Annotated in this window: 34 protein-coding genes and 2 pseudogenes; 11 read left to right on the forward strand and 25 right to left on the reverse strand. The window is 56.5% G+C overall.

The genetic code is table 11. The annotated features are described in order from the left end of the window. Positions 1-141 precede the first annotated feature (141 nt). Positions 142-624 carry a MarR family winged helix-turn-helix transcriptional regulator gene (locus GKO01_RS13370; RefSeq protein WP_099287460.1) on the forward strand — a complete coding sequence of 161 codons (483 nt, stop codon included), beginning with the start codon at positions 142-144 and terminating at the stop codon, positions 622-624. Positions 625-638: 14 nt separating this feature from the next. Further along, a complete protein-coding gene (locus tag GKO01_RS13375; RefSeq protein WP_099287461.1) occupies positions 639-2,810 on the forward strand; it encodes an FUSC family protein in 2,172 nt (723 codons plus the stop codon). Between the two features lie 3 nt (positions 2,811-2,813). Here GKO01_RS13375 and GKO01_RS13380 read toward each other — a convergent pair whose 3' ends face one another. The 12 genes from GKO01_RS13380 to GKO01_RS13435 all read right to left on the reverse strand — a co-directional run bounded on the left by GKO01_RS13380 (position 2,814) and on the right by GKO01_RS13435 (position 16,715). Beyond that, positions 2,814-3,506, reverse strand: a complete 693-nt coding sequence (locus GKO01_RS13380; RefSeq protein ID WP_099287462.1) for a GntR family transcriptional regulator — start codon at positions 3,504-3,506, stop codon at positions 2,814-2,816. 70 nt (positions 3,507-3,576) lie between these two features. After that, a complete protein-coding gene (gene putA / locus GKO01_RS13385; RefSeq protein WP_244901470.1) occupies positions 3,577-7,230 on the reverse strand; it encodes a bifunctional proline dehydrogenase/L-glutamate gamma-semialdehyde dehydrogenase PutA in 3,654 nt (1,217 codons plus the stop codon). A gap of 39 nt (positions 7,231-7,269) precedes the next feature. Next, on the reverse strand, positions 7,270-8,304 hold the full coding sequence (locus tag GKO01_RS13390) for a P1 family peptidase (protein WP_099287463.1): 1,035 nt from the start codon (positions 8,302-8,304) through the stop codon (positions 7,270-7,272). A 13-nt stretch (positions 8,305-8,317) separates the two neighbouring features. After that, positions 8,318-9,049, reverse strand: coding sequence for an ATP-binding cassette domain-containing protein (locus tag GKO01_RS13395; protein WP_099287464.1), 732 nt, complete (start codon positions 9,047-9,049; stop codon positions 8,318-8,320). After that, complete coding sequence (locus GKO01_RS13400; RefSeq protein ID WP_099287465.1) at positions 9,046-9,864, reverse strand: ATP-binding cassette domain-containing protein; 819 nt, start codon at positions 9,862-9,864, stop codon at positions 9,046-9,048. The genes GKO01_RS13395 and GKO01_RS13400 overlap by 4 nt, the downstream gene beginning before the upstream one ends. Further along, the gene (locus GKO01_RS13405; protein ID WP_099287466.1) at positions 9,861-10,676 is read right to left on the reverse strand and encodes an ABC transporter permease; all 816 of its coding nucleotides are present in this window, start codon (positions 10,674-10,676) and stop codon (positions 9,861-9,863) included. Before GKO01_RS13405 ends, GKO01_RS13400 begins: the two co-directional genes overlap by 4 nt. Next, positions 10,673-11,617 carry an ABC transporter permease gene (locus GKO01_RS13410; RefSeq protein ID WP_099287467.1) on the reverse strand — a complete coding sequence of 315 codons (945 nt, stop codon included), beginning with the start codon at positions 11,615-11,617 and terminating at the stop codon, positions 10,673-10,675. Before GKO01_RS13410 ends, GKO01_RS13405 begins: the two co-directional genes overlap by 4 nt. Before the next feature lie 4 nt (positions 11,618-11,621). Next, a complete protein-coding gene (locus GKO01_RS13415) occupies positions 11,622-13,103 on the reverse strand; it encodes an ABC transporter substrate-binding protein (protein WP_244901471.1) in 1,482 nt (493 codons plus the stop codon). 81 nt (positions 13,104-13,184) lie between these two features. Beyond that, on the reverse strand, positions 13,185-13,823 hold the full coding sequence (locus GKO01_RS13420) for a PqiC family protein (protein WP_306417133.1): 639 nt from the start codon (positions 13,821-13,823) through the stop codon (positions 13,185-13,187). Then, a complete protein-coding gene (locus GKO01_RS13425) occupies positions 13,820-14,779 on the reverse strand; it encodes an MlaD family protein (protein WP_099287468.1) in 960 nt (319 codons plus the stop codon). The genes GKO01_RS13420 and GKO01_RS13425 overlap by 4 nt, the downstream gene beginning before the upstream one ends. Beyond that, complete coding sequence (locus tag GKO01_RS13430) at positions 14,779-15,549, reverse strand: ABC transporter ATP-binding protein (protein WP_099287469.1); 771 nt, start codon at positions 15,547-15,549, stop codon at positions 14,779-14,781. The genes GKO01_RS13425 and GKO01_RS13430 overlap by 1 nt, the downstream gene beginning before the upstream one ends. A gap of 5 nt (positions 15,550-15,554) precedes the next feature. Beyond that, entirely contained in the window at positions 15,555-16,715 is a 1,161-nt protein-coding gene (locus tag GKO01_RS13435) for an MlaE family ABC transporter permease (RefSeq protein ID WP_099287470.1), read from the reverse strand. 301 nt (positions 16,716-17,016) lie between these two features. Between GKO01_RS13435 and GKO01_RS13440 the strand changes: the two genes are divergently transcribed. Continuing rightward, positions 17,017-17,943 carry a glycosyltransferase family 2 protein gene (locus GKO01_RS13440; RefSeq protein WP_099287471.1) on the forward strand — a complete coding sequence of 309 codons (927 nt, stop codon included), beginning with the start codon at positions 17,017-17,019 and terminating at the stop codon, positions 17,941-17,943. Positions 17,944-17,985: 42 nt separating this feature from the next. Here GKO01_RS13440 and GKO01_RS13445 read toward each other — a convergent pair whose 3' ends face one another. Then, a complete protein-coding gene (locus GKO01_RS13445; RefSeq protein ID WP_167383493.1) occupies positions 17,986-20,124 on the reverse strand; it encodes a DUF6311 domain-containing protein in 2,139 nt (712 codons plus the stop codon). A gap of 116 nt (positions 20,125-20,240) precedes the next feature. On the opposite strand from GKO01_RS13445, the gene GKO01_RS13450 reads away from it, so the two are divergent. Further along, complete coding sequence (locus GKO01_RS13450) at positions 20,241-21,425, forward strand: serine hydrolase domain-containing protein (protein ID WP_174694300.1); 1,185 nt, start codon at positions 20,241-20,243, stop codon at positions 21,423-21,425. On the opposite strand, the gene GKO01_RS13455 is transcribed toward GKO01_RS13450, so the two are convergent. The 4 genes from GKO01_RS13455 to GKO01_RS13470 all read right to left on the reverse strand — a co-directional run bounded on the left by GKO01_RS13455 (position 21,409) and on the right by GKO01_RS13470 (position 23,777). Next, positions 21,409-22,041, reverse strand: coding sequence for a hypothetical protein (locus tag GKO01_RS13455; RefSeq protein ID WP_099287473.1), 633 nt, complete (start codon positions 22,039-22,041; stop codon positions 21,409-21,411). The two genes, GKO01_RS13450 and GKO01_RS13455, sit on opposite strands and share 17 nt — an antisense overlap. Then, positions 22,038-22,787 (reverse strand): C1 family peptidase, encoded by a 750-nt coding sequence (locus GKO01_RS13460; RefSeq protein ID WP_099287474.1) that lies wholly within the window; start codon positions 22,785-22,787, stop codon positions 22,038-22,040. The genes GKO01_RS13455 and GKO01_RS13460 overlap by 4 nt, the downstream gene beginning before the upstream one ends. A gap of 84 nt (positions 22,788-22,871) precedes the next feature. Continuing rightward, complete coding sequence (locus GKO01_RS13465) at positions 22,872-23,375, reverse strand: hypothetical protein (protein ID WP_099287475.1); 504 nt, start codon at positions 23,373-23,375, stop codon at positions 22,872-22,874. A gap of 66 nt (positions 23,376-23,441) precedes the next feature. Continuing rightward, complete coding sequence (locus GKO01_RS13470; RefSeq protein ID WP_099287476.1) at positions 23,442-23,777, reverse strand: hypothetical protein; 336 nt, start codon at positions 23,775-23,777, stop codon at positions 23,442-23,444. Positions 23,778-23,991: 214 nt separating this feature from the next. Here GKO01_RS13470 and GKO01_RS13475 point away from each other — a divergent pair, with 214 nt between their 5' ends. The 3 genes from GKO01_RS13475 (at position 23,992) to GKO01_RS13485 (ending at position 29,452) form a co-directional block, all read left to right on the forward strand. After that, entirely contained in the window at positions 23,992-26,118 is a 2,127-nt protein-coding gene (locus GKO01_RS13475; RefSeq protein WP_099287490.1) for a M3 family metallopeptidase, read from the forward strand. Positions 26,119-26,189: 71 nt separating this feature from the next. Further along, the gene (locus GKO01_RS16350) at positions 26,190-27,749 is read left to right on the forward strand and encodes a hypothetical protein (RefSeq protein WP_244901472.1); all 1,560 of its coding nucleotides are present in this window, start codon (positions 26,190-26,192) and stop codon (positions 27,747-27,749) included. A 14-nt stretch (positions 27,750-27,763) separates the two neighbouring features. Next, on the forward strand, positions 27,764-29,452 hold the full coding sequence (locus tag GKO01_RS13485; protein WP_099287477.1) for a M28 family metallopeptidase: 1,689 nt from the start codon (positions 27,764-27,766) through the stop codon (positions 29,450-29,452). A gap of 19 nt (positions 29,453-29,471) precedes the next feature. Here GKO01_RS13485 and GKO01_RS13490 read toward each other — a convergent pair whose 3' ends face one another. After that, positions 29,472-30,383, reverse strand: coding sequence for a LysR family transcriptional regulator (locus GKO01_RS13490; protein ID WP_099287478.1), 912 nt, complete (start codon positions 30,381-30,383; stop codon positions 29,472-29,474). Positions 30,384-30,489: 106 nt separating this feature from the next. Here GKO01_RS13490 and GKO01_RS13495 point away from each other — a divergent pair, with 106 nt between their 5' ends. Both GKO01_RS13495 and GKO01_RS13500 read left to right on the forward strand, forming a co-directional pair. Further along, the gene (locus GKO01_RS13495; RefSeq protein WP_244901473.1) at positions 30,490-31,302 is read left to right on the forward strand and encodes a DODA-type extradiol aromatic ring-opening family dioxygenase; all 813 of its coding nucleotides are present in this window, start codon (positions 30,490-30,492) and stop codon (positions 31,300-31,302) included. Between the two features lie 37 nt (positions 31,303-31,339). After that, positions 31,340-31,951 carry a YceI family protein gene (locus tag GKO01_RS13500; RefSeq protein ID WP_099287493.1) on the forward strand — a complete coding sequence of 204 codons (612 nt, stop codon included), beginning with the start codon at positions 31,340-31,342 and terminating at the stop codon, positions 31,949-31,951. 53 nt (positions 31,952-32,004) lie between these two features. Here GKO01_RS13500 and GKO01_RS13505 read toward each other — a convergent pair whose 3' ends face one another. The 4 genes from GKO01_RS13505 to GKO01_RS13520 all read right to left on the reverse strand — a co-directional run bounded on the left by GKO01_RS13505 (position 32,005) and on the right by GKO01_RS13520 (position 37,788). After that, positions 32,005-33,297 (reverse strand): MFS transporter, encoded by a 1,293-nt coding sequence (locus tag GKO01_RS13505; RefSeq protein WP_099287479.1) that lies wholly within the window; start codon positions 33,295-33,297, stop codon positions 32,005-32,007. 73 nt (positions 33,298-33,370) lie between these two features. Then, positions 33,371-35,194 (reverse strand): hypothetical protein, encoded by a 1,824-nt coding sequence (locus GKO01_RS13510; RefSeq protein ID WP_244901474.1) that lies wholly within the window; start codon positions 35,192-35,194, stop codon positions 33,371-33,373. 405 nt (positions 35,195-35,599) lie between these two features. Next, entirely contained in the window at positions 35,600-37,075 is a 1,476-nt protein-coding gene (gene xylB / locus GKO01_RS13515; RefSeq protein WP_099287481.1) for a xylulokinase, read from the reverse strand. A gap of 242 nt (positions 37,076-37,317) precedes the next feature. Continuing rightward, positions 37,318-37,788: an RrF2 family transcriptional regulator gene (locus GKO01_RS13520; protein ID WP_099287482.1), complete on the reverse strand. Its 471-nt coding sequence runs from the start codon at positions 37,786-37,788 to the stop codon at positions 37,318-37,320. Between the two features lie 79 nt (positions 37,789-37,867). Between GKO01_RS13520 and GKO01_RS13525 the strand changes: the two genes are divergently transcribed. Together GKO01_RS13525 and GKO01_RS13530 are read left to right on the forward strand one after the other, a co-directional pair. Next, complete coding sequence (locus tag GKO01_RS13525; protein WP_099287483.1) at positions 37,868-39,046, forward strand: globin domain-containing protein; 1,179 nt, start codon at positions 37,868-37,870, stop codon at positions 39,044-39,046. Between the two features lie 124 nt (positions 39,047-39,170). Then, the gene (locus GKO01_RS13530) at positions 39,171-39,560 is read left to right on the forward strand and encodes a tautomerase family protein (protein WP_099287484.1); all 390 of its coding nucleotides are present in this window, start codon (positions 39,171-39,173) and stop codon (positions 39,558-39,560) included. A gap of 24 nt (positions 39,561-39,584) precedes the next feature. Here the strand turns inward: GKO01_RS13530 and GKO01_RS13535 are convergent, their stop codons facing one another. The 3 genes and pseudogenes from GKO01_RS13535 to GKO01_RS16355 all read right to left on the reverse strand — a co-directional run. Then, a complete protein-coding gene (locus tag GKO01_RS13535) occupies positions 39,585-40,631 on the reverse strand; it encodes an Ldh family oxidoreductase (RefSeq protein WP_099287485.1) in 1,047 nt (348 codons plus the stop codon). A 268-nt stretch (positions 40,632-40,899) separates the two neighbouring features. After that, positions 40,900-41,898 (reverse strand): annotated as a pseudogene (locus tag GKO01_RS13540) (TonB-dependent receptor domain-containing protein); the annotation flags it as partial. Positions 41,899-41,916: 18 nt separating this feature from the next. Next, positions 41,917-42,294, reverse strand: a pseudogene (locus tag GKO01_RS16355) (TonB-dependent receptor); the annotation flags it as partial.

Raw genomic sequence — 42,294 nt, forward strand, 5'->3', positions numbered from 1 at the left:
CCTTCATTATGCGAGGGAGAGTCGGTTAGTGATATGGATCAAAAACTGAACTTCCTGACGAAAATGTCAACAGGATCTGTTTTCAAATCGTATGTTGTCATATAATCTATTGATATGTCAACAGTTGAGGTGTCATTGAAAATGGCTGTCCAGTATGGTGCGTCCCTTCTTCGGGAGAGCAGTTTTCATGACATGGAACTGACCTTTCATGTCATGCGGCTGTCGAGCCTGTGGCGGGCCCAGCTTGACCGTCTTCTACGCCCTGAGGGCATGACGCTCGCGACCATGCGGCCCATGGCCTATCTGATGGTGATGGGAAACGGGTTGAAGCAGAGCGATCTGGCGTCAGTCATGGGGGTGGACAGCTCTGCACTTGTTCGGGTTCTGGACCAGTTGGGACGGGAAGGATTGATTTCGCGCGGGCCCGATCCTCATGACCGGCGCTCTAATCTTGTGGCACTGACGAAAACCGGGATGGCACGCTGTCGGAGGTTCCAGCAGATTGCAGCGGAGCTTGAGGCCCGGCTGACCAAAGGGCTTCCCGAGGAGGAGGCAGAGATGCTGCGAGATCAGCTTGGCATGATGGAGAGCAGATTTTCCCTGTCCGATGTCTCGTCCTGCTGAAGCTGCGATCCCTTATGAAAAACCTTTTCCGTCAGATGTTTTCTTTTGACCGCAGCAGCATCCGCTGGCGGAATTTCCTTGCGACGGCGGCTTTCACGGCGCGTGTTTTCCTGTCCATCGGGATTGCGCTCTTTCTGGCGTTCATGATCCAGCTTGAATCGCCGATGAGTACGGTCACGACCGTTCTGATCGTTGCCAATCCGACCGTGGGCGCGCTGGTGTCCAAAAGTGTGTGGCGCATGACCGGAACGGTGATTGGAGCGGCGTTGAGCACGGCTGTCATGGCGATGTTTGTACAGTCCGCGGTTCTGTATTTCATGGCGCTTTCGGTCTTTGTCGGACTGGCCTGCATGACGGCGACGTGCCTGCGGTATTTCAGGGCTTATGCGGCGGTTCTGGCCGGATATACGATCGTTATCGTGGCCGTTCCTGCTTTTACCCATCCCGAGAACATTTTCCTGTCGGCGATGATGCGGGTGTCGGACGTGGCGCTCGGAATTGTGGTGACGGCGGCTGTCTTCATGGTGACGTCGCCCCGGCGGCGTCAGGGGACGATGGAGGCATTGTCGGGGGCGTTCCGCGAGACCCTTCGCCATGCTCTGGTTTTTCATGAAGGACTGGTTCGTCCTGCCGTCATACAGGACGTTCAGAATGCGGAACCAGCCGTTGCCGATGGGGCATTCCGGACGCTGCCGCAGACCCTCTATGATGGCAGACAGCGCCTTCTGGGGCAGCTTGCGCGTCTGGGGCCGGCTATCGAATACGCGGCAACCGACAATCCGGATATTCATGCAGGGGTGAGGGGCTATCGACTGGCGGTCAGTCGCATGACGGGGCTTGTCGCGTCCTATCATCCGTACTGGCGTAATCTGGGGATCGCGAACCCGCTCTCGGCAGATGTGCATCGTGAAATCCGCGATACGCTGACCCGGATCCTTGTCCTGACGGAGAGTGCGGGATGGATCGAGCAACCGCAGAGCGTGCTCGCATGTCTGGAAGACGCGCTGGAACGGCTGGAAAGTCTGGAGCGTTCTGCGATATCGCCAGAAGCTCAGGCGTCGGTCGATAATACCCGCGATATTCTGTTTCAGTTGCGGGAAATCGTGCTGGATCTGTCCAGCCCGCGTGGCGCGCATGTCCGGGTGCGAAGCGGGCTGCATGTAGAATGGATGTCCGCGATCTATAATGGATTGCGCGGAATGCTCATCGCCTTTCTGGCCTGCATGATCTGGTACATCACGTATTTCCCGACCGGTCCGATGATGATCATGTATGTGGTGGCGGCATCGAGCCTGCTGTCGACCGTACCATCGGCTGCCCGGGCCAGTGTGCCGATGGCGATCGGTACGGCGCTTTCGGTCCCGGCCTGCTGGCTGTGCCATATCGTGGCGCTGCCTCGCGTGGATGGGTATCCGATGCTCTGGCTGTCGATCTGTGCGTGCATGTTGCCGGGCGTGTGGCTCCAGTTTCATCCGCGCTACGGGATCGGCGCTTTTGGCTATACGGTCTTTCTGGCCATGCAGTTGATGGTGACGAACAGCATGGTTGTGGATGACATCACGCTCATCAATACGTGGCTGGCCATCCTGATGGGGTGTGTGCTGCTTGTTCTGGTGTTCCGGGTGATTATGCCAGCCGATCAAAGGCTGTATGCGTCGCGGCTTGTGCTGTCTCTGGGGCGTAGTTTGCAGAGTCTTTCAAGTCAGCCGGGTGCGAAAGTCCCGTCCTGGATGGTATGGGAAGGGGCGCAGATCCAGAAAGTCTCGAGTCTGCTGATGCGCCTGTCTCTGGTCACGTCACCAATTGACCGGCAGGGTTATGTGGATGGTGCGTTTGCTGCGTTGTCCCTTGGCCGTCTGCTGATCCGTCTCAGGCGCGCGGCGGAGAAGGCTGGATTGACTGCTGCCCAGACGGAAGCCCTCAACACGGCCCTTGCGTCTTTCAGAATGCTGCGTCGGGACCCGGCTGGTACGGCGGCCTCTCTAAGAGAAGCAGCGCGGCTAATCGGCTCAGACAATGATCCGGGCATGGAGGATGTGTTTCGCGTCCGTCTTGTGGCCTGTCTGGAGCAGAGCGCGCATATCATCGACAGCATTCCGGGGTTTTTCCACGCGGATGGTCCGTTGAATTGCTGGTTCGATGAACGCGGGACTGTGAAGTTGGTAACGGCTACCCCGGCAGGATGACGATCAGGAGGCCGCTCGGTCGCGGATGACATCCAGAGACAGGCGGGCCGATTCCAGAATATGCTGCTTTGTCAGTCGTCCAAGTTCGTCGCTGTCACGTTTGCGGCAGGCTTGAAGGATCTGGAAATGTTCGGCGTCCGTTGCGGTTTTTCGTCCCGGCAGTTCCAGATGGGCGCGGATATAGCGGTCGAGGCGCGAATGAAGGTCGTGGATCATGCTGTATAGTCGCGGGCGACGGGCAGCGGCATAAATGGCGCCATGAAACTCCCAGTTCAGCCGACCGGACTGGGCCATGCCGTGGCTGCCACCTGTTCCATTCACGAATGCCTCATAGGCGTCCTCGATATGGGCCAGGTCAACACGGGTGAGGGTCGTCATGGCCAGTCCTGCCGCCATGCTTTCCAGCGAAGCGCGGATGTCCGAATATTCCAGAATGTCGGCTTCGCTCATCCCCGTCACCACGGCGCCGCGATGGGGCAGAAAGGCGATCAGCCCCTCTGCTTCAAGCTGTTTGAGCGCCTCGCGGACCGGAATGGTGGAGACGCCGAAATTACGGGCCAGTTCGGACTGACGCAGAGGCTGCGCGTCGGTCAGTATGCCATCCGTGATGGCACGGCGCAGGGCGTCCGCGATTTCGAGCGAGGCCGAGCCGCTTTTCGTATCAACAGGCGTGAAAGTCGGTGCGGCATCGCTCATGAGGTCGGTTATCCGTCAGTGGGGCGGTCCTCATAGCATGATCGCAACAAACGATCATGCTCGTGGGATATTACCCGATGGTCATCAGGCTCGCATTGCCACCTGCGGCCGTCGTGTTGGTGCTGACGACCTTTTCCTGAAGCACCCATTCGGGCCGGATCGGGCTTTTTGCGTCCACCATATAAAGCTGTACGACCATGCCCGAGCGCGACAGGGCCGTGCGGGCCTGTTCGGCCATCTGCCGTTCTTCGAAAGATGCGAGGATCGTCCGGCATCCTGCGGCGCGCCCGCCCTGAGTGCGGCGGATATGCAAAGCGAGGGCATGCGGCAGGTCGGAGACCCAGTCCGAGGCCACGTTCGGCCCCTGAACGAAGGCCGTATTTCCGCCGCTCAGGGCGAGCCCTACGGCGCGAAGCATGGTTTCCCGGTCACTGGCAACGCACAGGACGGCGCCGCGCGGCAGAAGCTGGTAGAGATTGGTCTCGCCAACCGGGCCGGGAAGCTCGCGCGTGGTGCCGCATAGGCCATGCTGCATGCCTTCCACGATTTTCTGATAAAGCGGAAAACTGCTCTGCATCAGCCAGGACAGGAACAGCCGGGCAGGTTCAGGAAGTTCCTGTTTTTCCCAGCCGATATGGGGCGGGGTGGTGCTCATCAGGCGGCGCAGGATTAGTGGACCACCGGCTTTCGGTCCTGTCCCGGACAGTTTTTCGCCTCCAAAAGGCTGGCTGCCGACAACCGCGCCGACCATGTTGCGATTGACATACAGGTTTCCGGCCTCGATGCGGGACGTGACATGCGCCATACGGCTTTCGATCCGGGTGTGGAGGCCGAATGTCAGACCATAGCCGGACTGGTTGATGGCGTTGAGCAGGGCTTCGAAGCCGCTGGATTCAAAGCGCAGGACGTGTAGCACGGGTCCGAAAACCTCGCCCTTCAGGTCTGCCAGACTGTTGATCTGGATAATGGTCGGGGCGATGAAGGTGCCATTTTCTGCACCTTCCGGCAGCGGAAGGGACCATACGGCGCGGCCGTGCATGCGTGTTTCGTCAATATAGGTCTGAATACCTGAGCGGGCTTCGGCGGAGATGACGGGGCCGACATCGGTGCGCAGTTGCGCTGGATCGCCGACCCGCAGTTCTTCGACCGCACCGCGCAGCATGGTCAGGACGCGATCGGCGCAGTCCTCCTGCACGCACAGGACGCGCAGTGCGGAGCAGCGCTGGCCCGCGCTGTCGAATGCCGAGACCAGCACATCCGCCACGACCTGTTCGGTTAGAGCGGAACTGTCCACGATCATGGCGTTCTGTCCGCCCGTTTCAGCAATGAATGGAACGGGCTGCCCATCCACTCCTGTACGGCCGGCCAAGGTTTTGGCGATCAGACCTGCAACGGCGGTGGAGCCGGTGAACATCACGCCGGAAATCCGGGCGTCGGCTACGAGCGCTGCACCGGTTTCGCCCGCACCGGGAACGAGGCGGAGCGCGTTTTCCGGAATTCCGGCTTCCCGCAGAAGAGAGACGGCGCGCAGGGCGATGAAGGGAGTTTCCTCGGCCGGTTTGGCGACGACCGTGTTGCCAGCCGCGAGGGCTGCGGAGACCTGTCCAAGGAAGATGGCAAGCGGAAAGTTCCACGGGCTGATACAGGCGACGACACCGAGCGGCGCACTGCTGCCTGTCCGGGCGATGTCCTGCGCCTGTGCGGCATAATAACGCAGGAAATCCACGGCCTCGCGGACTTCGGAAAGCGCATTGGCGTAGGATTTACCAGCTTCACGAACCAGAAGGGCCATCAGGTCTTTCTGGTACTGTTCCAGCAGATCAGCCGCACGGTCAAGCTTTGCGCTTCGCTCGTCAGCGGAAAGAGCCGCCCATGCCGACATCTCGCTTTCTGCAAAATCGATGGCCTTGCGGACATCGGCTTCGTTTCCGAAACGGACCGTGCCGATCCGGTCGGAATGGTTGGAGGGGTTGCGGATATCCTGCACTTCGCCTGAACAGGATGTATCCTGAAGCGCCTGCTCGGCAGACACGCGGACGGCCTCGGATAGAGCAGCGATGGTGTGTTCGTCGGTCAGGTCCAGTCCGTGCGAATTGGTCCGCTCGGGTTCGAACAGGTCTTTCGGAAGGGCAATAGCCGGATGAGAGGCACCCGGCGGCTCCACGGTCTTGGCCAGTGCGACCGGGTCTTCAATCAGGCTTTCGATCGACAGGCTCTCATCACCGATCTGATTGACGAAGGAGGAGTTGGCGCCGTTTTCCAGCAAACGGCGCACCAGATAGGCCAGAAGCGTCTCATGCGAGCCGACCGGGGCATAGACGCGGCACGGGCGGTTGAGCTTCTGCGGCCCGACGACTTCATTATAAAGCGTCTCGCCCATGCCGTGCAGGCACTGGAACTCGTAGTCGCCAATCTGGAAGTTCAGTCCTGCCAGCGTATAGATCGTGGCCAGCGTGCGGGCGTTGTGCGTGGCAAACTGCGGGAAAACCACGTCGCGGGCGGCGAGAAGTTTTTTGGCGCAGGCGATATAGCTGACATCGGTGTAGCATTTGCGCGTGTAGACTGGGAAATCCGTCTGGCCTTCGACCTGCGCCTTCTTGATTTCGCTGTCCCAGTACGCACCTTTCACCAGCCGGATCATAAGACGGTGTCCGCTGCGGCGTCCGAGGTCGATCAAATAGTCCAGAACCTTCGAGGCGCGGCGCCCATAAGCCTGCACCACGATCCCGATGCCGTTCCAGCCGTCCAGTTCGGGGCAGTGACACAGGTTTTCGATCAGGTCGAGCGAGAGGTCGAGACGTTCGCTTTCTTCGGCGTCGATATTGATGCCGATGTCATAGCGGCGGGCCTGAACGACGAGATCCTTCAGGGTCTGGCCCAGTTCTTCAAGAACGCGCTCGCGCTGGGCGAAGGCGTAGCGGGGGTGAAGAGCTGAGAGCTTGATCGAAATGCCTGCTTTTTCATAGACATTCGCGCCACGGGCAGTCTGGCCGATGACGTCGATGGCGCGTTCGTAGTCGTGGCGGTAGCGCAGGGCGTCGGCTTCCGTCATCGCGGCTTCGCCGAGCATGTCGTAGGAGTATTTGAAGCCGCGTTCCTCGGGCTCTGCGCTGACCTTGCGCGCGTCCTCGATGGTTTCCCCAATGACGAACTGTTCGCCCATCATTCGCATGGCGATGTCGAGCGCACGTCGGACCAGTGGCTGACCGCCCCGTCCGACAAGGCGGAATAATGCGGCGGCGAGGCCCTCATCGGTCTCGTTGGTCAGCTTGCCGGTCAGCATCAGGCCCCATGAGGCCGCGTTTACGAAAACGGTCTTTTTCCCGCCCATGTGAGACAGCCAGTTTCCCGTGCCGATCCGGTCGCGGATCAGAGCGTCGCGTGTGGCGGCATCGGGAATGCGCAGGAGCGCTTCGGCCAGACACATCAGGGACACGCCCTCGGCGGAGGAAAGCGAGAACTCCTGCACGAGAGCCTCGACACCGCCCGGACGGCGCTGGGTGCGCAGGGTGCGGGTCAGATGGCGGGCGACGTCGAACGTGTTCTGCTGTTCCGTCTCGGTTAGCGTGGCCTGCTCGATCAGGGGAAGGATACAGTCCGCCTCAGGTCTGCGCATGTCTGCTGCAATGGCCTGACGGAGGGGGGAGCGGACAGGATAGGACGGCACAACAGAGGACATGGACTCAGCCTTGGGCAGAACACTCGGTCTGAGTTCTATAATCATATACGATCATGAAGAAAATATATGAAATGAGCGTTCGAATCATTTTTGTATCGTATCTGAAACCTGTCTCTTTTTTTCTCCGAACCGTTCGTTCCATGTGGGCAGGGATGTGGCGCCGGGCAGCGGTCCCGCCTCGTACACGCCACGGGCGATGGCGCGCGCCGTGACCTGTGTGGCGGCGTGGAGGATTTCCGTCCATTCCTGAGGCGTGGGTGCCGGTTTTTCCCGTGTAGAGACTCCGATCATGGCGTCGCCGTCCAGAGGCAGATGGGCTGGGAAAACGCCTCTCGCCACGCCATCCTGAGCGAGAATGGCAAGGCGTTTGGCCTGTGTTTTGGTGAGGGTTGCGTCCGTCGCGATCAGGCCGATCGTGGTGCCGGTGACGGAGGCCCATTTGGAGCGCAGGCGCAGGTCTTCTGACGTGAGATGCGCGGGCATGCCCAGACCGCCGAATTCATGTCTCTGTTCGAAAGGCGCGCTCCAGAAATGGGGGCCATCGCCGATCGTGGCTGTCCCGACGGCATTGACCGCGACCAGAGCGGCCACGCGGTGTCCGGCCGGGGTTATGGTGCTTGCCGAACCTAATCCTCCGCGAAGTGTGGCAGTTGTAGCGCCTGTTCCTGCGCCCGCGGTGCCCAGTCTGAAACAGCCATGGCGGGCGTTTTCGGCAGCCTGATGCCCCATGTCGGCATAGGGGGAGTAGCGTCCCCAGGACGTCTGACCGCCTGCTGGCAGATCATAAAGACTGGCCTGTACGACGATGGGGACGCGGATCGTGCCTGGTGGAAGGGGCGTGTTTCCGAACTGTTCCCGCAGCCACGCCTGAACCCCCGTTGTGGCATCCAGACCGTAAGTGGAACCGCCTGACAGAACGATTGCATGGATATGTTCGACCAGATTTTCGGGTTCCAGCAGCGCGGTTTCCCTCAGCGCCGGAGCGCCGCCCGGAAAGCTACCGGAGGCAGTGACCGGACTGTCGAACAGAATGACCGTCACCCCCGTGCGCAGGTTCAGATATTCACTATGGCCCACGCGGATTCCAGGGATGTCGGTGAGCAGGTTCAGGCTGGTCATGCGGCCTCGTCGGTCAGAAGGAGTTTTCGAGCAGTGCCCGCGTCTCTGGTTGGGTCGGGGCATTCAGGACGGTGGAGGCCGGTCCGGATTCTACAATCCGTCCCTGTTCCAAAACGGCGATATGGTGCGACATATGGCGGATGACAGCCAGATCGTGGCTGACGAAAACATAGGCCAGTCCGTGTTTTTGTTGCAGATCCAGCAGAAGGTTCAGGACGATGGCCTGTGTCGAAACATCCAGCGCCGAAACGGCCTCGTCCGCGATGATGACGGATGGGCGCGTGATCAGGGCGCGCGCAATCGCAATGCGCTGTCTCTGACCACCCGAGAAGGCTTTCGGATAGCGGTTTGCGCTTTCAGCGGAGAGGCCGACTTCGGCGAGAGCCGTCAGAATGCGGGCTTCGCGGTCTGGGGCAGGGTCAAGGGCCTCCCCGACGATCTCGCGGACCGTCTGGCGTGGGTCGAGGGCGCCGTAAGGGTCCTGAAAAATCATCTGGATGGCAGGACGGATCTTTTCCCGTGCGGCGCGGGAAGCTGTTGCGAGATCCTGTCCCTGATAGAGGATTTGTCCTTCATGGGGGGGGATGAGGCCGCTCAAGAGACGGCAGAGGGTTGATTTTCCGCTGCCGGACGCGCCGATGATTCCGAGCGTCTGGCCCGGCAGGACATCAAGGCTGACAGTATGCAGGATTTGCCTTCCGGACTGTCCGAACGTCACATTCCGGGCCTGAAGGATCGGGGTCATGCCGGTACCGTATAAAAGGGCAGGCGCGTTAAGGGCGTATGGGCCGCGCCATGCAGGGACATAGCGAGAAGGGCCTGCGTATAGGGATGGGCGGGGGCGTCGAATATGGAGACAGTCGGGCCCTGTTCCACACAGATCCCATCTTTCAGCACCAGAACGTGATCCGCATGATGACGGACCAGACCCAGATCGTGAGAAATCATCAAGAGGGCCATGCGGTGCGTCTGGGTGTGTTGATTTACAAGTGTCATCACGTCTGCACGGGTGCGGGCATCGAGAGCTGTGGTGAATTCATCCGCGATCAGGAGGGCGGGTTTGCAGGCCAGTGCCATGGCCAGAAGCGCGCGCTGCCTTTGCCCTCCCGAAAGCTGATGGGGATAGGCGCGTTCGTTCACGCCTGCTTTCAAAAGGCCAACTTGCTCCATGAGAGCGAGGGTTTGATCGCGGATTTCGGAACGTGTGAGTATTGTATGAAGCCGAAGCGTGTCGGCGATCTGTGCGCCAATCCTTCGCATGGGGTTGAGCGCTGACATGGGTTCCTGAAAGATCATGCCGAGCGTGTTTCCACGGATCTGACACCATTGAGGTTCCGTAAGCGTCAGAAGGTTTTCATCGTTCAGACGAATTTCTCCGTGAGGCTGGAATCCGGCTGGCAGTAGCCCCATGAGGCTCAGGGCCAGTGTGGATTTCCCCGAGCCTGACTCGCCGATAACGGCAAGGATTTTTCCCGCTTCTAGAGTAAAGGAAAGGGCGTGAAGGATGGGACGGGCTAGGCTGTGAACGCTCAGATCCATGACCTGAAGAAGAGAGGTCATGGCGCGCGCTCCTGTAGCGGGGCATCCAGAGCATCGCGCAAGCCGTCACCGGCCATGTTGAACCCCAGAACGAGCAGCATGATTGTCAGGCCCGGCACGGCGACCAGAAGCGGATGATCGAAAATATGGATCTGGTAAGCGGCCAGCGCCCGGCCCAGATCCGGTCGAGGTGGGGGCGCGCCCAGCCCAAGATAGGACAGTCCCGCATCGGACAGGATAGCGAGTGCGAGCGAGGATGTTGCCTGAACCGTCAGAAGCGGGAGGATGTTCGGTAGGACGTGCCGTCGTAAAATGGAAACGGTGCCGCGTCCGGCTAGACGGGAGGCTGCGATATAGTCCTGAATCAGAATGGTGCGTGCAGCCTGCCGGGTGATGCGGATCTGGGCGGGAAGGCCGAACAGGGCGATGGCGAGGATTTCACCCGTGGCCGAAGCTCCGAGCGCCGTGACTAGAAGAGCGGCGGTCAGAACGGGCGGAAACGCCAGACCCAGATCGGCCAGACCCATGATGACTTTGGGTGGTTTCCCGGCCGCCATCAGTCCCAGTGCCGTTCCCGCAACTGTGGAGAGGCAGACGGCCATTGCCGCGATCAGGACGCTGTTGAATGCTCCCGAAAGCACGAAGGTCAGAAGATCCCGGCCGAAGGGATCGGTTCCAAGCGGGTGTAACAGGGAGGGACGTGCATAGCGGTGCATGACGTCGATGGCCGGAGCACGGGCACCCGTGAGCAGGGCCGTGACGAATGCAGGAAGCAGAACGATGCCGAGCAACGCGCTGCCAGTCCAGAGTGTCGGGTTGGTGCGCGTGTTCATGGGCGTTCTTCCCCAAGGCGTGGGTCCAGAAAACGCACCAGTGCTGCCAGCAGAAAACCGAGGATTATGACGGCGGTGACGATCAGCATGACGAGGTTTTGCACGACGGGCAGATCACGCTGGTTGACGGCTTCCAGCAGAAGTTTTCCGCAGCCGGGCAGGCTGAACACGCTTTCGACGATGATGCTGCCCGTTATGAGAACAGGAAGCTGAATCCCGGCCAGTGTCAGAACCGGGATCAGGGCGTTGGGCAACGCAACGCGCCACAGGACGCCAGAGCGGCTGTAACCTTGGGCGCGGGCCGTGCGGATGAAATCCTGCGACAGGGTTTCGATCAGGGAAGAGCGCATGAAGCGTGCGGTGATGGCGGCCTGCGGGACGGCGAGTGCGACGGCCGGAAGAATGAGCGCTCTCAGGCCGGTGAAAAATCCATGACCCCAGCCCGGAAAACCGCTGGCTGGCAGCCAGTGAAGGGTCAGGGAAAACAGGAACGTCATCATCATCGCCAGCCAGAAATCGGGAATGGACTTCAAAAGCTGAAGCATTGCCATAAGGCCCATATCGGACATTTTCCCCCGGTTTGCAGCGGCGGTCATGCCAAGCGGGATGCCTGCGCCGAGCGAGAGCAGCATGGCCAGCAGGATCAAGGGCAGAGTGCTTTGCAAGCGTTCGCCAATCAGGCTGCTCACGGGGACATCGTAGATGTAGCTGCGGCCCAGATTGCCGCGTATCAAATCGCCGACCCAGTGTGCGTATCTTGCGGGCAGGGCGGTATCCAGCCCGAGTTGATGATGCAGGGCGGCGATGCTCTCGGGACTTGCGTCCAGTCCGAGCATGACGGAGGCCGGGTCGCCGGGGATGAGGTTCATGGCGGCGAAAATGACAAGACTTGCAACGATCAGTAGCAGGAGCCGCTGAAAGGCCAGAGACAGGACGTTCATCCCGTCATGGCTCCCAGAAGACGCCACCCAGCGGGCAGCCTGCGATGGGCTGATTGGTCCACAGGCCTCTGAGATGGCGGTTCAGGACGGTCTCACGGGGCATCGAGAACAGGAAGATGTTAGGTTCGTCCTGTGAAAGTTGTGTCTGCATCTGTGCGGAAAGCGCACGGCGCAGAACAGGATCGGCTGTGGCTTCATAGCGCCCCAGAAGGTCGTGAAAGACGGGGCTGTGATAGTGAAAATAGACCGGTGTGCGGTCATAGATTGCGATGTCGTGTGGCTCCGTATGTGCGATGACGGTCATGTCGAAGGCGCCCTGTCCGTAAATCTGGCTGAGCCATGCGGGCCATTCCACGGGTTGGAGCGTGACGTTCAGCCCGATCTGTTCCAGGTAGGCGGCGATGAGTTCGCTGCTGTCGCGTGCATAGCCGATGGGCGGGAACGCCAGCGTCAGATGCAGGCCGGGCGCAATGCCTGCGTCCCTCAGAAGCGCGCGGGCATGATCGGGGTCGTAGGGATAACGGTCGGGCAGGGCAATGTAATCGGGATCGTCCGGCGCCATGTGCGATTGCAGGAGCGTCGCGTCACCTTCCGCCACAGCCTGAATCAGCGCCTTGCGGTCAATGGCCTGCGCGATGGCCTGTCGGACGCGCAGATCGTTGAATGGGCGGCGGGCATTGTTGAGGGCGAGAATGGCCTTGAAGGGAAAGCTGCCGCGGACGACCTCAAGCTGCGGGTTGCTGGCAAAACGGCTCAGGATTTCACGGGATGGGAAGGACGGATAGGCATCCAGTTCCCCGGCCAGAAGCGCGTTGCTGGCCGAAAGCGGGTCGGGCATGAAGCGGAAGGTGACGGAACGCAGGGCGGGTCTGGCACCCCAGTATTCCGGATTGCGGTTTAGCGTCAGGTGATCGCCGCGTTGCCATTCGCCAAAGACGAAAGGCCCGGTACCGACGGGGTGACTGATGTTCTGCGCTACGGAGGCTGGCGAAAGGATGGCGGCGTCGTTCCATGCCAACTGGTACAGGAAACTGCCATAGGGTCGCTGAAGACGGACTTGGACGTGTAGGCTGTCGGGGCAGGAAATATCGGCAATCTGGCTGAAAGTGCTTCTGTCCGGGTTGGTACTGCCTGACGCTTCAGCGCGGAGAAGTGAAAATTTTACAGTCTCACAGGTCAAAAGCGTTCCGTCATGAAAATGCACATTTTCATGGAGTGCGAAATCGTAGGTCAAGCCGTCTGGCGAAACGCTCCAATCCTGAGCGAGGAGGGGTTTGATGGTTCCCTGTTCATCCAGCCGTACCAGACCTTCATAGATATTGTCGTAGGTCACCATTCCGATGGCTTCGCTGGAACCGCGTGTAGGGTCGAGACCCGGCGGCTCGATGGACAGACCGATTGAGAGCGTGTCCCGAACCTCAGCAGCCTTGGCACATCCCGTAAGGCTCATCGCCAGAAGTGGCAGAATGATCAGCAGTATTTTCAATCAGGCGCTCCGCGAACTTGCAGCCTCAGGGCGCAGGGACACGGAAAATAAAGCGTTCGCCGTCTGAGTGAAAGGGGGCTTTCAGGGATGAGGAATTGTGCTGTCGATCCGGGAGGCAAGCTGTTCCACGAGGTCACGCGTCAGGGCGACTTTGCCGGCATCCGTCGTCACGGAGCCTTGTGCCGTGAAAGAGCCTCGGCTGCGCATGATGGCACGATGTGTGTCCGAGGGGACCAGCGCCCAATCGGCCTGCAGGGCCCCTTGGCCGCTACTGTCGAGATCCAGCCGGTTGATGTTGACGGCAAGCCGGAGTGCCGGGGTTTCGGCCAGTGGTTGTGTGGTCACGATATAATGGGGCCAGTCCTGTCCCAAGCGGGCCGCCAGAAGGTCTGTCACGCCTTGCGACAGGCGGCTTCCCCAGCGTCCGTTAGGGCTGCGATCAAGCTGATCCCCATGGCGGGTCATGATGTCCTGATTGTCCAGATAATCCGGTAGTGCGACGCGTGCGACGTTCAGGACCGGGGCTGTAGCAGGAAGGGTCGTGTTGCTGGTCTGGGCAATGGCCGGTGCGCCAAGTGTATAGAACTGCACCGGCGGAGCGGCACAGCCCGACAATAGGGCGACGGTCAGAAGGGCGAACGGTGCCGCAGATCGTGTCATGAGCCGTGTCACGGGAATGGTCTCCAGAGAAATCGTGGGAAGACGGTTGGTGCGGTTCACTGCCGGCGTCCCGTGAGCAGGAGTTGTGGGTTATGTTCGACATCTGTGGCGAACCCGCGCAGGGCCGAGGCAGCCGCTGCGATATCGCGCAGACTGGCTTCGAGATTGGTCCGGTCTGCGGAGCGCGGGGAGGTCATATTTTCCAGATTGGCGAGACTTTTTGTGGCCTGCTGCACTGCTTCATTGCTGCTCTGGAGGACCGCGCGCAGTTCACGCCCGCGCGCATCAAGCTGCGTCGTTCCCTCATTGGCCAGACGGTCCACGCTCAGAAGCGTGCGCGTTATGGCAGGCTCGAACTCTGTGATGGCCTTGCGGGTCGCATCAACCATGTCGCGGCTGTGGTCCGAGGTTTCGTGGATGCTTTGGATTAGGGCAGGCAGATCTTTGTCGAGCTTATCCGAAAGCTGACGAACCGAGGCCAGAGTGGCGTCGGCATTCTCGCCGATCTGTTTCAGGGGCAGGTCCTGAAGGCTCTGTGTCATGGCGGCTATGGTGGACTGTTTGGTCGGAATTTCCGTGATGCGGGCGATGTCGGGATGAAAAACCGCAGGCGTTGACGGAGAGAAATCCAGATCGATTTCGGATGTGCCCGTCACGAAGCTCTTGAGATTCATCTCGCCGCGCAGCCCCTGCTTGATAAGCTCTTGCAGGTTGGGAAGGCGGCGGGTGCTGTTGGTCAGGATGATGTCGTCTGGTCGCATCGTGACATAGACCGGGATGTAGGCGTCTTTCGTGGCGGGGTTGTATTCAATGACGACGCGGTCCACCGCACCGACCTGAACGCCACGGAATGTGACGGGAGAGCCCACGGCCAGACCCGACGAAGCGCCATGAAACACCAGAACGGCTTTCGTCGTCCGGGCGAAAGGGTGGAAATTGCCGAACAGGACGAACGCTGCAACGAGCAGACCTGTCCCCCCAAGGACGAAAGCACCGACAAGAGCCTGCCTGTTCATCACGTATTTCCTTCTTCGTCGTCGCGTTCGCGGTGCATGAAGGCATGCACCTGTGGGTCCGTACAGGTGTCGCGCAGATCTCTGGGGGAGCCGTGTGCGATGGGAATTTTGGTTTTGGCATCGAGAAAGATGCCGTCATCGGCGATATGGAACAGGCTCGACAACTCATGGCTAACGATGACGATCGTGGCACCAAGACCGTCCCGCAGGTTCAGGATCAGGTCGTCGAGGCGAGCGGATGTGATCGGATCGAGACCGGCGGAGGGTTCATCGAAAAACAGGATGTCCGGATCGAGGGCGAGGGCACGGGCCAGACCGGCGCGCTTGCGCATACCGCCGCTGATTTCCGAAGGATAAAGATCAATCGCCTGTAACATGCCGACAAAACCCAGCTTGAGTTCCACGAGGCGACGGATGACGGGCGGTTTGAGATCCGTGAACATCTGTAAAGGCAGCGCGATGTTCTCGCCGATGGTCATGGAACTCCATAAGGCGCCGCTTTGGAACAGAACGCCGAAGCGGTGGTTCAGATCGGTGCGATGGGCGTCGGTGCCAGCCCAATAGTTCTCGTTGCCGACATGGTATTCGCCGACAGAAGGGCGCAGGAGGCCGATCATGCTTTTGAGCAGCGTGCTTTTGCCGCAACCTGAACCGCCCATGACGGCAAAGATGCTACCTTTGCGCACATCAAGCGAGATGTTCTTCTGGATGATCTTCGGACCGAAGGAGAGTGTGACGTCGCGCAGGGACAGGACGGTCTGGTCAGGCATGTCGGTCAGATCCCCAGAACATCTGCAATGACGGCGAAGATTGCATCAATGGCGATGACACCGACAATGCCAACGACGACGGCGCGGGTAGCAGCAATACCGACATCCGCAGCCGAACGCCCGGCTTTGAGGCCAATGCGGCAGCTTGTCAGGCCGATGAAGGCACCGAAAACGATACTTTTGACGAAACCGAAGATGAACTGGCCGATTCCGAAAGATGTGACCGTCTGATGGAAGTAGCCTGCTGCCGTGATGTCGAGCATCGAAATGGAGACGACGAAGCCGCCCAGCATCCCGATAAGACATCCGTACAGGTAGAGGAACGGCATCGTGATGATGAGGGACAGGACAGCGGGCAGGATCAGATAGGTCGAGGGTTGAATGCCAAAAACATTCAGTGCATCGATTTCTTCGTTACCCTGCATGGTGGAAATGCGCGCGGCATAGGCACCGCCCGTGCGCCCGGCCATGATGATGGCGGTCATGACGGCGGCCATTTCACGCACCATCGCAATTCCGACCAGACTGGCAACGTAAACTCCTGCCGCGAATTTCTGGAGTTCAACGGCTCCGACAAATGCCAGAATTGCACCAATCAGGAAATTGACGATTCCCACGATCAGCAGGGCATTGGGGCCTGCATCGCAGGTGTTGGCCAGAAGATCGCTGAGACGCATCCGACTGCGCCTCAAGATGGTCTGAACGGCCCCTTTGGCTGTCAGTGCCGCGAGTTCGGAGACAACGCCCACTTCCGTCATTGAAGCAATCGAATGGCGGCCAACGGCTTCGAGAAAAGGAGTACGGGGAGCTTTGTGATGAACAGGGTCGTCAGGGGCTTCAGGCAGCAGTTCCAGAAGCTGACGCATCGGGCCGGGCAGTGTCTGCATGTCGAGACTGATGCCCGCGTCGTGAGCGACGCGTTTGAGATCCCACAGGAAAGCGATCAGCCCTGTGTCCCACGCCTGAACGCCGGAGGTCTGGAAAGACAGATGTCCTCCCGGAGTTTTTGGCAGTCCGTCTTTTGGAAAGACCGGAATTGCGCCGGTCTTGGCCTGCCATATTCCGCTCAGAACCATCAAAGTGGCGTTCTGTTCATCTTCAAGACGCCATTGTGGGGTGCTATCAGATGCGTTGGAACTCGGTCCTGTATTGGTCTTGTCTGTCATGGACTCTGCATTTCCGGTCCTAACATTTCCTGATTCTATAAAAGAATGGAAAGGCTGGCTGGAGGTAACATTTGAAAAAAACGGCGCTTGATGACGGGCTACAACGGCAAGGTAAGGCATCGGGCCACCTTGGAATAGTACCTTATCGATTGCAGGAGAAAGATCAATACTCCTGTTAAGCCACAACCATTAAGTGTATTTTTTTGGTTATTTCTATGTTTTGAGGGAAGTGAAACCTGCATGTTGTCAGGATGTTTCTGATAGAATCAGATATTCACGATTTGGAACCCTAAGACCTGTTATGGCCAGCAAGCTTTCCCTGATTGTTCCTTTTTATAATGAAGAGGCCGCTATCGGTCACTTTGTGAAGAATATTCTGCCTGTTATCGACGGTATTCCTGAGACGGATTGGGAGATTGTCTGTGTAGATGATGGCAGCAGTGACGGCACATTGCTGGAACTGGTCAGATTGGCGGAATCTGACCGGCGCTTCCGAGTTTTTGAATTATCACGAAATTTTGGGAAAGAAGCGGCGCTGACAGCCGGGCTTGATGCAGCGACGGGAGATGCCGTTATCATCATTGACGCTGATCTTCAGGACCCGCCTGAAGTTATCCCCCAAATGGTGCAGGCCTGGCGTGAGGGGGCTGAAGTCGTTTTGGGTAAGCGGATTGATCGTTCCAGCGATAGTGTCCTGAAGCGCAAGACGGCATCGTGGTTCTACAGTTTGCATAACCGACTCGCCCATATCCGGATTCCAGAAAATGTGGGGGATTTCCGTCTGATGGATCGGTGTGTGGTCGAAGCTTTGGGCAGGCTTCCTGAACGGCAACGGTTTATGAAGGGTCTGTTTGCTTGGGTCGGTTTTCGGACGGTCACTATCGACTACGTCCGCGCACCCAGAGCTGCGGGAATAACGAAATTCTCGGGTTATTCGTTATGGAATTTTGCTCTTGAGGGTTTCACCAGCTTTTCTTCGGTTCCTATTCGCTTGTGGACTTATCTGGGAACAATTGGTGCATTTCTCGCTATTCTTTACGCAATTTTCATCGTGTTCCGTACGCTATTCTGGGGTAATTCCGTGCCAGGATATGCGTCGCTGTTCGTGGCGATCATCTTTTTCAGCAGTGTTCAGATCATTAGTATCGGGATGCTAGGGGAGTATATCGGCCGCATATACATGGAGACGAAGCAGCGGCCGATCTATGTTCTCCGCCGGAAATATTAAGCAGACGTACCGGGCATGACCATGCCCGGTGCTCCCAGGTTTTTAATCCATTTTGGTGATCTTGAGACTGAGGAGTGCAAGCCCGAGAAGGCGTGGGTCCTGTCCGATCCGAACCGGGTTGCTAATCTGTAATTTCAGGCTTGCAGCCTGCATGTCTGGAGGGAGGGAGAATGTGGCCTGATAATCGGCATCCTCGGGTTTTACGTCCCATTCGGTAATCTGCGTGCCGTTCAGGAGAACCCGGACGTGCTGGGGCGTACTGGGCGTGGAGTGCATTCGTAGTACGAGACCTGCTTTGTGAATGCCGACGGGTAGATTGAAATAAAGGCTGGCTTCAGGCGCCTCGCTCCATACACCCCAGTCTTCAGGATTAGACCATCCACTTTCGAGAATTTCGTCATGTTTGAATTGTCGGCCAGCTGTGACGATCTCCTGATCGATCGGCAGGACGGGTGGGGGAGGCGGGGAGGCGAGCCCTGCCGGAAGAGGCACATCCGCTGCGACGCAGAAGGTGGCTTTGTCCCTGACCCCGCATTGTGCATGCTGCATGCTGTTCCAGCGCAGCGCGTGGAGGCGCTGCGATGTGCCGGTCAGGATCACAAGGGTCTGCTGATCCAACGGGTGAGGCTGTTCTGCTGAAGGCTGGCAGGCAGATGCTGACGTTTTCCTGGCTGTATACATCGTATTAACTGACGCATTCTTGAGCGCGGCAATATACAGAAACCGCATGATATAGGGTGAATCAACGCCATCGCATTCCAGGCGGGGGTGGATCTCGATCTTGTCAAAAGGCTGCATCAGCGAAAAAAGCTGTTTGCTCTCGATAGACGGTGGCGCAAGGAGGTCGAGTTCAGTTTGATGGTCGCTGGAGCGGATATCGCGAGTGTCCTGCCATTGAAGTGCTATCCCTGCCAGCAGAACGAGGGGCCAGACCCGGGGCCATGCCCGGCAAAGACCGTAAATGCCGCCGAGCATCATCAGATAGGCAACTGGCCAGAACATTCGTCCTGAAGACCGCATCTGTTCTGCGCCTGGCACTCTGAAATGCGTTAATAAAACCGGAACATGCAAAAAATAGATGCGGTTTGACGCCGCGATGAGCGTCAACGCCAGACAGGCCAGAAGCAGGCCAGCATGCTGTTTCGGAAGTTGTTTGAGAAGTCTAATACCCGGACGGCTCAGCAGGAGCATTCCAAGGACCAGCAATACGCCAGCGCCAAGATATTGATATCCCTCATACTGACCGCCCGTCGCTTCTACGAGACTGGGGGAAACGGAAGGAAAAAGAGTGGAGTGGACTGGCCAGAACGGAGAGGCGAGGTTCATGGAGTAGAACCCGTAGCCGCCGCCGCTTGCGCCACCCCAGTATCCCAAGACTGATCCCAGAACGACGATGCTCACTCCAGATGTGGCTGTGGCGATTATGGCCGGTGCGCAGATTTTCCAGTTTCTGTCCCGCAGCACGAGTGTCAGCGGGGCGGCGCCGAGAATGGCACCGGTCATGACCATCAGATAAGGATGAACCAGAAGCGTCAAAGAGTTCAGGAGCGCCAAAAGCCAGACTGGCCCAGAACCTGCACCTGGTCGTGTAGCTCTGAAATAGAGGCCGATCGCCAGAAGTAAAATCCACTGTCCGCACAGGGCAGCGTGGCCAATTCTGAAAATAAAAGCTGGAAAAAAGGCGGCGAAAACTGCGGCCGCAAGCGCAGGGAGGAGACGTTTTTCGCCCAAAGATCGTAGCGCAAACACCGCGCAGACTGGTTGGAGTGTCCAGCATAGGGCAAGATAGAGAACAATTCCCTGAAGCATATTCGGAAAGACTGGATGAGCGATTTTCAGAAGGAGCGCTTCCAGAGGAATACTGTCCGTGAGAGCAATATTGGTGCCGGAAGGAACATCCAGCTTCTGGTCCAGAAGAAGCGGCCAGTGCCATCCTTGTCGTAAGAAATAGATCTGCCCAATAATATGCTGAATAAAATCTTCCCGCCCGGTTTGAACATTGCTGGGAAGTTTTCCGCCGATCAACGCAAATGGGAAGCATTGCAACGCCTGAAAAAGGCCAAACACTAATGACAGCGTGTAAACTATGAACCTGTTTGTGGATGGCTTCAGGGTCAGGCGCTTTTCAGACAAATGACGATACTCGCGTTGAAGGGTTATTCCAGGACCGAGTGGCGTCATACAGGAGAAGTTTTTTCAAAACCATGACTGATGGTGTTTTGCTGGCCATTCTGTTGCGTGTCCGAAAAAACCGGCTACTCTTCAAACGCAGGATCAGAGAAGGGAAAAGCAGGGATATGTCAGACAGGCGCGTCAAAAACGATTGCGTTCCTTTGAAGCGCCGGCATGTTCTTCTGGGCGGTGCAATGATCTGTTTTAGTCAGATCGTGGCCTGTGCGCGGCCGGTACGGTCTTTCGATGCGGTAGACGATCTGGTGCGTGATGCCGTCGGAAAAGGAGAAGCGCCGGGCGCGGTTGTCGTCATCGGACATGATGGAAAGATCGTGCATCGGCTCGTGTATGGGAAACGCGCCATTGTCCCTGTTTCAGAACCTCTGAGCTGGAACACGCATTTCGATATGGCGTCTCTGACCAAACCCACCATGACGGCACTCTCGGTGATGCAGTTTGTCGAGCAGGGCAGGGTGGCTCTTGATGACCGGATCAGCCAGTATTTTCCGGAATTTGCGTGTAACGGTAAAGGTGACATCACCATCCGTCTGCTGCTGACTCATTATTCCGGTCTGCCGCCCGATGTGCCCCTGAATGATCCATGGACAGGCAAGGTGGAGGGCGTCAGGCGTGCCATGATGTCTCCGCTGGTCAACCCGCCCGGCGAGAAATTTGTTTATAGTGACATCAACTATGTCATGCTCGGACTTCTGGTTGAAAAGCTGAGTGGATTGCCTCTCGACCAGTATGTGCGCCTCAATATCCTTGAACCTCTGGGGATGACGGAGTCCGGCTACCTTCCGCCCTCCAGCCTAAGACCTCTCATTGCTCCTACGCAGTATGACGAACAGGGTGTCATGCTGCGTGGCGTGGTGCATGATCCGACAGCTCGCAGGATGGGAGGAGTGGCCGGGCATGCCGGACTATTTTCGGACCCGCAGGATATGTCAATTTACGCACAGGCGCTTCTGGACCGGCTGAAAGGACGTCCCAGTTGTTTTCCGCTGCGGCAGGAAACGCTCTTACTCATGACCACGCCGCAGCAGCCTCCCGGGAAAACGGATCTGAGGGGGCTGGGTTGGGATATCAACACCCATTATTCTTCCCCGCGTGGCGACGTGTTTTCCCGGCATTCTTTTGGTCATACCGGTTTTACCGGCACATCATTATGGATCGATCCGGACAGTGACAGCTATGTCCTGATCCTGACAAACAGGGTTCATCCTTCAGGAGGTCACAGCGTCGTAAAACTGCGCCATGATGTTGCTACGGAGGCGGGAAGAGCCCTTGGCCTTACTGCTCCTGTTTAAAGGTTCCCACAAAAGGATGGGTCGGGCCTTCAGGGCATGTGCCAGAAAACTGCTCAATCAGCTTTTGCACATGCCTGGCCAGTGCGTCCCGGTTGTTTGTGATCCGTTGTCCTTCAGTCTCGCGGAGACCATCGCTCTGAGCGAGAAGAGCACCAGCGTAATCTACTTCCCGTGCCATCTCTGCATCTGGCAGCGCTGAAAGCGGGACGAACTGGACGGGCAAAGTCAATGTCTGAGCTTTTGTATGGCTTGCATCCGCCTGAAGGGCGAAAACTGGCATCGTGCTGGAGTATCCAACCGAGAAGCTGCCCGAGGACGTGAAACTTCCAGACAGCGACAGCACTACCGGACCGGAAATCATGGCCACAACCGGGTCTGGGCCATGCTGGTTGCATTGCAGTGTTTGAACATTTCTGTCGAAAGCGGCTTCCTGTCCTGTCGTCCAGTCCTGAACATTCGATGTGCTGACGACGCCTGTTTTCGTCAGATCCACTTGGATACCGGAGAGGGCCTCACTGATCGTTACGGGAGAGAGCGATCCTGCCGCGCAGCCGCTCAGCAGCGCCGTCGTCATCATGGAAAGGCCGAAATACGCTATGCGTATGGTGCTCTTCATAGCCCTCTCACTTCCGCAAGAAGGGTATCGAACGTCTCTCCATTTGGGGATGTGCCGGGAATGCTGACCCAGTTCTGGCGCGACAGCAGGCCATAGGCTTCGTCAGCGATTTTCGTGAATGTGTCCCATGGCATGAAGGTCCGGGTCCCCCATGTATTGAAGAAAAGCCCTTTAGGATCATAGCCGACAAGCGCAATGGCATGCCCACCCACAGGGGTTTTGTTGGAAATGGCGTTCCAGTCCCATGTTGTTCCCAAGGGGAGATCCATGAAGCCCTGCGGAACCTGAACGCCTGCGAGCACGCCACCCAGATAGCAGATGCCGCGCCGGATGCTGTCGCAATCCTGTGGGTCGATCGTGCCATAGGCTGTCAGGTAGTCCAGTGTCTGGCCCGGACGATGAAGCCCCTCGCGCAGCCAGAAATTCAGTTCGTCCAGCAGCACCGTTCCGTTGTCTCGCGCGCCTGTCTGTGGATCGAAACCGGTGACGGCTGCGTAGTTGTTCAGCACCATGCTTGTGGGCATCACAACGAGCGCCTGCGCGGCGTTGGTCCATGTTGCTGTCAGGGCCGCCTGTGCTGCGAAGGCGCAGCAGCCATACCTGTCATTGCCCCACATCTGGTAGGGAACCCCGGCAGACCAGTCCTTCTGCGTGGGAACGCCCGGGAGACGTGAGGCCAGCATGGGGGCCAGACGATAGGTGCGTGGATCATGTCTGGGAGTGCGTTTGCCAAGGCATCGGGACATAAAGAAACTCCGGCAGGGAACGGGACCATGGGGAAGGAGCGGTTCAGGCGAACCGCTCCCATATTGATGTCGATGGATTGAGGCTCAGACGCCCTGATAGATCCGGGCGCGGATCAGTTCCGGCGTTTCCGTCTGCGCGGCGAAGGGAGCCGCTGTCACGCCTGCAAGGGCTTCGATCAACGGGATCATTGCAGCCACTGTGGACATGTAACCGGCTGTTGACGGGGAGTAGACCTTCACGATCGGCGTGGCGATGGCCAGCAATGTCTGCAAATCCGTTCCGAGGCTTTTGGCCCAGTCTTTTCCGGTCGCGACTGTAATCGTACCGTTTGAATTGGCCGCGACCTGTGCCGAGACGCTCTTGATCTGGGCGATCAGGTTGTCGAACTGTGCCTTGTCTTTCTCGGACAGATGGCTCTCCAGTTCTGGAATGCTTTCGATTGCCTGAACCGCATAAGCAATTGCTGCTGCATCGCTGCTCAGGGCCGCAGTGTTGAACGAGGCCGTGTTTGCGGTTGTGGTGCAGGCGCTCATGGAAACGAGAAGAACAGTGCCAAGGCTCAGGGCAATCAGGCGGCTACGCATCATTAAATTCTCCACATATAAAAAAAGCCGCCTAAAAGGCGGCTACAATCAATGAAAAACTTCGAAAAATTATTCAGCAGGTTTAGGAGTTCCGCCAGTTTTTGGATGTGTCGAGGCCATATCCAGTCCGAGCTTTGCAGCCTCATCCGCACGTGATGATCCGACCGGCACCATGATGGCCTTTGCGCCCGGCTGATATGCGCTGGTATTCCATCCCTTGGCCTGTGCCAAGGCACTCACAAGACGGAAAAAAGGTAGAAGTTTCGAGGTGCTGGAGGGCGGTTTCCAGAAGCGGACAGCCAATGCGGCTGCAGCGATCAGGAAGGTTATGATTGAAACGATATCGCCCGCATATTTAGCGGGCAGATAGGGCAGGATTGTCTGGAACAGTGATGTCCAGTCCATTGTTGTCTCCGGCTATAAAAATACCGCCCCGAAGGCGGCTGTGCCAACACACCCTCCCGGTCTAGGGAGGGGTGTTTGCGCGCACCAAGGAGAAAATGGCGTCAAGTGCCAAGTGACTGGTTTTGCGTCTTTTCCAACGGAGAGCCCTCGTGTTTGACGAGCTGCTGTGAACGCCATACGGTTCGACACCATCACGAATGTCACAGGCGATTTCATGGCTTTCAATTTCAGGCTCGCCGCAGTTGCTGCGGTTTCGGCTTTCTCTCTTTCTGCTGAAGCCCATGTGGCTGCGACGAACCCGTTTTTCTCGGCAAGTACGTTGCCTTTTCAGGCGCCCCGCTTCGACCAGATCAAGGACAGTGACTACGCTCCGGCGTTTGAACGCGGCATGGCCGAGCATCTGCGTGAGATCAATGCGATTGCCAATAATCGCGCAGCCCCGACTTTCGACAACACGATTGTTGCGATGGAGAGGGCCGGGCAGACGCTCAACCGCGTGCAGATGACGTTCTATGGCGTCTATCAGGCCAATACGAACGACGCGCTGGACAAGGTGCAGAGCGTGGAAGCCCCGCGTCTGACGGCTCATGAAGATGAAGTCTATCTCAACGCCAAGCTCTTTGCGCGTGTGAAATCGCTTTATGATCGTCGGGAAAAGCTGACACTGACGCCCGAACAGGCGCAGCTCCTCGATATCTATTACCAGCAGTTTGTGCATGCTGGAGCGCAGCTTTCTGCGGCTGACAAGACGAAGCTGCGGGCAATCAACACGCGGCTGTCCAATCTCGAAACGCAGTATGAGCAGAAGCTGATTGCGAGCGCCAAGGCCGGTGCGCTGGTCGTGGATAACGAGAAAGCGCTGGCGGGTATGGATGCCAATGCGATCGCGTCCGCTGCCAAGGCTGCGCAGGAGCGCAAACTCACCGATAAGTGGGTGATCCCGCTCCAGAACACGACACAGCAGCCTGATCTCTCATCTCTGACTGACCGTGATACCCGAAAGGCCCTGTTCGACCAGAGTTGGACGCGGGCGGAAAAGGGGGATGAGAACGACACCCGCGCCACGATTGCTGAACTGGCACAACTGCGCGCGCAGAAAGCCGCGCTTTTCGGTTATCCGAATTTCGCTGCCTATACTCTGTATGACCAGATGGCCAAGACGCCGGAAGCTGCTGAGAATTTCATGCAGCAGCTTGTCCCGGCCACGGCTGCGGAACAGAAGCGTGAAGCGGCAGTCCTTCAGGAAACCATTCGTAAGGACGGTGGCAAGTTCGACCTGAAACCCTGGGACTGGGAATATTATTCCGGTCAGGTGCGTCGTGCGAAATACAATCTCGATCAGGATGAAATCAAACCGTATTTCGAACTCAAGACGGTGCTGACGGATGGCGTGTTTTTCGCAGCCAATCAGCTCTACGGCATTACGTTCAAGCAGCGGACGGACATTCCTGTCTATCATCCGGATGTCATGGTGTTTGAAGTCCATGACAAGGATGGATCACCGCTGGGTCTGATGTATTTCGACTACTTCAAGCGCGACAATAAGTCTGGTGGTGCATGGATGTCGAACTTCGTTGGGCAGTCGAAGCTGCTGGGAACGAAGCCGGTCATTTATAACGTTGCCAACTTCACCAAGGCCGCTCCGGGTCAGCCACAACTCATCACATCCGATGATGTGACGACCATGTTCCACGAATTCGGCCACGCCCTGCATGGACTGTTTGCGGATCAGACTTATCCGTCCCTTTCAGGCACCAACGTTGCACGGGATTTCGTGGAGTTTCCATCTCAGTTCAACGAGAACTGGGCCCTGGACCCGAAAGTCCTGTCGCACTACGCGCGTCACTACAAGACTGGCGCTCCGATGCCAGCAGCATTGGTTGAGAAAATCCGTAAGGCCGCACATTTCAATCAGGGCTATGCGCTGGGTGAGATCGTCGCTGCCGCCGAACTGGACATGAAGTGGCACAGCCTGCCTGCTTCAGCTCCGCGTCAGGATGTGGACAAGTTTGAAGGCGCGGCGCTGGATGGTATGGGGCTGGATGTTGCAGTTGTTCCGCCACGTTATCGTTCCAGCGATTTTCTGCATATCTGGTCGAATGGCTATTCTGCGGGATATTATGCCTATCTGTGGACGGAAATGCTGGATCAGGACGCATTTGCCTGGTTCCAGGATCATGGAGGTCTGACGCGCGAAAACGGACAGCGCTTCCGCGATATGATCCTTTCGAAGGGACATACGATGGATTACGGTCCGATGTTCAAGGCCTTCTATGGCAAGGACCCTGACATCACTCCAATGCTTGTTCATCGCGGTCTTGTGTCCGAACCTGGCAAGTAATCGCAGTCGGGAAGAAAATCATGGTTTTCTTCCCGATTTCTTATACGTAACGTAGGAATAAGCGATCTTACATGCGCAGAATGAACGCTCTTTCGTCTTGCGCTCCGCTTCTCGCGCTGCTGGCTGTTCTGTATTTCAGCCTGAAAACTTTCTATGGTCTTGGTACGCCTCCTTTTGGAGATGAGTCCGGACATATCCTGGGTGGTCTGGCCATAGCAAAAGGTGATGTCCTGTATCGGGACTATATTGACGCCCACGGCCCCCTGATTTTTATTCTGTCATGGTGCGTCGGTTTGTTTGCTGACTTCCACCACGCCTATCTGATGCGTCTTGTTCCGATCGTCTGTACGATAGGAACCGCTGTCGCAGTATTCTGCTCTCCCATACTTCAGAAAAACTCTGCGCGCTATCTTGCGGTTGGTATGTGGCTCACTGCGATGGGGGCCCAATGGACACTCCAGGCCTTCAACATGGACAGTTACTGGACTGTTGGCGGAGATCTGCTTGGGGGCGTGATAGCGCTTGTGATCCTCCCTCTGTTTCTGGGAGCAGATATCGGACGGTGGCAGGCGCGATGCGGAGGGGCCTGTCTCTTCCTTTTGCCGCTAACAGCCTATTCCTTTGCGCCGACTGCTGTTCTGCTGGCTCTGTCTGTTCTGGCCGTCCGTCGCTCCGGATCAGAACGTGTCATTCCGAACCTTCTGGCTGGGGCTGGAGGAGCGCTTGCAGTCTGTCTGATATGGATGGTGTTTTATGGCGATCTGGAAGGAATGATCGCCTATCATTTCGTTGCAAACCAGTTCTATTATGCACCCTACATCGATGTTGGTCTGAAGCCGTTAGTATTAAGTCTCATCCCCTCGCTTCACCATGATGCTCTCGTCCAATCGCTGGCGGCGATCTGTTTTTATTGCGGCAGTATCCTTCTGTTTGCAGCATCTCGCCACCGTCTGGCTGTCATGTTGCTTTTGGGTGCAATACTCATGACGCAGGTCCGGGGTGCGATCGGCTTTCAGGATGGGGCATTCGTTATGGGAGCCCTGACGCTTTGCGTTCTGATGCTGGTGTGGGTCACGCAGTCGCGCGAGATCGTGGGGATTCTGGTTGCAGGGCTCTTCTGCATCATGTTTGTTCTGGGCTTGCGGCAGGCAACGTCCTCGCCTTACGAGATGAGCCGTGAACAACAGCGACAGGTCGGGTTTCATCCTACTCGTGAGAATACGGATGTCGGATTTGTCAAAGTCATTCAGAAATACTCCACACCTCAGGAACGTATTCTGGTTATTCCGTATAATCCGGATGTTTATATTTATGCTGGTCGTCTTTCCATGAAGAAGTATCATGAATATCTTCCGTGGGAAGCAGACTATGCCCGCCATCCCTGGTTTGGATATGAGCGCGATTTATGTGTCGATCTTCCAAATGACCGTCCTCCCGTCATATATTTTGACGATTACCGCGTCTGGGGACGGTGGAGCGCAGCGGATTACATGTCCTGCGTTCTGAAAATTCTCGCACGCGACTATCAGCGCGATCCGGTTGAAAAAAGTGTCTATGTCCGTCGCGACCGACTGGATCGTGACGCCGCCAAAGCCCTAAACCCAGCCTTAAAACTCCAAAATATCCATTGAAAGTATCGTCTGTCATGAAGCAGAAAACGTCTTCCCGCCACATTCTCTTTCTTGCCACCGCGCTGACGGTCGGTCTGCTGAAGCCCGTTGCGGGATATGCGGACCCTTCAGCAGATATCAGTCCGTCGCGGATGTCAGAAGCAATGAAGGTTCTGTCTTCGGACCGGTTTGAAGGCCGTGCTCCGGGAACGGAAGGGGAGAAGGTCACGGTTCCCTGGCTGATCGAACAATACAAGGCGCTGGGGCTTGAGCCTGCGGGAGAAAACGGCGGATGGACGCAGGATGTTCCCATGTTTCGGACCAGAACCGGTGCGACAGGATCTGTTCTTGCCCGGACTGGCGGCAAAACGCTTCCGCTGGTTCAGCTGAAGGATATCTATCTCTCAACGCTGCTGCCCGAGGAGCGGCTTGCCGTTAGAAACGCTCCAATGGTCTTTGTCGGTTACGGTGTCCATGCGCCGGAACGCCACTGGGATGATTTCAAGGGTGTGGATCTCAAGGGCAAGGTCGCGATTTTCCTCGTAAACGACCCTGATTTCGATGCCGCTCCCGGAGAGCCCGTTGCCGGACGTTTCGGTGGAAAGACCATGACGTATTACGGGCGCTGGACCTATAAATACGAGGAAGCCGCCCGTCGTGGTGCCGTTGCGGCCCTGATCGTTCATGACACGGCTGGCGCGTCCTATCCGTGGAGCACCGTGGTCGCGCCGGGCGGTGAAGCCTATGACGTGGAGCATTCGGCGAGCGAAAGCCGTCCCGTACCCGTTCAGGGCTGGCTTGAGGGGAAAGCCGCAGATGCACTCTTCCAGCAGGCGGGGCTGGATCTTGCAGCGCTCCGCATCAGGGCACGTTCGGAGGATTTCCGACCGGTTACTCTGAAGCACACGACATTCTCGGCCGATCTTCCGGTTACGGTTGACCGCCTCAAGAGTCAGAACGTACTCGCGAAGATCACGGGTGCGAAATATCCGGATGAGACGGTCATGTTCGGCGCGCACTGGGATGCTTACGGCAAGAGCACGGATGCCCAAGGCAACACGGTCATTCGGCGTGGTGCGATTGACGATGGCTCCGGCATTGCGGCGCTGTTTGAAATCGCCCGCGCCTTCAAGGCAGGTCCGAAACCCGATCGGACGGTCCGTTTTGCAGCCTGGACGGGCGAGGAGCGGGGTCTTCTGGGATCAGGCTGGTATGTGGCGCATCCGCTGGCCCCTCTGGACAAGACGGCAGCCAACCTGACGATGGATGTGCTTCAGATGGCCGGCCCTGCACATAATGCCTTCATTATCGGGGCAGGGCAGAACACGTTGCAGGATCAGTTCGCTGCTGCTGCGACTCTTCAGGGGCGCAAGACACAGCCGGAAGCGATGCCAGAGCGTGGGGCGTTCTATCGTGCCGATCATCTGCCGTTCGCGCGCGCGGGTGTACCGGTTCTTGCGGTGATGGACATGGCCGGGAAGTTCGATCTGCTGAAAGGCGGGACGGAGGCCGGCGGGAAATGGCTGACGGCTTACATGGCCTGCTACCATCAGGCCTGCGACGCCTGGAGCCCAGACTGGGATGTCAGGGGCGCTGCGCAGGACGTCTGGGCCGTCTGGAAAGTCGGACATGACGTGGCGTTTTCGCATGACTGGCCGCAGTGGAATGCCGGTTCGGAATTCGCTGCGATCCGTCAGAAAACCGCGCCTTCGACTGTTCACTAACCCGTCTTTGCCGGTTCCGTCAGAGTGTCCAGGGCGGGACCGGCCCATACTGTTCCACCAGAAAGTCAATCATCGCCCGGATCTTGAGCGGGACATGGGGGGTGGGGGCATACACTGCGTGTAGTTCCGGCCCTGTCATCGTGGGCACGTCCAGTGACAGGGGCACCAGCCTGCCGGATTTCAGTTCTTCCGAAACGATAAAGAGCGGCTGATAGATGATCCCCTGTCCCGCAACGGCGGCTTCTCGCAGGATATCGCCATTATTGGCGCTCATCGGCCCGCTGACTATGACAGTCCGTTCGCCTACGGGGCCGAAGCTCCAGCGGGTTGCGCCAATCTCCTGGCCCAGTGTGTAGCCCAGACACTGATGGTTTTGAAGTTCGGCGACGGTATGAGGTGTGCCATGTCGTTCGAGATAAGATGGGGAGGCACAGACCACGAAATCTATCTGAGCCAGCGGACGCGAGCGTAATGCACTTGGCGGCATTCGCCCGATACGAAGGGTCAGGTCCCATCCTTCCGTGATCGGATCAATCCTGCGGTCATCAAGCCCAAGTTCGACCGTGACGAGGGGGTGACGCCGGCTGAATTGCGGCATGATCGAGCCGACATGCCGGATCGCGAACGAGACCGGGGCATTCAGACGTAGAATGCCCCGCGGCTCCTGATTTTCGGCCGAGACTTCCTGCTCCATCTCTTCAAGATCCGTGAGGATCTTCTGCGCGCGGATCAGCAGCAGACGTCCCGGTTCTGTCAGGGAAAGTCTGCGGGTGCTGCGATGAAACAGCGAGATGCCAAGCCGACTTTCCAGAGCGGCGATGTGTTTCGTGACCATCGTCTGCGACAGGCCGAGCGCGCGGGCAGCTCCGGAAAAGCTTCCCTGAGCCACAACCTTTGCAAACACCTGCATGCTGGTGAAACGATCGAGCATTTATCTCACACTCCTGGTGTCAGATCATTTTCCAAAACAGGGAATTATTCTTTCCCAGAGAGGGTGGCAACATCCGTTTTGCCGAATGATGAGGGAGGTCGTGAAGATGTCGCAGGAAAATCAGGAGAGCCGACAGCCTGTTCTCTTTCTGCCACATGGCGGTGGTCCATGTTTCTTTATGGAATGGGGAAACACATGGGACCGCATGGCCGCCTATCTTCGCTCTGTCAGTGGAACGCTTCCCCGTCGTCCGGACGCCATTGTTGTCATGTCCGGGCATTGGGAAACGGATGAAATGCGTGTCGGCTCGGCACCTCATCCGCCACTCATCTACGATTATTACGGTTTTCCTCCTCACACCTATCAGCTTGAATATCCCGTGCCGGGTGCGCCTGATGTCGCAGCAAAGGCGCTTGGTCTTCTGCGCGATGCGGGTGTTGTGTGCGCCACAGACCCCGGACGTGGGCTGGATCATGGAGTGTTCATTCCGTTCATGCTGGCCTTTCCAGATGCCAGTATCCCGGTTGTAGAAATTTCTCTTCCCAGAACGATGGGCGCGGCGGATGTCTTGCAGCTTGGGCAGGTTCTGGAGCCTTTGCGGAGCGAAAATATCCTGCTGGTGGGCACTGGCATGACGTATCACAACATGCGCTATCTGATGCGGCCTGATGCCGTTTCAGATGCCCGGTCCGTTGCGTTTGATAACTGGCTCCAGAGCGCGGTGGAAGCGCCCTCAGACCTTCGCAGAAGTCGTCTTATGGACTGGGAGCGTGCGCCCTTCGCACGGGATTGCCATCCTCAGCCGGAGCACCTCCTGCCGTTGATGTTTGCTGCGGGTGCGGCGGGAACTGATGCAGGGCATCGTGATTATAGCGATGTCATCATGGGAAAAGCCCTGTCCGGTTTCCGGTTCGGCTGACGCCTTTTCCTTCACACATCTGAAAGATCTCAAACTCATGAACACATATTTTCTCAAGAGCGTCGGCGCAGTATTCGCCGCTGCACTTCTGTCTTCCAGCGCTTTCGCTGCCACGCCAGTAAGCGTGCCGTCGGGCGCCTATTCGGTCGAGACCAGCCATACGCAGATCGGATTTTCCGTCCTGCATTTTGGTTTCACCTATTATTCCGGCCAGTTCTCCGGCGTTACGGGAACGCTCCAACTTGATGCGACCCATCCCGATGCCTCACATCTGAACGTGACCATTCCGGTTTCAAGCGTCTCGACCACCAGCACGGTTCTGACGGACGAACTCAAAAACAGCGAGTGGTTCGATGTTGCGAAATATCCGGAGGCAACGTTCGTCTCGACGCAGGTTCGCCAGACAGCTGCGGATGAAGCGCTGGTCACCGGCAACCTGACGCTGCATGGCGTGACGCATCCGGAAGTTCTGCATGTTCATTTCGTAGGAGCAGGCGTCAATCCGATGGACAAAGCTTACACGGTTGGTTTTCAGGCTCAGGCAACGATTCATAGGAGCGATTTTGGGGTGAAGAAATATGTCCCCTATGTCGGCGATGATGTGGCCTTGACGATTGCCGGAGCGTTTGAAAAGACAGCTGCGAAGTAACACACGAAAAACGGCCCATTTCCATGGGCCGTTTTTTCGTCTGTCTGGAACACTCAGGAAGCCTTGCGAACTTTCCAGCCAGTTTCCTTGAGGCAGAAACCCAGAACAATTGCAATTCCGATCCCGATGACCAGCGGCAGGAAAGCCGTATGGAACTGCTCCATCGTCTCGGGCGCCGTTTTGCCCATCAGGGCGGAGACGAGCGGGGACATGATCCCGGTCGTCCCGAAAACAAGAAAGTTCATGACGCCAGCGGCCGTTCCCTTGACCTCTGGAGGATTGACTTCCTTCATCGAAGAGAACGGGATCATGGCGGCACCCGATGCAATTCCCATGATCAGCGCCACGGAATAGTGCGGCAGAACCCCGACCGGGACATAAAGCGCACAGAGCGACGCCGCCAGCAGAACCACCGCACCGCCGATCAGAACAGGTTTGCGACGACCGATCTTGTCCGAAATCCAGCCCAAAAGCGGGCAGCCGATGACCCATCCAATGGGAACCATCGAGACGTCCGTGGCTGCGAAACCCATCGTCGTATGCTCGCCCTTGCTGAGCATCAGAGCGCCCCAGCCCAGTGCGCCGATCGTTGTTGGTACGAACAGCAGACCGCCAGCCAGTCCTGCGATCCAGCTCTGCGGGTTGGAGAAGATAATTTTGAACGGACGCAGCAGGTTAGAAGCGGATATGTCGCCATGATGGTGATCGCTGTCTCCCGTATCGCGCGGCATGACAAAAAAGACGGCAACAGCCAGCAGAAGGCCGATAGCGCCGAAGCCCAGCCAGACGGACTGCCAGGGAATATGGAACGAGCCGTGCGGATCAATCAGGATACGGGTCGGCTTGGAGCCAAATGCGGCTCCTGCCATGCCCATGCACTGGGTTAAACCTACGAAAAGCGCCAGTGTCCGGGCTGGAAGATAACGCGCGGCAACGTAAGAAGCCCCCACGAAAGCACAGATCGCACCAATACCCTGAATGATGTAACCGCTAATCCCGGCGACGAGACTGCCCTGACCGAAGATCAGGCACCCGACGCCGGTTACGGCAATGAACATCGGCATGATTGCGTGCGCGCCATACCGGTCCAGCAGCACACCAACGGCCAACGCCATCAGCGCGTAGACAATGTAATAGGACGCGATCATGAGGCCGAGATGGCTGTTGCCCCAGGCCTGCGTGAGTTCATCCTGCATGATCCCGGGAGCGGAGCGAATGGCATACTGATAGAAATAGAACAGCGCGCACAGAAACCATGATAGCACATAGAGTGGCTGAAGTTTCTGTGGTTGCGCCGGTGACGGGTTCAGAGGCTGGGAGGCCGCCTGAGGTGATGTGCCAGACATGAAATTCTCCAGTATGTCATGGATGGTCAGTCAGACCGGACAGCGTGAGCGTGATAGGAATATTCGCCAGATATTATTGCTGGAATGGGTAATACCGGAACGTCACATAGACTGTATGTCCATAGGTCGTGGGATCGACAGCATGGCCTGCGCCATCATTGCCCTTGAACGCGAACTTCCGGATATAGGTGTACTGGAGCCCTCCCATGACGCTGCCATAATGGCCGTCCAGAAAATGCCACCAACCGCCTGTCGTGAAAGCGGCAAGCGTTTTTGTCTGAGCGGAGCATGTTCCGAATTCGTATTCACACCCGGACAGGTTCAGATCTGTTGCGCCATAGCCGTGCTGAAGCCCGTCCGCGCCCAGATAAGTGCGGCGTCCGGCAGTCTCTACGCCTCCATAGGTGTAGAGCAGAACAGAACGCGCCGGATGGCCTACAAGGCCCAGAGAACCCATGATTTCCGGTACAGGACTGGGGTTTCCGTTTTTGTCGAATGTCGTGTCGGGGAGGAGGGTTGGTCCGTAACGTCCCACGCCCTGACCGGCCAAGACGTTACCAGTCAGTTGTAGTTTATCCGTTCCGAGCGGTACAGTCATGCCAGCTCCCACACCCCCGCCGAACTGGGTGCTTTTATGGGTATGGTTCTCGCCCGGGGGCTGGATCAGGCCTCGGAACCATCGACCTAAGCCAAAAACTTCGTAATGTCCGAAAGACGTATCAACAGCTGCTTTGAGAACGATGTCAGGTGCTGGATTGTAGCTGTACTGCGTATTGGGATTCAGCAATACGCCACCTGCATTGGAGTAAAAGACACGCGGTCCGGCCAGACGACCATAGCTTGCGGGAAGCGTGCCACCTGAACTAAGGGAGTCTGAAAAAGCTACCGTTGCTTGAGGGTCCTCGACAGACAATGCCAGCCAGTATTTTTGAGCCCAGTCTTTGGCGATCCGGACCTGTGGGACGCGTGTGAAGGTAATTCCGGGGATCTGGTTGTTATCCGTCACGGCAGGGAGCTGTTCCTGACGGGGAATGACACCCTTGGCATAGTTGGTCGTCAGACTCCATGCCTGTCCCATAAGGACATGCAGCCCCCAGTCCTTCTCAGTGAATGTGAAGTACCCCTGACGCAAACGAGGTGTATAACCATTGATCTGCACGCTGTTGGTTGTGCCACCGGAGCCACCAAAATCGGCTTCAACATACGCTTGAAGACGCACAGATTTGGTTGGGTTTGCTTCCAAAAGGGTGGAGAATCGCGTGAGCTGGGCCGAGAAACGTTCTTCGCTCAGTCCGTGATTGGGGCTGTTGGCATAGGGAAAGCCGTTCCATGCCGTCGCAGGCCCGCTGGTCAGGTTTGAACTCCGCCAGATGTTGGAGAAATCAATGAACCCACCGAGGCGAACGGTCAGATTACCGATCTGGAAAACAGGTGGAAGATGGTCCACTTCGGTCTGCGTAATCGCGAGAGGGCTTGAGGAAGTCAGGTCAATGGATGTCCTATGGGCTTCGTTATGCTGGGTTCCCAACCACTGGAATAACGGCGGCGGTGTTTGGTGAGTGGCGGTGGGGGCCGGGGGGGAAGTCGCCGGTATGCTGGCTTGAGGGAGGCCAGCCGTCGAGATTGGCATAACTCCAGTTGGGTGAGGTGAAAGAGCCTCCCCGATGTGGGGTGTTTCGAATCCCGCTGTTGTTTTACGGGGCGCGAAAGCTGCTTTCGTGGCGCGAGGATGCGTTGTTTGTGAAGAGGTTTTGGTGTGTCGACGCTCCTCAATAGCCTGCAACCGACCTTCCAGCATACGCATTTCGGCTTTGATGGCGGCCAGTTCCTGGTCGTCAGAACTTTGGGCAAATGCCGTCGTAGGGCCCGTGATGAAAATGACGGCACTCAATAGCAGTCTGCATCGTCTGGGCAGATGTTGCCCCGCGATCTTCAGGCCACCACCAAAAGGAGACACATTTTATCCTTTCCGCAAATGCAGGCATATCTAACGCCCGCCTCTTGCAAGGGTTATCGGCTGATACACCCGCAAAGGATACTTACGCGGTCGTGGAAGTTTAAATATTGATCTGGGTCAATATGTTTGAATTTTTGCGGGATGAAGTCTGTTTTTTAACCGTATTATTTCTAGAGGCGACCTGTGCCGAAATGGGGCGAGAGGAAGCTGTATCGAAGTATGGTGGGCTCACAGCTCCACGAGGCTCAGTTCTGGCGTTTTAATCCTGCTTTCCATATCTGTTTGATCTGGAAAGCAGGATTTTCCATTAAAATCCATCAGTTCCTAAATCATGGACCACTACTATCAATTTTTTCTCAGGGATGCTGTTTTTACTGCTACGAGACCTGGATAGAGTGCGCGATATTCCGCATAGGCAGTATCATACGCATGACGCAGTGATGCATCAGGAAAAACAACTCCCGCGCGCTTGGGTGACAGACATACTGCCTCTACATCCTCACCTGTCACAGCCAAACGAGCCAGTCGCGCTGCTCCGAATGCTCCTCCTGTCTCGCCATTCGCCAAACGATACAAAGGAATTCCCAGCACTGAAGCAAGGATTGCAACCCACAGAGGGCTCCGCGAACCACCACCGATGACCGATGCTTCTGTTATTTCGGATCCGGACGCCCTCAGTCCCTCTAGAGCATCGCGGAAAGAAAATGCGACCCCTTCCAGCACAGCCTGGGTCATTTGCGCGCGTGTCGTATCCTGTGAAAGGAGGGCGAAGCCACCGCGTACCGCTCCATCATTGTGAGGTGTACGTTCACCTGAAAGATAGGGCGCAAACAGGACGGGCGAGGGGGCGTCAGGCGATTCAGGCAACTCGGCCAGAAGCTCTGTCTCCTTCATTCCTGTCACTCGTGACCACCATGCCAGTGACGCCGCCGCTGAGAGTGTCACGCCCATCTGATGCCAGACGCTCGGCACGGCATGGCAGAACGCGTGAATGGCATCCCGACCACCCCCACGATACGAATCTGTCGTCACCCAGACCACTCCCGAGGTTCCTAATGACAGAAAAGCATCGCCTGGTTTTGTCGCACCTAACCCGACCGCGCCGGCTGCATTGTCTCCTGCACCACCTGCAAAGACTGGCGCTTTTCGCATTCCCCAGCGCTGCACCAGATCGGGCTTGAGAAAGCCAGCTGCCTCGCTTCCCTCTCGCAACGTCGGCATGTGGGACAGCGCCAGCCCCGTTGCCGACAGCGCCTCTTCTGACCAACGGCGCTGTCCGACATCAAGCCATAACGTGCCGGATGCGTCGGACATGTCCTCGATCGCTTCGCCTGTCATGGCAAAGCGAAGCCACGCCTTGGGCAGAAGTACGAGACGCGTCTTTGCAAAAATGTCCTTTTCATGTTCTGCGACCCAGATCAGCTTTGGCGCTGTGAATCCCGGCATGGCGATATTGCCGGTTACTGCGCGGCTCTCAGGGAAGCGACGTTCGAATATCGCGCACTCGGCCTCGGCCCTCGTGTCATTCCATAATATGCAGGGACGAAGCACCTTACCTTCACCGTCAAGCAGGACGGCGCCATGCTGCTGCCCTGAAAGGCCGATGCCCGTAACTTTCGATACTTCGGATGGATAGGCCTTTGCCAGCGCGTCGATGGCCGCGAAGGTGGCTATGAGCCAGTCCTCTGGGTTTTGTTCGCTCCATCCCTCATGAGGGCGCGAGACCTCCAGCTTTGCTGTTTCTGAGGCAAGCACCTGCTGAGCCTCGTCCACAAGCACTGCCTTTACTCCCGATGTACCTAAATCGATCCCGATATACATCTGTCGCCCTGCCATTTCATTCGGCTGTAAGTCTGGACCTGTTTGTACCTTATGGCGCGCCACGTTTGTGTGAAGTGTGAAGGATGACAGTTTCTCGTTTTAAGAATTGTTTTGAGGGGCTGGTTACCGAAGGCTGGTAAGATAATACGGAAAACTGTTTGCCCTCTCCAGCCCGTTAATATGGTTCATGACAATAACGAGTTTTCTTTATTTCAGATAAAAATTCGCAACATGAACTGAATTCAGACATCTTCTGCATTGTCTCTGGAGGATTGTACCAGTTCTGGAAATAATCTGCTGAGATCAGCCGGTTTCAGGAGATCGGCAAGGGTGTAACGATCCAGAACACTTAAAAAAGCATTCAGGGCTTCTCCCAAAATGCCACGTAACTGACAGCTGGGTGCTAGGAGACATGCCCGCCCACCCGTAGACACACCGTCGCAGTCTACAAGCATCATGTCTTCTTCAGTAAAACGCACCACAGTTCCGATGATGATGTCTGCGGGAGGGTGACTCAAGACCAGTCCACCGCCACGTCCGCGGATTGTCTTGATAAAACCTCCCTGTCCCAAGCGATGCACCACCTTCACAAGATGGTTTTCAGAGATTTTGTAGGCCTCTGCGATGTCTCGGATCGAGACGCGGATGTTTGGACGCGCACCAAGATAAAGAAGGGTCCGCAAGGCATAATCAGTGTGAAGGGTCAGACGCATACGAGTCCTTTGACAGATTGACAGGCAGAAGTCACGACCATATAGGTGTATTTAATATACATCTTTAAAAGGACCGACCATGTCCACTTCAGATCGTAGTCTCACTCCAGACGTCATTGCCATCATCAAAGCCACCGTCCCAGCGCTGGAAGCCCATGGGCTGGCAATCACGACCGAGATGTACAGCCGTCTTTTGGCCAATTCCGCTATTTCCGAGTTGTTCGACCCAACGCATCAATCCAAAGGAACGCAACCTAGAGCGCTTGCCATGGCCGTTTTGGCCTATGCCAAGAACATAGATAATCTCGGTGTCATGGGGGGAGCCGTAGAGCGGATTGCTCAGAAGCATGTCAGTCTGGAAATTTTGCCGGAGCATTATCCACATGTCGCAACAGCCTTGTTGGGTGCGATCAAACATGTGCTCGGTGATGCCGCGACACCGGCTATTCTTGATGCTTGGGGTCGTGCTTACTGGGCTCTGGCCGATATTCTGATCGGCCGCGAACATCAGCTCTATGATGTCAGCACTCACGCTGAGGGAGGTTGGACCGGCTGGCGTAATTTCAAGATCGTCCAGGCAATTCGCGAATGTGAAAATGTTACGACGCTTGAACTGAGGCCCGTGGACGGCAAGACTGTCATCCAGCCGGTTCCAGGTCAGTATCTTGGTGTGGACCTGGATATTCCAGGTCATGGTCAGACGCGCCGCAACTATAGCATTACGTCTAGACCGAACCATGAAGTCTACGCCATCAGCGTACGCCATGTGCAGGATGGGGTCGTCTCTTCATGGTTAAACAGTCATAATTGTGAAGGTCATGAGGTTCGCTTGTCACCGCCTGCTGGTAACTTTATTCTCCCGGAACATTTTGATGCTCCGGTTGCCTTTGTTTTTGCAGGGATCGGTGCAACGCCTATGATCGGTATGATTGAGGATCTGGCTGCCCGTTCCCATGGTCCCGCCGTTAGCATCGTGCAAATTGCTCACTCAGTGGATGCTGCGCCATTCTCCGGCCGTCTGGCAGATATCGTTCGTAAGTCGGGAGGGCGTATTACGCTTGGGACACGACTGACATCCATCGACGGACGTCCGGATGCAGAATGGATCGCGTCTCACATCCCGCATAACGCTACAATTTACCTGTGCGGCCCTGTTGATTTTATGCGCGATACGATTCAGGGGCTCCTCAAGATTGGCATTTCTACGGAACGTCTTCGTTATGAAACTTTCGGGCCAGATACAGGCGTTACAGATTAACGCCTGAAGCCACATCGTCGATATTTATAATTAATAGACATCCTGAGAAGAAATTTTTTCAGGATGTTTTTATAACATTAGAAATTTTTCTGTTTCTGAACACTTGATTCCGGGAGGAAGCGCCGTGCCATTATTGAATATCCATGTTGTTAAAGGCAGAACTTCAGATCAGACAACAACACTTCAGCAAGCTATTCATGATGCCATGCTGGAAGCATTCAGCGTTCCTGAACGCGATCGCTATCAGATTCTAAATGAGCATGAGCCAGAGCATCTTGTCATGCAAGATACCGGTCTAGGTTTTGAACGTTCGGGTAATCGTGTTCTGATTCAGGTAGTCACGCGCCCACGTACTCAGGAGATGAAAGAACGTTTTTATGCTCTACTGGTCGAGTATCTGGGAGAGCGATGCGCGTTATTACCTGAGGACATCATGGTTTCTTGCATCGAAAACAGTGATGCTGATTGGAGTTTCGGGTTTGGTCGAGCTCAGTTCCTGAATGGGGATCTGTAAATTATCTTTTCTCAAAACCTATATTCATACTTTCAACCCAAGTATTTGTATGGTTTCGAAATCAACAGGAATGCCGTTTGTAGCGCGTCGTTTTGCTTCTTTCCATTCACGATCACCTGGTGCCATCACAGGATGCAGTGGATCCACTGACGGGCCACTACGCAGAAGCTCGAGATAGCGATTCATCGCCAGTTCATATGTGACGTGCCCGACAAACCTTGCCGGGTCTATTGCAATCGCAAAATGCCCGACATTCTGACGTTTTTGGTAGTTTTGCTCTTCATCTGTCCCGACCATGACGGGATCTAAGGCTGCTCCCGTCAACGCACCAGCCAGTATTGCCACCAATCCTGCCAATGCAGCGCCTTTGAACCCAAAACCTTCTCCGCCTAGGGGCTGAAGAAAGGATGCCGCCAACGCATCCTGTGTGGAGTGGCCAGCACTGTTTGCAGCGACGCCTGTTGGCAACTGAAGGCCCAACGAGCGATAAAGTTTCACCCGATTGAATGGGATTGAAGAAGTGGCGATGTCCATGAACCATGGATCGGAGTTTTTTACAGGCGCCGCCATGGCAATGGGGTTTGTCCCATGGAATGGCTGCGCTCCTCCGAAAAGGGACACAGCAGCGTCAGAATTGCTCATAATCAGGCTGATCATGCCATGTCGGGCGGCTTCCACCACATATGCGCCAGCCGCTCCAAAGTGAGAAGAGTGATGTACGCCTACGGTTCCGATTCCGGTCTCGCGGGCTAGTTGTACGGCCTCATTCATGGCGAGGTAGGCAGCAGGATGAGCAAGGCCGCCGTCAGCATTCAGTTGACCAGTCGCCGGCCCGGTTCTCTCAAAAATTATGGTGGGCCGACGATTGATCCCCCCAGTTTGAAGGAGTCGGACATAGTGGCCTACCAGACGAACGCCGTGACTATCTACGCCGATCCGCGATGCATGGATTAGCGCACGTGTGGTGGCTTCAGCATCCGTTTCCTGTGCGCCTGCTTGAATCAGCCGGGTTATCACTTGGTGGGAAAGGACATCTTCCGGATAATAATGAACATTCGTTATAGCATTCACGAAAGAAATTCCACCTTTCTACGAAAAATCAAACCGTTTTGAACAAGTCTGTGATTAATCGGATCAATCCAGGGCGCCATCACAGCAGGTATCATACAATTTCTTGCCAGCTTACCAGCCTATAGATCAGTGTAAGACCAGATTGGATGGAGACATTGATGGCGCGGGTCTTGTCGTTTCTCATCCCGCTCTTCTTTTTATTTTCATCTCAACAACCTGCGGCCCATCAGAGAAAACTCTTTTGGATCGCAGGTTTTCATGATGGATTTCAATAAGTTACGTTCATCTTTGCGCCTACAAAGCGTGGCAGGCCAGGCATGACGCCGTAGAACGTCGCCTGTGTGCCGCCGGAGAGCCAGTAACGGCGATCGGCAAGATTTTGGCCATAGACTGTGACAGACCAGTGCTGTTTCGGAGCAGCAAAGGTCAGGAAGGAGTTCACGAGGAAATAGTCCGGGGCACGATAGATGCCGCCATCACCGATGTGCTGGGGTTGCGTCTGTGCACCGCGGTAATTGTAATCCACGTCAAAAGTCATCTTATAGTCGTGGAACATTGACCATGAATAAGTGGCAGCACCAGACAGCGTCAGGTTCGCCAATCCCATATTGTAACCGTTGTAGTTCGTATTGACGGGAGACCAGACGCCAGTTGCGGCGAACTGTGCTGTCGTGGCGCTTCTGTTCAGGCTTTGGAACTGGGAGTACGAACCGTTCTGGTAGCCAAAATTCTGTGTCAGGACGAGGCCGTGGAACGGATGGGCTTCCATGTCGAATTCAGCGCCATAGATATTGGAGCGTGGAGCATTCACATAGCCACCAAGAACACCATAAGGCGGCACGAGAATGGTACCGAGAAGCTGCTGGTCCCGATAGTCGTAGTAGAATCCCGCAGCGTTGAAGCGCAGATGACGGTTGAAGAACATGGTCTTGAAACCACCTTCGTAGGTAAGAACCTGTTCTGCCTTGAAGGGCTTCAGCTGGCTGGCCTGCTGGGTGATATTGGCAGAGAAGCCGCCCGGCTTGAAGCCACGTGAAAACATCACGTAACCCATGATATTCAACTTGAACTGATACTGTGCCCCGACCCGTCCAGCAAACTGGTTGGTCAAAGCACCTGAATTGCCAAAATTCTGCACACTTGTTTTGGCGCCACTGTTCAGGTCATAATTGGCACTGACGACATTCAGCATTTGGCGGTCATCAGATTCATGACTGATGGCCCCGATCAGGGTGAGTTTGGGTAATACCCGATAGGAAAGCTGTACGTATTGATTGAAGTTCTGCTAATTCTGACGATAAGACGTCTCGTTCAAGGGCGTGGTGTTCGGGCGGTCAGAAGAATCATACCAGAAATTCTGTGCCATCCGGGAACGACTGTAATACATCCCCATTTCCCAATGAAATTTGGCATGCGGGTTTAAAGACTCAAGCTTCACTTCCTGAGAGAACACATTCGTCTGGTTATTGCGGAACATGTTGCCGTATGACGCGACGGAATTCGTCTGGTTGGTCAGTTCATGCTCATCGACTGTTTCGAAAGCACTCAGTGTCCAGAACCTGCCCCAGCTGAAATCTTTTGTGTACCGGACGTTAGCGCCCCAGAACATATTGTCTTCACGGGGTTTCTTGTTGTTACCATCGATACCGATAATCTTTGCAAA

Source organism: Gluconobacter kondonii (assembly GCF_002723995.1).
GTDB classification, from domain to species: Bacteria; Pseudomonadota; Alphaproteobacteria; order Acetobacterales; family Acetobacteraceae; genus Gluconobacter; species Gluconobacter kondonii.

What these genes read in the sequence shown, in the direction of transcription:
- GKO01_RS13370 (WP_099287460.1), top strand. Translation starts at nt 142, where the DNA reads ATGGCTGTCCAGTATGGTGCGTCCCTTCTTCGGGAGAGCAGTTTTCAT.
- GKO01_RS13375 (WP_099287461.1), top strand. Translation starts at nt 639, where the DNA reads ATGAAAAACCTTTTCCGTCAGATGTTTTCTTTTGACCGCAGCAGCATC.
- GKO01_RS13380 (WP_099287462.1), bottom strand. Translation starts at nt 3,506, where the DNA reads ATGAGCGATGCCGCACCGACTTTCACGCCTGTTGATACGAAAAGCGGC.
- putA (WP_244901470.1), bottom strand. Translation starts at nt 7,230, where the DNA reads ATGATTATAGAACTCAGACCGAGTGTTCTGCCCAAGGCTGAGTCCATG.
- GKO01_RS13390 (WP_099287463.1), bottom strand. Translation starts at nt 8,304, where the DNA reads ATGACCAGCCTGAACCTGCTCACCGACATCCCTGGAATCCGCGTGGGC.
- GKO01_RS13395 (WP_099287464.1), bottom strand. Translation starts at nt 9,049, where the DNA reads ATGACCCCGATCCTTCAGGCCCGGAATGTGACGTTCGGACAGTCCGGA.
- GKO01_RS13400 (WP_099287465.1), bottom strand. Translation starts at nt 9,864, where the DNA reads ATGACCTCTCTTCTTCAGGTCATGGATCTGAGCGTTCACAGCCTAGCC.
- GKO01_RS13405 (WP_099287466.1), bottom strand. Translation starts at nt 10,676, where the DNA reads ATGAACACGCGCACCAACCCGACACTCTGGACTGGCAGCGCGTTGCTC.
- GKO01_RS13410 (WP_099287467.1), bottom strand. Translation starts at nt 11,617, where the DNA reads ATGAACGTCCTGTCTCTGGCCTTTCAGCGGCTCCTGCTACTGATCGTT.
- GKO01_RS13425 (WP_099287468.1), bottom strand. Translation starts at nt 14,779, where the DNA reads ATGAACAGGCAGGCTCTTGTCGGTGCTTTCGTCCTTGGGGGGACAGGT.
- GKO01_RS13430 (WP_099287469.1), bottom strand. Translation starts at nt 15,549, where the DNA reads ATGCCTGACCAGACCGTCCTGTCCCTGCGCGACGTCACACTCTCCTTC.
- GKO01_RS13435 (WP_099287470.1), bottom strand. Translation starts at nt 16,715, where the DNA reads ATGACAGACAAGACCAATACAGGACCGAGTTCCAACGCATCTGATAGC.
- GKO01_RS13440 (WP_099287471.1), top strand. Translation starts at nt 17,017, where the DNA reads ATGGCCAGCAAGCTTTCCCTGATTGTTCCTTTTTATAATGAAGAGGCC.
- GKO01_RS13445 (WP_167383493.1), bottom strand. Translation starts at nt 20,124, where the DNA reads ATGACGCCACTCGGTCCTGGAATAACCCTTCAACGCGAGTATCGTCAT.
- GKO01_RS13450 (WP_174694300.1), top strand. Translation starts at nt 20,241, where the DNA reads ATGTCAGACAGGCGCGTCAAAAACGATTGCGTTCCTTTGAAGCGCCGG.
- GKO01_RS13455 (WP_099287473.1), bottom strand. Translation starts at nt 22,041, where the DNA reads ATGAAGAGCACCATACGCATAGCGTATTTCGGCCTTTCCATGATGACG.
- GKO01_RS13460 (WP_099287474.1), bottom strand. Translation starts at nt 22,787, where the DNA reads ATGTCCCGATGCCTTGGCAAACGCACTCCCAGACATGATCCACGCACC.
- GKO01_RS13465 (WP_099287475.1), bottom strand. Translation starts at nt 23,375, where the DNA reads ATGATGCGTAGCCGCCTGATTGCCCTGAGCCTTGGCACTGTTCTTCTC.
- GKO01_RS13470 (WP_099287476.1), bottom strand. Translation starts at nt 23,777, where the DNA reads ATGGACTGGACATCACTGTTCCAGACAATCCTGCCCTATCTGCCCGCT.
- GKO01_RS13475 (WP_099287490.1), top strand. Translation starts at nt 23,992, where the DNA reads ATGGCTTTCAATTTCAGGCTCGCCGCAGTTGCTGCGGTTTCGGCTTTC.
- GKO01_RS16350 (WP_244901472.1), top strand. Translation starts at nt 26,190, where the DNA reads ATGCGCAGAATGAACGCTCTTTCGTCTTGCGCTCCGCTTCTCGCGCTG.
- GKO01_RS13485 (WP_099287477.1), top strand. Translation starts at nt 27,764, where the DNA reads ATGAAGCAGAAAACGTCTTCCCGCCACATTCTCTTTCTTGCCACCGCG.
- GKO01_RS13490 (WP_099287478.1), bottom strand. Translation starts at nt 30,383, where the DNA reads ATGCTCGATCGTTTCACCAGCATGCAGGTGTTTGCAAAGGTTGTGGCT.
- GKO01_RS13495 (WP_244901473.1), top strand. Translation starts at nt 30,490, where the DNA reads ATGTCGCAGGAAAATCAGGAGAGCCGACAGCCTGTTCTCTTTCTGCCA.
- GKO01_RS13500 (WP_099287493.1), top strand. Translation starts at nt 31,340, where the DNA reads ATGAACACATATTTTCTCAAGAGCGTCGGCGCAGTATTCGCCGCTGCA.
- GKO01_RS13505 (WP_099287479.1), bottom strand. Translation starts at nt 33,297, where the DNA reads ATGTCTGGCACATCACCTCAGGCGGCCTCCCAGCCTCTGAACCCGTCA.
- xylB (WP_099287481.1), bottom strand. Translation starts at nt 37,075, where the DNA reads ATGTATATCGGGATCGATTTAGGTACATCGGGAGTAAAGGCAGTGCTT.
- GKO01_RS13520 (WP_099287482.1), bottom strand. Translation starts at nt 37,788, where the DNA reads ATGCGTCTGACCCTTCACACTGATTATGCCTTGCGGACCCTTCTTTAT.
- GKO01_RS13525 (WP_099287483.1), top strand. Translation starts at nt 37,868, where the DNA reads ATGTCCACTTCAGATCGTAGTCTCACTCCAGACGTCATTGCCATCATC.